Source organism: Sodalis ligni (assembly GCF_016865525.2).
In the GTDB taxonomy this organism is placed as follows: Bacteria; Pseudomonadota; Gammaproteobacteria; order Enterobacterales; family Enterobacteriaceae; genus Acerihabitans; species Acerihabitans ligni.
Window position 1 is genome coordinate 6,108,916 of sequence record NZ_CP075169.1, and the last position, 57,671, is coordinate 6,166,586.

Here is a 57,671-nt window from a genome sequence, read left to right on the forward strand (position 1 = left end):
CCAGCCACAAGTCATCCGCTAATTTTTCAACATTAGTCGGTTCGGTCCTCCAGTTAGTGTTACCCAACCTTCAACCTGCCCATGGCTAGATCACCGGGTTTCGGGTCTATACCCTGCAACTATACGCCCAGTTAAGACTCGGTTTCCCTACGGCTCCCCTATGCGGTTAACCTTGCTACAGAATATAAGTCGCTGACCCATTATACAAAAGGTACGCAGTCACCCCATCACTAAGCCCCCTCTGCTTATTTTGTCGGTTGGGCGTCGCTTTCGCTCCGCCTACCGCACCTTTAGCAAAGGATGCATATGCAGCTTCACCACTGGCTTAGTGATGGGGCTCCACTGCTTGTACGTACACGGTTTCAGGTTCTGTTTCACTCCCTCGCCGGGGTTCTTTTCGCCTTTCCCTCACGGTACTGGTTCACTATCGGTCAGTCAGGAGTATTTAGCCTTGGAGGATGGTCCCCATCTTCAGACAGGATATCACGTGTCCCGCCCTACTCATCGAACCCACAACCTCTGCACCTTCGGATACGGGCTATCACCCTCTGTCGCCGGACTTTCCAGACCGTTCTCCTGATGCAAAAGCTGATGGTGGTTCTGGGCTGTTCCCCGTTCGCTCGCCGCTACTGGGGGAATCTCGGTTGATTTCTTTTCCTCGGGGTACTGAGATGTTTCAGTTCCCCCGGTTCGCCTCATTGCGCTATGGATTCACGCAATGATAGTGCAACGAATTGCACTGGGTTTCCCCATTCGGACATCGCCGGCTAATAACGCTTCATATCAGCTTACCGACGCTTTTCGCAGATTAGCACGTCCTTCATCGCCTCTGACTGCCTAGGCATCCACCGTGTACGCTTAGTCACTTAACCTCACAACCCTAAAGTGTTTGTTCTGTCCGACCGGCTGCACGACTACATGGCCGCGTTGCTCCGGTACTCGAAATCCTCATGGACATACAGTCCACTCCGGTTTCTCCGTGCCGGGCGCCTTGCCCTGCAGTCGTTCGCTCAGTCTTGCTTCGGCGCGGCCTGTTACGGACATCGCCAGCGTTGGACAGAGGCTGTTATCGACATAACAGCATTCTAGGTTTGCTTGCTTTGAGAGACTCGCATACTGATTTTGCTCAGCATGTTTTTTTCAAATTTTCAGCTTGTTCCGGATTGTTAAAGAGCAGTATTTCGCAGCATACTTAACACGCGTTCACCCGCAGGCGTCGCCATATCAGTGTGCTCTGAAATAATTAAAGAAAAACCAGACAATCTCTCATTTCGCGGCGCGAAATGGTGGAGCTAAGCGGATCGAACCGCTGACCCCTGCGTGCAAAGCAGGTGCTCTCCCAGCTGAGCTATAGCCCCAAGTCGTTTCTCACCTTTTAGTAACGAATTGCTTCTTTTCAACGCCGAAAGCCGCGCATCAATAATGAATACGAAGCCTTTTCTTTGAGAGAGAATTCAACTCGATAGCCCATTCGTTTCCAGGCAAGGCGCGGGGTCACGAAGTTTATAATAATAAACGAGTGGCGCCGCAACGCAGCATGGGAAGGAATGGTAGGCCTGAGTGGACTCGAACCACCGACCTCACCCTTATCAGGGGTGCGCTCTAACCACCTGAGCTACAAGCCTATAGAAGGTTTTTCTTGCTCAATACTGTTATCAGACAATCTGTGTGGACACGTCACTTGACGCATATCTTTCGGTAAGGAGGTGATCCAACCGCAGGTTCCCCTACGGTTACCTTGTTACGACTTCACCCCAGTCATGAATCACAAAGTGGTAAGCGCCCTCCCGAAGGTTAAGCTACCTACTTCTTTTGCAACCCACTCCCATGGTGTGACGGGCGGTGTGTACAAGGCCCGGGAACGTATTCACCGTGGCATTCTGATCCACGATTACTAGCGATTCCGACTTCATGGAGTCGAGTTGCAGACTCCAATCCGGACTACGACGCACTTTGTGAGGTCCGCTGGCTCTCGCGAGTTCGCTTCTCTTTGTATGCGCCATTGTAGCACGTGTGTAGCCCTACTCGTAAGGGCCATGATGACTTGACGTCATCCCCACCTTCCTCCGGTTTGTCACCGGCAGTCTCCTTTGAGTTCCCACCATTACGTGCTGGCAACAAAGGATAAGGGTTGCGCTCGTTGCGGGACTTAACCCAACATTTCACAACACGAGCTGACGACAGCCATGCAGCACCTGTCTCACAGTTCCCGAAGGCACATTCGCATCTCTGCAAATTCCTGTGGATGTCAAGAGTAGGTAAGGTTCTTCGCGTTGCATCGAATTAAACCACATGCTCCACCGCTTGTGCGGGCCCCCGTCAATTCATTTGAGTTTTAACCTTGCGGCCGTACTCCCCAGGCGGTCGATTTAACGCGTTAGCTCCGAAAGCCACGGCTCAAGGCCACAACCTTCAAATCGACATCGTTTACTGCGTGGACTACTGGGGTTTCTAATCCTGTTTGCTCCCCACGCTTTCGCACCTCAGCGTCAGTAATGGACCAGTGAGCCGCCTTCGCCACTGGTGTTCTTCCGAATATCTACGAATTTCACCTCTACACTCGGAATTCCACTCACCTCTTCCATACTCAAGATAGCAGTATCAAAGGCAGTTCCAGAGTTGAGCTCTGGGATTTCACCTCTGACTTAACTATCCGCCTACGTGCGCTTTACGCCCAGTAATTCCGAACAACGCTAGCCCCCTTCGTATTACCGCGGCTGCTGGCACGGAGTTAGCCGGTGCTTCTTCTGCGGGTAACGTCAATGATTGAATCTATTCAACCCAACCCCTTCCTCCCCGCTGAAAGTGCTTTACAACCCGAAGGCCTTCTTCACACACGCGGCATGGCTGCATCAGGCTTGCGCCCATTGTGCAATATTCCCCACTGCTGCCTCCCGTAGGAGTCTGGACCGTGTCTCAGTTCCAGTGTGGCTGGTCATCCTCTCAGACCAGCTAGGGATCGTCGCCTAGGTGAGCCGTTACCCCACCTACTAGCTAATCCCATCTGGGTTCATCCGATGGTGTGAGGCCCTAAGGTCCCCCACTTTGGTCTTGCGACGTTATGCGGTATTAGCTACCGTTTCCAGTAGTTATCCCCTCCATCGGGCAGATCCCCAGACATTACTCACCCGTCCGCCGCTCGCCGGCAAAGTAGCAAGCTACTTCCCGCTGCCGCTCGACTTGCATGTGTTAGGCCTGCCGCCAGCGTTCAATCTGAGCCATGATCAAACTCTTCAATTAAAAGCTTGATGCTCAAAGAATCTACTGTTTCATTCATTACTGAATTAACTGGTAAACACTCTAAGACTTGTATTGTTGTGTTTCGATACGGTCTTGTGAGTGCCCACACAGATTGTCTGATAAATTGTTAAAGAGCATGGCCGGGGAGGTCTAAATCTCACCTGGCGCGGGTTGCGTATATTACGTTTTCCCGCTGAAGAGTCAAGCTTTTATTTGTTTTAACAAAGCGCTTTTCCCTTCCCGACCCGGTCCGTCGCAACGGTTAATCCCGGTCAGTGGAGGCGCATTATAGGGACTTCCCGAGGCGTGGCAAGCGCTTATTGCAGATTTTTCGCTGACAGGCTAATTCTTACTCAAGACGGCGTCGTCATAGACAATTTCTCCAGTGAAAAGAAGCCATAACGCTGCAATACCGGCAACAATTCCATCGATTGCGGCGTCATGGTTAAACAATAGGCTTTATTTTCACTCGTAGAGCCGGTACCGGTTATTTCATGTGCGATAAGCCAGGCCGCGCGTTTCGCAATCGCGGAACCTGAATCCACCAGCCGGGTGCCATCAGGCAACACCGCTTTGAGCTCCTCCGCCAACAGGGGGAAATGGGTACAGCCCAGCACCACCGTATCGGGCGGCTCGACTAGCCGCAGCCAGGGCCGCAGAATTTTTTGCAAAACGGGGAGCGCAATGGTTTCACCATGCAGTTTGGCTTCCGCCAATTCAACCAGTTCGGCTGAACCCAAGGTGATGATATGGCAGTCGGCGGCAAACTTGGCGATCAAATCATGGGTATAGGTACGGTGTACCGTGGCGCGGGTAGCCAATAAGCCGACGATGCCATTGCGAGTAAGTTTGGCGGCAGGCTTGATCGCAGGCACCACGCCGACGATCGGGCAGGCAAAACGCTCCCGTAAAGCGGGTAAGGAGATAGTGCTGGCGGTATTACAGGCCACAATCACCATATCCAGCGCGTGCAATTGCTGAACAGCTGCGACGATATTGACCACTCGCTCGACAATAAAGTCTTCCGGCTTTTCGCCATAGGGGAACTCTTCATTATCGAAAACATAGATATAATGCGGATCCGGCAGTAACTCCCGCACTTCATCATAAATGGATAAACCACCCACCCCCGAATCAAAAATCAGGATGGTGGGTCGTTTTGTCTTGCTACCGTCAGAAGGAATAGGTTCCCGTGAGATAAAATTCTCGTCCTGCGGTCTGGTAGCCATAAGCTGTCTCATACTCTTTATCAAACAGATTGGCTATTCTACCACGAACCGTCAGGTGTGGCGTTAACGGATAAGAAGCGGCTATGTCCCATAAACTGACGCCCCCCATCTTCACCACCTGTTCAGTGTTATAATCCGTGTCATAACGCTGGCCGAGGTAATGGTAGTTAAGAGACCAGTCAATGGACGCCACTTGCCAATCCAACTGGTATTTTATCTGCTGCTTGGCCCGGCGGGCCAGGATCTGGTCCGTGGTGGCGTCTCGGGGATCCAGATATTCCAGGGTTAATTGATGCCGGAGCGGGCCGGTATCTACCGAGGCGGTCCATTCCACCCCTTTGATACGGGCTTTGCCGATATTGTAGTAGGTGTCATTCGCCGTATCGTAATCAATCAGGTTGTCGATATCGTTGCGATAAGCCGAGATACGCCAGTCCACCGGACCTGTCAGTCCTTCAACGCCGCCTTCCCATTGTTTGCTCTCTTCGGGATCCAGGTTGGCGTTACCGCCATAAGCGCCGTAGAGCTGGCCCAGGTTCGGCGCCTTGTACGCGGTGCCGTAAGAGCCGATCAGGCGGTAGCCTTCGATAAACTCCCAGGCGGCGCTGCTTTGCCAGGTACCGTGCCAGCCAAATTGTGAATTGTCATCTCCCCGCACCGCGCCTTCTAATGTCACCGGTCCGAAAAGCTGCTGCGTCGTGGCATAGATGCCTGTGTTGTGCTGCTCGTAGCCATCGGTGAGGTAGTCGGTACCGGGCTCGGTTGTCTGTTTCTGCCAATCCACCCCGGCGCTGACCAGACCGTGAGTGACCTGGAGGGTATTGCCCCATTGCAGGTTGTATTGATCGGAATCGTCCAGTGTAGCGGAAGCCGAATAGGGTCCGTATTTGGGATCGTAGTTATAGTCCTTGGTATGGCTATAACTGTATGAGAGCTGGGAGGCGTATATACCTTCCTGAAAACGCAGGCCGGTATCATAGGTGCGGCTATATAACTGGCGGGTATCGAGCAGCGCATCTTCATGCGCCGGGTCGGTATAGGCATAGGTGCCGTCATAAGCGGTACGATTGTCGTAGCCATACACCCGCGCAAAACCGCTGAACTGTTGATTGAACGTATGATCCAACGACGCGAACAGGGTCTTGCTCATGAATCCGTCCCGGTCGGGCTGCGCCGGATCGCCATAAGGGTCGGGCAAATTGGCCTGCACATCGAATCCGCGGGTATAGGTGTAATTTCCCGCCACCGTGGCCACGGTATTATCCCCCAGCCGCTGCTGAGTGGACCCATCGTAACTTTGGTAACCCTTTGAACCCATGCCGGCGCTCAGGGTGGTTCCGGGTTTTTCGCGGGTGGTGATGATATTGACCACCCCGCCGATGGCGTCCGAGCCGTAGACGGCGGAGCGCGGACCGCGGATAAATTCGATGCGCTGAACCAGAGAGATGGGAATTTGGCTAAGATCGGATGAGCCGGAAATCCCAGCCTGATTCAAACGCACGCCATCGATGAGCACCAGGGCGTGACTGGAATTGGTGCCGCGAATGAACAGAGAGCTTTGCTGTCCCAGTCCGCCGTATTGCGCGATATCCACGCCCGGTAAACGGCTTAAGGCTTCAGCTACCGATTTGATTTGGCCACGGTCGATATCCTCGCGTGTCACGACGCTGGTGGGCGCCAGCACTGATGAAACCGGCTGTGGAAAACGATTTGCCGAAACAATAAGTGTGTCATTACTGCCGTTTGGAGCGTTGTTATCCTGCGCCCACCCGGAGAATGTCGTAACGGACAATGCCGCCAGAACGGTATTTTTGATAGTCAACATTGACGTAGCATCCAATAGATAAAATAGGATGCCGCAGGTTCCGTGTTTGATAGCACGCGATAAACAGGGATATTGCGACGAAATACCGGCAGGTTTTCGGGCTTGGGATGTGTTTAACACCAGGCGACGACTTCCCGTCGAAAAGACAGTGTCTGCTTCCGCTATCGCCCTGACGTCCCCTCACCGCTGCGCGTCAGCTCCAGCTTAGAACTGGATTCCCTTTTAACTCACAAGAGACCGGGCAAATATCCTACAATCAAAGGGATAATTATGTCTATAGAACTCATTAGGTAAGAAATTATAAATTGAACAGCATTGGACATCACCCGTTTATCCCCTACAATCCCCACAAACCGATAAAGTTGGCCTATATCGACGAGAAATCATCATGACTACCGAGACGTTGCCTATCGACGCTTACGAAACGCAATTGGCTGAAAAAGCCGCCCGACTAAAAGCGATGATGGCAGCTTACCGGGCGCCGGAGCCGGAAATATTCCGTTCACCGGTAAATCATTACCGGATGCGAGCCGAATTCAGGATTTGGCATGAAGAGCAGGACCTCTACCACATCATGTTTGATCCGCTCACCAAAGAGCGTATCCGCATCGATTTCTTTGCCGCCGGCAGCGAGTTAATCAATCGGTTGATGACGGCAATGATCCAGGCCTTGCGCCTTTCGCCGGTTTTACGCCGTAAGCTTTTTCAGCTGGATTATCTCACCACCATGAGCGGTGAAGCGGTCATCACGCTGATATACCACCGTCCGTTGGATGACGAATGGCGCGAGGCCGCCGCAGCGCTGCGGGATGGATTGCGGGCGCAGGGTTTTGCGGTAAATCTCATCGGCCGGGCCGCCAAAACCAAAATTTGCCTGGACCGGGATTATGCGGATGAAAGATTGCCGGTATCGGGAAGGGAACTCATCTACCGGCAGATTGAAAACAGCTTTACCCAGCCGAATGCCGCCGTCAATATCCATATGCTGGAGTGGGCGCTGGCGGCAACCCAAAACGCCCAGGGAGACTTGCTGGAGCTGTACTGCGGCAACGGGAATTTTTCGCTGGCGCTGGCGCGTAACTTTGAGCGGGTACTGGCGACGGAGATAGCCAAGCCTTCGGTGGAAGCGGCACAGTATAATATTGCCGCCAACCATATCGGCAATGTGCAGATCATCCGCATGTCGGCGGAGGAGTTTACCCAGGCCATGCAGGGTGTGCGGGAATTTACCCGGCTGAAAGATATCGACCTGGCCAGTTACCGCTGCGAGACTATTTTTGTCGATCCGCCGCGCAGCGGGTTGGATGACGCCACGGTGGAGCTGGTCCGGTGTTATCCGCGCATCCTGTATATCTCGTGCAATCCCGAGTCATTGTGCCGCAATTTGGAATCCCTTTCTCAAACTCACGACATCATACGCATGGCGCTGTTTGATCAATTCCCTTACACCCGCCATATGGAATGCGGCGTCTTATTGACGGCAAAAATGCCTGAATAAACGGCGCCCGTGTCAAGGCGCCCTATGCTGCCGATTTCCGTATCGGCGAAAAATCATTTCCCGTCATTATCGCCTTTGCTGTCCCCCATGACCGCGAATGCCTCCGTGCAGGAGGCGAATTTCCTCATCCTGATGGCCAATCCTGGGTCCCGTCCCTCCAAGGCTTGAATAAATTTTTACCGCCTTGATCGATATGTGACATGCATCATATCAAAAATCCAATGTAAATTTAAAATATACTTTCACATTAAATAAAATGACGTTTTGTTTTTCAATGGGGTGAAGGGATGTCTCGGACAAACTATCGATGGGTGATATGCGCATTGCTGTTTTTTGGTACCACCATAAATTATCTCGACCGGCAAGTGTTAAGCCTGTTAGAACCGGCATTAGCCAAAGAATTCAGTTGGAGTAACAGCGACTACGCAAATATAGCGGCAGTGTTTCAATTCACTTACGCTATCGGGATGCTGTTTGCCGGGCGGTTTGTCGATTTTACCGGAAGCAAGACAGGGTACGCCTGGGTATTAGGCATTTGGTCCCTTGGCGCGGTATTGCATGCCTTTGTAGCGCAGATAGGGGGAGGAATTTCCGCTATGCTGTCCTCATTGAGTATAACTGTGCCCATAACGATAGCCGGATTTATGTTCGCCCGACTGGTTCTAGGATTGGGAGAATCGGGAAACTTCCCTTGCGCCATTAAAGCCGTCGCCGAATGGTTCCCCAAGAAAGAGCGCTCTTTCGCCACCGGCATATTTAATTCGGGGGCCAATGTAGGCGCCATCCTCGCTCCTTTGGTCGTTCCATGGTTAGCCGCCCAATGGGGATGGGAATCAACGTTTGCCATTGTAGGTGTTATTGGCTTTGTTTGTTTATTCTTTTGGAAAAGATTGTTTGATTTGCCGTTGAAATTATTTACCAAAGGTAAATTGAATCAGGCTGAATACAATTATATCTCCGAAGATGTGGATTCAAAACAAAACCGGGAACAGGAACACGAAAAGATCTCCTGGTTCAGCTTGTTGGCCTATCGCCAAACCTGGGCATTCGCCATCGGTAAATTCTTAACCGACGGGGTATGGTGGTTCTTTATGTTCTGGCTGCCGGCCTATCTGACCGCCCAATACAAGATGAGCGGTACACAGATGATGCTGCCCATCGCGACAATTTATTGTATGACAATGGTGGGCAGTATCGGCGGCGGCTGGCTTCCCGCCATGTTCATGAAAAAAGGCCTTAATCCTTATGTTGCCCGTATGCGGGCTATGCTCTTTATCGCCGTATTTCCGCTCTCCGCCCTATTAGCCCAGCCATTGGGTCATGCGGGATTCTGGATGCCGGTTATCTTGATTGGTATTGCCGCTTCCGCTCATCAGGCATGGTCCGCAAATCTATTTACCACTGTATCCGATATGTTTCCTAACAAAGCCGTTGCCTCAGTGATTGGTATCGGCGGCATGGCGGGTGGATTCGGCGGTGTGGCCGTTACCAAGGTCGCCGGCGCGCTGTTCGACCATTACCAGGCGCTGGGAGAAATTAACGTGGGTTACGGCATTATGTTTATGTTTTGCGGATTAGCTTACCTGTTTGCCTGGGCATTGATGAAAACGCTGGTGCCTCGATTTAAAGTCATTGAATTTGGTTAATGTTATTTAAATGTAACTGACGCTACGCAGTCGTACTCTCTAATATCAACGAATACAGCTTGATTGCACAACATATATTTGTGCTTTCAAGCTGTGAAGCAGCATCTCCCTCATCCTGCGGTCGGGTTATAATTTATATATTCATTTTAAAAATACATCCGGCCGAATTTCCTCGCGGCCATCTTCGTTACCAATATCTAACAACCAATTATCCGTTTTAACTTAATACATACCTCCATCAACCTTATTTTTCCGGCAGTGAAAACATATATTTCGCCTGCGCAGCCGATGCGGTAGATAAATATTTTGTTTCCATCATTGCATTGACACAATTGAAACAGATAGGTATGCATTGAGGTATCGCTTATTATCTCTTGCGGAGCAATTACATTAATGGCAACGTCAACATCCAAAGACCAGCAGCATGCCGCTTTGGCGGCGCGCTACGGCTCTGAATTGCCGCCCGAATGCGGCCCATGGAACGAAACCATCGCCGCTTTGCTGTCTCATCGCTCGGTACGGAAATATCTACCCAAACCATTACCGGATAATACGGTGACAACGCTCGCCGCTGCCGCCCAATCGGCCGCAACGTCATCTAATTTGCAAACCTGGTCGCTGATTGCCGTAACGGATCCTGCGCTTAAAGCACGTTTGTCCGCGGTTGCCGCTGGACAGAAACACATTATTGAATGCCCGCTATTTCTGGTGTGGGTGGCTGATTTATCAAGGCTGCGCCGCGTCGGCGAACAAAAACAACAGCAGTTGGCGGCATTAAATTACCTGGAAATGCTACTGGTAGCCACCATTGACGCGGCGCTGGCAGCGCAGAATGCGGTGGTGGCGGCCGAATCCCTGGGATTGTCCACCGTCTATATCGGCGCGCTACGTAACGATACCCAGCGGGTGGCGGCTGAACTGGATTTGCCGGATAGCGCGGTTGGCGTGTTCGGATTATGTGTGGGCTATGCCGATCACAGCGTTCCCGCCGAGGTTAAACCGCGCTTACCCCAATCGGTGGTGGTCCATCGGGATCTGTATGATGTCGCGGGCGAACCGGCCCGGTTGGACATCTATGACCAAGACCTGGCCGAGTTCAGCCGGCGAAATGAACTGTCGGTGAGTAATTGGACCAATCGGGTGATTGCGCGAACCAAAGAGCTCGGGGCGATGGCGGGACGAGATAAATTAGCCGCGGCACTGCGCGCGCTGGGATTCCCTTTGAGTTAAAGACAAATGATTAAAAAGGTATTAGTGCGAAAATGCTTTGATATATGTTCTATGGTTTCTAGTAGACACTACCCGGTTTATATGTAACTGAAATTGCATAGTTAATGGCTATGGAAGGCGTAATGCTGATTAAAAATCCTGGTCCTCACCAGAACGGTCTAGCCGTTTTAATTTTCGTCCGATCCAAAACACCAGCACTACCGCCAGGATGGCCGGCACAAAATTGGAACCGATGGCCGGATACTCCGCCCGGATAATGGCGCTATAAAGCAACAGACCCAGTAGGAAACTCGCCGCGGCCAGAGAAGGAAATCCCTGGGGCATGGCGCGATCCTGGTAATGCTGATGCAGGCAGTACACCGACAGCACCAACGTTATAATGGGGAAAATGGAAAAGGGCACAATGGAACTGAATATGGCCGCGAAGGCGCCATTGATGGATAAGCCGGCGATCAATGCCAGGACTAATATTCCTTTTTCTCCGAGGGGTTTGTTCGTCATATCACCTACCTGCTTTCATCAAGAGAAAGGGCGGCCGCTTTTTCCTGCTCCCGGCGATACCAGTAAAAGGCCCCCTTTGAAATCATTCGCAGCTGCAATACCAGGCGCTCTTCCAGTTCACGACGCTCTTTGATGTCCACATCAAGCGCTTCGGCGCCGGCATTGAAGACAATGATGACCATTGCCTCGGCCTGGGCCTCGGTGAAACTGCGCGGCATATGATTTTCAATTTCGAGATAGTCGGCAAGTTCCGCGATAAAATGCTGGATTTCACGGGCGACGGCGGCGCGAAAGGCGCTGGAGGTGCCTGACCGTTCACGAAGCAACAGGCGAAAAGCATTGGGATTATTGCCGATAAACTCCATAAAGGTGGCGACCGAGGTGCGAATGACGCTGCCGCCCTTGGCAATGCGCTGACGCGCCTGGCGCATCAGTTGACGCAGCATCAGGCCGCTTTCATCCACCATGGTGAGGCCCAGCTCATCCACATCGCGGAAATGGCGATAAAAGGACGTTGGCGCGATGCCGGCTTCACGGGCAACTTCACGCAGGCTCAGGCTGGCAAAACTGCGCTCGGCGCTTAATTGGCTGAACGCCGCTTCGACAAGAGAACGCCGGGTCCGCTCTTTTTGTTGCGCTCTGACGCCCATAATTCAGTCCAGCCCTCACACCCATAAAAAACCACTATATCAAAATTTGTTGCAACCGCGTTGATACAAAATCTGAATTTTACTAAAAACGCCCTAACCCCGCGTCCGTTAACAACTGGAATAAGAAAAAGCCTTCGGGCGTTGGGATATTAGGTCTACAATGTTACATTAACGTTGTGAATTTGTTTGATGACAGGTTTGACCCGAATGCAACCAGAATACGATTATGATGCCATTATTATCGGCTCCGGTCCCGGCGGCGAGGGTGCCGCCATGGGATTAACCAAACAGGGTGCCCGCGTCGCGGTGATTGAACGCTATAACAGCGTCGGCGGCGGTTGCACCCATTGGGGCACGATTCCGTCAAAAGCACTGCGTCAGGCGGTAAGCCGAATTATTGAATTCAACCAAAACCCCCTTTACAGTGGCAGCGCCCATTTGCCTCGGGCCAGTTTTGCCGATATCCTCCATCACGCCGATATGGTCATCAAGCAGCAAATTCGCATGCGGCAGGGATTTTATGAACGCAACCAGTGCCAGATCATTACCGGTGACGCCAGCTTTGTCGATGCCCATACGGTGAAGGTCCACTATCCGGATAATTCGGTAGAAATGTTCAGCGCGGCTCATATTGTTATTGCCTGTGGCTCTCGGCCTTACCACCCCCAAAATGTGGACTTTAATCATCCCCGCATTTACGACAGTGATTCTATTCTGGATTTAAAACACGATCCCCAGCACGTGATTATCTATGGCGCCGGGGTTATCGGCTGTGAATACGCGTCAATTTTTCGGGGATTGAACGTTAAAGTCGACTTAATCAATACCCGCGATCGGCTGCTGGCCTTCCTTGATCAGGAAATGTCGGATGCGCTTTCCTACCATTTCTGGGAAAACGGCGTGGTGATTCGCCACAATGAAGAATACGAACAGATTGAAGGCACCGATCAAGGCGTTGAGGTCCATTTCCGGTCAGGAAAACGGATGCGCGCCGATTGCCTGCTGTATGCCAACGGACGTACCGGTAATACCGACTCGCTGGCGCTGGAAAATATCGGATTGGAAGCGGACAGCCGGGGCCTGATCAAAGTCAACAGCATGTATCAGACCGCCATATCGCATATTTATGCCGTCGGCGATGTCATCGGTTACCCGAGCCTGGCATCTGCGGCTTACGATCAGGGTCGTATTGCGGCGCAGGTCATCATCAAGGGACAAGCCAACGTACAGTTGATTGAAAATATTCCTACCGGAATTTATACCATTCCGGAGATCAGTTCCGTGGGTAAAACCGAGCAGGAACTGACGATGCTGAAAGTCCCTTACGAAGTGGGGCGAGCGCAGTTCAAACATCTGGCGCGGGCGCAAATTGTCGGGATGAACGTGGGCAGCCTGAAAATCCTTTTTCATCGCGATACCCGGCAAATCCTGGGCATTCATTGCTTCGGCGAGCGCGCCGCTGAAATTATCCATATCGGCCAGGCTATTATGGAACAAAAGGGCGAAGGCAATACTCTCGATTATTTCGTGAATACTACCTTCAATTATCCCACCATGGCGGAAGCGTATCGGGTCGCGGCCTTGAATGGATTAAACCGCCTCTTTTAGCGGATTGGCGCCCATATAGGTCTGCATATGAACGCGGATTGACTCGGCCAGCTGTTCATAGCGCGCGCGCAGCGGCGAACCGGGACGATATACCAAGGCAATGGTGCGTTTCGGTTCAGGTTTGTAGCAGGGCAGATAGCATACGCCGTCACGTTTACGTTCGTTGGGTACCGCCAGCGCGGGCAGCAGGGTAATGCCGCTGCCGGCGGCCACCATGTTGCGCAGGGTTTCCAGACTGGTGGCCCGGAAATGGGTGTCTTCATCGGCGCCTGCCTGGAAACAGAATCCCAAAGCCTGATCCCGCAGGCAATGCCCATCCTCCAGCATCAACAGCTTTTCCCCCGCCAGGTCGGACATCGGTACCCGATCGCGATCCGCCCAGCGATGATCGGTATAAATGGCCAAAAGCATCGGCTCGTCGAACAGCGGAATTTCGATGAAGGCTTCCGATTCTTTAACCAACGCCAGGATCGCGCAATCGAGCTTGCCGCTGTCCAATTGCAGCAATAGCTGGCTGGTCTGGGCTTCGTGCAGGTACATTTCCAGTTTTGGAAATGTCTCATGGAGTGTCGGAATAATATGCGGCAGCAAATAGGGACCGACAGTGGGGATCAGGCCAATATGCAACGGGCCGGACATGGACTCCCCCTGCTGACTGGCCATCTCGCGCAGGATTTTTACTTCACGCAATATCGTCCGGGCCTGCTCCACCAGCAGAAGTCCGGCCTGGGTGAACAGCACTTTGCGGCTGGTGCGCTCCAGCAACATAACCCCTAGCTCGTCTTCCAGCTTCCGAATCTGACCGCTCAGTGTGGGCTGGCTGACATGGCTGGCATCGGCGGCTCGTCGGAAATGACGATGCTCCGCCAAGGCCACCAGATACTCAAGGTCGCGAATATTCATTAACATCCTCCAATCCGCGATAGTTCGCGTCGATAGATAGGATAGCAATCAACGATTATACCTATCAATAGTAAATATCAATAATACCCCCAACGCAGTATGACATGCTGTTTAATCTTTTTTTCCTTTTTATCGATGGAGTTTCTATGATAAATGCCCGTGAAGGTAAAACCGTGCCGCAGGTAATATTTCACACCCGCAAGGACGACAATTGGCTCGATTTGACTTCAGACGATCTGTTCAAAAACAAAACCGTCATCGTTTTTTCATTGCCGGGCGCTTTCACTCCCACCTGCTCTTCCAGCCACCTGCCTCGTTATAATGAGCTGGCCGGGCTATTTCATCAGCATGGTGTTGACAGTATTTTGTGTATTTCGGTGAACGATACGTTCGTGATGAACGCCTGGCAAGCCGATCAAAACGCCGGGCATATCACCTTTATTCCCGACGGCAACGGCGAATTCACTAAAGGCATGGGGATGCTGGTTGAAAAAGCCGACTTGGGATTTGGGCCGCGCTCATGGCGCTATTCCATGCTGGTACGGGATGGCATTGTAGAAAAAATGTTTGTCGAGCCAAACAAACCCGGCGACCCGTTTGAGGTCTCCGACGCCGATACCATGCTGTGTTACCTGGCGCCGGAATGTAAAGTCCAGGAGTCCGTCTCGCTCTTTACCAAGCCGGGATGTCCCTTCTGCGCCAAGGCCAAGCAGATGCTGCAGGACCACGGCATTCAGTATGAGGAGATCTCTTTGGGCAAAGACGCTACTACCGTAAGCCTTAGGGCCATGACCGGACGCGCCACGGCACCGCAGGTCTTTATCGGCGGACGCCATATTGGCGGCAGCGAAGAGCTGGAAAGCTATCTGCTGCAGCCGGCTTGAGGTTGTCTATGCGGGCTCACGCCCGCCGAGAGGGTTGACAATGTGTCCGGTCGAGCAGGCTAAGGGACTGAAGGTTATTTAGCATCAAGGCGCTTGTGCGCTTCGTCAATGGCGGATGATACCTGCCGCGGGGACACGCCGCCTTTTGCCGAGCGCTTATCCAGACAGGAACGCAATGAAAGCGCCGGATAGACATCTTCGGCAATGACCGGACTGAATGCCTGCAACGCCGCCAGCGGCATCTCTTCCAGGGGCAGCGTCTGTTTTATCGCTTCCACTACCGCCTCACCGACGATATGGTGAGCTTCCCGGAAAGGCACGCCTTTGGCAACCAGATAATCGGCCAGCTCAGTGGCATTGGCATAGCCCTGCTGGGCCGCTTCCCGGCAGCGTTCGCGTTTGACCTGCAGGCCGTCCAGGACCAGTGCCGCCATATGCAGGCAGTCCAGCCAGGTATCCATGGCATCGAACAACCCTTCCTTGTCTTCCTGCATATCTTTGTTATAGGCCAGCGGCAATCCTTTAAGGGTGACCATCATGCCGGCGAGCGCACCCTGCACCCGGCCGCATTTGCCCCGGATCAATTCCAGGGCGTCCGGGTTTTTCTTTTGCGGCATCAGGGAGGAGCCGGATGTGACGCGATCCGATAACTCAATAAACGCGGACTCGCCGGAGTTGAAGAAAATCAGATCCTCGGCAAAACGCGAGAGATGCACCATGCTGATGGCGGCATCCGACAAGAGCTCCAGTACGTGATCGCGATCGGATACGCTGTCCAGGCTGTTTCGTGTCGCAGAGGCGAACCCCAGCCAATCCGCCAACTGCTCGCGATCGATGGGATATGCGGTACCGGCCAGCGCGCCGGAGCCCAGCGGGCTGACATCAAGACGTTTCAAGGTATCCTGCAGACGGCTTTCGTCGCGCGCCAGCATTTCGGTATACGCCAGGCACCAATGGGCAAAGGTTATCGGCTGGGCGCGCTGCAAATGGGTATAACCAGGCATGACCGCGTCTTGCGTGGTATGTGCGACGGCTACCAAGGCTTGTTGCAGTTGGCGAACCGCGGAAATTAATTCCGGAACCTGCATTTTGCACCACAGTTTCAGGTCGGTGGCCACCTGATCGTTGCGGCTGCGTCCGGTATGCAGTTTTTTACCCAAATCACCCACTTTATCGATCAACCGCTGCTCCACCCAGCTGTGTATATCCTCCGCATCGCTGGTGAGGATTGCTTCCGGCGTGGAGCGTACTTCCTCCAGGATAAACGCCAGGGCTTCCTCCAACCGGATCTGTTCGTCCGCGGTCAGCACACCGACGGTCACCAGTGCTTTGGACCAGGCCACGGAGCCGATTAGATCCTGCTCGGCCAGCCGGTAATCAAACCTCAGCGAGTCGTTAAAGAGCTTGAAACGCCGATCCGCCGCCTGACTGAACCGTCCACCCCAAAGCGCCATGTCTTACTCCCCTCGCTATACCCTTCATTTTTTAAAAAGCTTTTGGGTATTCTATTTTTTGAATACATCAAGCCAGAATACGGGTGCCGATGGCGACGCCGTTGAATAGCGCCGGAAGCTGATCGGCGTGGCGCCAACTGGCGATATCCACCGGCCGGCCCAGCGTGCGAGCGGCATCCAGCGCCGCGTTGACTTTTACGGTCATGCCTTCAGTAATAATACCCTGGGCAATCAGCTGCTCGGCTTTTTGCGCGGTCATTTCCGCGATGCGCCGCCCTTTGCCGTCCAGGATGCCGCTGACGTCGGACAACAGAATCAAATCGGCGCCCAGAGTCTCTGCCAGCGCGGTGGCGGCCTGGTCGGCGTTGACATTCATCAGTTCGCCGTCGTCGGTAATCCCGATGGAACTCACTATCGGCAAATAACCCGCGTTCAGTAAAGACGTCAATAACGTCGGTGAACCCGGCTGCGCTTTACCCACATGGCCCAGTTTCGCATCCAGCGGCGTGACTTTAACGCTATCGCCGTCACCCAGGCATAATCCCACCGCCGGGATAGCATGCTTTTTGGCCCAGGAAAGCAGGGTTTTGTTCGCCGTGCCGGCCAGCGCGCCGGTGATGATGTCTATCTGATCCGCCGGCGTAACCCGAAGGCCATCAATTTTCACTACCGGCAATGCCAGTTTTTTCATCAACTCATCCACCAGGCAACCACCGCCGTGAACTATCACCAGCGGACGCTGATGTTGAGCGCGATAGCTGTCCAGCGCAGTAAACAGTCTTTCCAGCGCTTCTTCGCTATCCAGCAATACGCCGCCTAATTTTACAATTAACGGATTCATTATTTTGTGCCTCGTTATTAGCCGTTAAAGCAGCGCCAGGGTTTGCGAGAAACCAAACCGGATGTTAGCGCATTGAACTGCCTGCGCCGCCGCTCCCTTTAATAAATTGTCTTCTGCGGCTACGACAATAAGATGTTCGCCCTGCACCGCAAAACCGATATCGCAAAACGGTAAGCCTACCACGGCTTTTAGCGCCGGCACGCCTTTATCATACAGCCGCACCAGCGGTTTATCCTGATAGGCGTTGTGATAACATTCGGCCACGTCTTCCGCCGTGACGCCTGTCTTCAGCCGGCAGGTGATGGTCGCCAGGATGCCCCGGGCAAAATTGCCGAGATGGGGGGTAAATATTACCGGGATCCCCAGATGAGCGGCGATTTCCGGCTGATGGCGATGGGTAAAAATCCCGTAGGGTTGCAAACTGACTTCGCAAAAGCTGCTGCCCAGCGACGCTTTACGTCCCGCCCCGCTCACGCCGCTGACGGCATTGATTACCGGCCATTGTTCTGCATTTAGCAGCCCCCCGTCCACCAGGGGCTTAAGAGCCAGTTGAGACGCGGTGGGATAACAGCCCGGGACAGCAATCAGCTGTGCGTGTTTCAACGTCTCGCCCTGCCATTCCGCCAGGCCGTAAACCGCCTTGGCCAGCCAATCGCCGTGCTGATGCTCAAAACCGTAATAGCGGCTGTAAAATTCCGGCTGGTTCACTCGATATGCACCGGACAGATCAAACACGACACAGCCGGCGGCCAGGAACTCCGGCGCCAGATCGTGGCTGACTTCATGGGCGGTGGCAAGAAATACCACATCAACGGTTTTCGCCAGTTCGCTCACGTCGTCCCCCAGGGGCTGTAGCGGCAAATCGACGATGCCTTTGAGCTGGGTATGGAGATCGGAGAGCCGTTTTCCCGCATCCGCACTTTGCGCTGAAACCGCCAAAGCGGCTATGTTCATATGCGGGTGACGATTCAGATAGGCCGCAAGCTCAGCTCCGGCATAACCGCTGGCACCGACAATCAGCGTATTCAGCATGACGTATGTACACCTTCTTAATCAATATTAACAACGAGAAGGGATCTCCAGCGTCTTCGCCCTACAGCGTTCAAGTTGCGGCAACTCAAAAACTATTGGGTATATTGGCTGTTCACCCGCGAGGCCAAGCGTAGTAGTCTGTTAAGAATCCGTTTACTTAACGCTCAACGTTAGTGTATTTTTATTCACTATTATTGCATGAATATTGATACTATCCAACCCAAAGGCTGTCAACAGTGAAGAATAATTTGCCCCCGTTTATTGAGTTGTACCGTGCCCTGATTGCCACACCGTCCATCAGCGCCACCGATAGCGCGCTGGATCAGAGTAATCAGACGCTAATCAATTTATTGGCAGGCTGGTTCAGCGCATTGGGGTTCCAGGTCGAGATCCAGCCGGTTCCCGGCACCCGGAATAAATTCAATATGCTGGCGAGTATCGGCAGCGGTTCGGGCGGTTTATTGCTGGCGGGCCACACCGATACCGTGCCTTTTGACGACGGTCGCTGGACCCGCGATCCTTTTACCCTCTCCGAACATAATAACAAGCTATATGGACTGGGCACCGCGGATATGAAGGGTTTTTTTGCTTTTATTCTTGATACCCTGCGGGATATTGACGGAAGTAAACTGACAAGACCCTTGTATGTTCTGGCTACCGCCGACGAAGAGACCACCATGGCCGGCGCCAGCTATTTCGCCTCATCCAGCCAGTTAAGACCGGATTGCGCCATTATCGGCGAGCCGACCTCTTTGCAGCCCATACGCGCCCATAAAGGCCATATCTCCAACGCCATACGCATCGTCGGCCAATCCGGACATTCCAGCGATCCGAGCCGCGGCGTCAACGCTATCGAACTCATGCATGACGCGATTTCTCATTTGCTGCTATTGCGCAACACGTTACAGCAGCGTTATCACCATGCTGCATTTGAAATTCCCTACCCCACCATGAACCTCGGCCATATCCACGGCGGGGATGCTTCCAACCGAATTTGCGGCTTCTGCGAATTGCATATGGATATCCGGCCGCTGCCGGGCCTTACCCTTAGCGACCTGAACGGACTGCTGGGGGAGGCACTGGCGCCGGTAAGTGAGAAATGGCCGGGCCGGTTGACTATCGAGGCCCTTCACCCGCCCATCCCCGGCTATGAATGTCCGGCGGATCACCGTTTGGTGTCAGTGGTGGAAAAATTGCTGGGCACCAAGACCGACGTGGTCAACTATTGCACCGAGGCGCCATTTATCCAGGAGGTTTGTCCTACGCTGGTGTTGGGCCCCGGTTCCATTAACCAGGCGCACCAGCCAGATGAATATCTCGATACCGCATTTATTAAACCGACACGGCAGTTGATTTCCCAGGTGGTACAACATTTTTGTCTGCAGTAACTCTCTCGGCGCCGTTGGTCGCCCGGCATATTCGCGCCGGAAGGGAAGAAATACGTGCAAAATGTGCCATTTTTATACTGTTGGATAAGTATTACTTATATAGGGTCCATGTAATTAACTTTCACGAATTGCCGTGAATGCGCGGTTTTATGCCGTGAAATGATGTCATTTGACGAATCAATCGATACATGGCTAGATAATGGTGGGTGATCTACGTCATTCGGGTGTAATAAACTTTCAGGTAAGTTGGATCAGGGTCCTTATGAACGAACAATATTCGGCAATGCGCAGCAACGTTAGTATGCTCGGGAAGCTTCTGGGCGACACCATTAAAGATGCAATGGGTGAAAATATCCTGGATAAAGTAGAAACCATCCGGAAGCTGTCCAAATCCTCCCGGGCGGGTAGCGAGACGCATCGCCAGGAATTGCTAACCACGTTGCAGAACCTGTCCAATGACGAACTGCTGCCGGTGGCTCGTGCGTTTAGCCAGTTTTTGAATCTGACCAACACCGCGGAACAGTTTCATGCCATTTCCCCCCATGGGGAAGCCCTTAATAATCCGGAAGGATTAGGTAAGGTTTTTGCCCGCCTGAAAGATAATAAAGAGCTGGATGACAAAGATATCCGCGCCGCCGTGGAATCGTTGTCCATTGAATTGGTGTTGACCGCCCATCCCACTGAAATTGCCCGCCGGACCTTGATCCATATGCTGGTTGAAGTCAATAACTGCCTGAAACAGTTAGATCACAGCGATTTGGCGGATTATGAGCGCAAGCAAATCATGCGCCGGCTGCGTCAATTGGTGGCGCAATACTGGCATACCGATGAAATACGCCATAACCGTCCCTCCCCGGTTGACGAGGCCAAATGGGGATTCGCCAATGTGGAAAACAGCCTGTGGGAAGGCGTACCGCAATATTTGCGCGAGCTGAACGAACAGTTGGAAAGCGTGTTCGGATTCAGCCTGCCGGTGGAAAACGTACCGGTGCGCTTCACCTCCTGGATGGGGGGCGACCGCGACGGGAATCCCAATGTCACCGCCGACATTACGCGCCGCGTGTTGTTGCTCAGCCGCTGGAAAGCCGCGGATCTGTTCCTGCGTGATATCCAGGTTTTGGTTTCCGAATTATCCATGACGGAATGCACGCCGGAAATGCGGGCGCTGGCGGGCGGCGACGAGGTGCTGGAACCTTATCGTGTGGTGATGAAGCGCCTGCGCGGACAACTGGTCGCTACCCAGAACTGGCTGACCGCGCAGGTTAAAGGCGAACACCTGCTGCCGCCGGATGATCTGCTGGAAAGCAACGATCAGCTTTGGCAGCCTTTGTATACCTGCTATCAATCGCTGAAAGCCTGCGGCATGAATATCATTGCCAGCGGCCAGTTGCTTGACACGCTGCGCCGTATCAAATGTTTCGGCATCCAGCTGGTCCGTATCGATGTGCGCCAGGAAAGCACCCGTCATACCGAAGCGTTAAGCGAGATCACCCGTTATCTGGGACTGGGGGATTATGAAAGCTGGTCCGAAGCTGACAAACAGGCATTTCTGATCCGCGAACTGAACTCCAAACGGCCTTTGTTGCCGCGTTATTATCAGTTAAGCGACGAGACCCACGAAGTGCTGGAAACCTGCCGGGTGATAGCCGATGCGCCGCAGGGTTCCATTGCCGCTTATGTCATCTCCATGGCGAAAACCCCTTCCGATGTGCTGGCGGTGCATTTATTGCTAAAAGAAGCCGGCTGTCAGTTCTCGTTGCCGGTCGCCCCGCTGTTTGAAACCCTGGACGATCTGAATAACGCCGATGACGTGATGAGCCAATTGCTGGGTATCGATTGGTATCGCGGCTTTATCCAGGGCAAGCAGATGGTCATGATCGGCTATTCCGACTCCGCCAAAGACGCCGGGACCCTGGCGGCTTCCTGGGCCCAGTACCGCGCGCAGGACGCGCTAATCAAGACCTGTGAAAAAGCCGGCATCGCCCTGACGCTGTTCCACGGACGCGGCGGCTCCATCGGACGAGGCGGCGCGCCGGCCCATGCGGCATTACTGTCGCAGCCCCCGGGAAGCCTGCGGGGCGGACTGCGGGTCACCGAGCAAGGCGAGATGATCCGTTTCAAGTTCGGCCTGCCGGAAGTAGCCATCAGCAGCCTGGCGCTCTACACCGGGGCGATACTGGAAGCCAATCTGCTGCCGCCGCCGGAACCTAAGCAGGAGTGGCGTACGCTGATGGACGACCTCTCCACCACCTCCTGCAATATGTATCGCGGTTATGTGCGTGAAAACCCCGACTTTGTGCCTTATTTCCGTTCAGCCACCCCGGAACAGGAACTCGGCAAACTACCGCTGGGATCGCGCCCGGCGAAACGGCGGCCCAACGGCGGCGTGGAAAGCCTGCGCGCCATTCCGTGGATTTTTGCCTGGACGCAGAACCGGCTGATGCTGCCGGCCTGGCTGGGGGCCGGAGCCGCCTTGCAAAAGGCCGTCGACGAAGGCAAGCAGGATGAGTTGGAAGCCATGTGCCGCGATTGGCCGTTTTTCTCCACCCGTATAGGTATGTTGGAGATGGTGTTCGCCAAAGCGGACTTATGGCTGGCGGAGTATTACGACCAGCGCCTGGTGGAAGAGAAGTTATGGCCCCTCGGGAAGCAGCTGCGCAAGCAATTGGCGGATGATATCAACGTGGTGCTTACCATTGCCAATGACGATCATTTAATGGCCGATTTGCCGTGGATCGCGGAGTCCATCGCCCTGCGCAACGTCTATACCGACCCGCTGAACGTACTTCAGGCGGAACTGTTGCATCGCTCGCGCCAGCAGGAACAGCCCGACCCTAGGGTGGAACAGGCGCTGATGGTGACCATCGCCGGCGTGGCAGCGGGAATGCGCAATACAGGTTAGCAGGCGAGAGGTCAGATTCAAACCGGACCCTTGTAGGTCCGGTTTTTTATGGCAACGCGCCGCCAAGGCGCTTTTCGCAATTAATAGGGCGAAAAGGGATGGGCTGTCGTTATTGGGCGGCCTGAACGATAGTCTGTTCGGCGGCGACCTGCGGCCGCACGCCGAGGGTATGGCAAATGGCGTAGGTCAAATCGGCGCGATTCAGGGTATAGAAATGAAAATCCTTCACCCCTTCCCGGCTGAGGATTTTCACCATATCCATAGCAATGGAGGCGCCGACCATTTTGCGGGTTTCAGCATCGTTATCCAAACCGTCAAACATGCTGGTCATCCAATTCGGTACCTTTACATTGGTCATGGCGGCGAAGCGTTGCAGCTGTTTGAAATTGGATACCGGCAGAATGCCGGGGACGATTTCGGTTTCAATGCCGGCGGCCACGCAGCGATCGCGAAAACGCAGATAGCTTTCCACATCAAAAAAGAATTGAGTGATGGCCCGGTTGGCGCCGGCTTCCACTTTCTTCTTCAGGTTAATCAGATCGGACTGGGCGCTTTTGGCTTCCGGATGTACTTCCGGATAGGCAGCCACGGAAATATCAAAGTCACCGACTTTTTTCAGCAACGTCACCAAATCGGCGGCGTACATGGCCGGTTTACCGCTGCCGGGGGGCAGGTCGCCGCGCAGCGCAACGATATGACGGATGCCGCTGTGCCAATAGTCTTCGGCAATCTTTTTCAGCTCCTCCGGCGTGGCGTCGATGCAGGTCAGGTGAGGCGCGGCATCCAGGCCGGTGCGCTCCTTGATATCCTTGATAATGCTATGGGTGCGGTCTCGCTCGCCTGAGTTGGCGCCGTACGTCACCGAGACGAAGGTGGGTTTAAGAATGCTCAGGCGATCGATGGAGTGCCACAGCGTTTGCTCCATTTCGCTGGTGCGCGGAGGAAAAAACTCAAACGAGACGTTGATATCGCCCTGTAATTCAGCCAGATTTTGGTTCAGGGCTTCCCGCTGATTGGCGTGAAAAAAACTCATACCTTTTCCTCTTGCGCGTGTGGTTGTTTATTGAAGACTATACGCTGATGGCGGTGCGTTGCGAACTCATCTTGGTATGCGTCTATACGTTTAGACGGCCAAATAGAATTTGACGGAAATCGTTAGCAGAGTCAACAAAATCATTGCCGACGATGGGGAGGAATGTTCACCAATGTTGAAAATTCTTCACTTTAGCGTGATCGACGTTTGCCAAACGACCCGGGCTATTCCTGGCGGTCGTTTGAGTGCATAAACTTCAGTCGGTTATGGAAGAGAAAATATTTTGAATATTGAAGAATGAGATCAAATCAAAAGACCAAACCAGTTGGACACGTTTGGAGATTTAACTGATTGCCTTTCTTGAATAAGTTCGGCTATCTTATCAAACCCTTTGCGCACTGCCAACTCATAGGCTGTCATCCCAAATATATTCTTGATATCTAATTTTAAATTTGGGATTTTAAGTAACTTCTCGGTTACGCCAAAAACTCATGGGCTACCGAAAAATGCAGCGCAGCGTTATTTTGCCGATCAATTAGGTTAACGTCTATACCTCTTTTCGCTAAATCCTCAATAAGATAGTGATAAGGACTCAATATAGCCAAATGCAATAATGTCTCTTTGTTATTGTTCTGGTGGTTTATTGCAATAGATTCTTTATCGAGAAATAGATCAATGATAGCTTCATTTATTTTATTATGCTTTTTAGCAAAAGCATGTCTCAAAGCCAGATCCCCATTTCCATCACAGACATTAACATTAATTTCTTTATGAGCCAGCAGTGTCTTCACAATGTCGAAATTACCACATTTCACCGCATAGTGCAGGATAGGTAGATAATTTTGATCATCATCATCATCGAGATCGCTGATATTACAATTGTCATTCAAATCAATGCCTGGCATGCCAAGAAGTTTAGTTAATGTACTTATATCATTATTCTTAATAGCATAATGTAACGGCGTATACCCTCTTTATTCCTAGCATTAATATCTACACTTTCAATCTTAAGTAGAATGCTACATATATCACTTTTCTGGCTTTGAACCGCACAATGCAACAAGTTATTATCCGTCTTATCCTCTTTAACAAGAAAATAGTTAATATTCATTAAACGCAGAAGATTAATACTCTGACAATCACCTTTATCAACCAGCGAAAACATAGCTTCAGCTAAATCTTTACCAGTCGCTAACTCAATGTTACGCACGGCTTCGGATAAGAATAGATGAGACGTCGCTGCCAACGGCAGTGATTCCGAGATTGACATATTCTTTAATATTTTACCAATAATTTCTACAGGCAACCTATCAAAATGAGTGTCACAAATATTTTTAAGCCTTTACTGCTTGATCGCACACCGATTAGCGGCCATTTAATCAGGCTGAACCTATTGGTTCTTAAATCATGAATGATTTTATACGCTCTATCATAGCAAGCATTTGCACTAGTATTCATTTGATATTACCCTTCATTTAATTTAACTTTAATTAAATTAATAGTGTTTAACTTTTTAATTTAAGAACCTAATACATTAATACAAATGCTGCCTTTTGCAAAGAGTTTATCAAATATCTCCTTTGTCACTAAATTTTATTCAACCAGGCCAATGAATTAACCAGTCATAATAGGGTATAGATAGCAACAGTTCGGTGTAGATGCTATCGCCGATTTTGAGCAATAAAATGAACAAATCGCGCGGAGAAACTGTCCTGCAAAGTATTTTACAACACGGTATAAATCCCATTGAATAGCGCCAGCGGTATCATCTCGCCCTGCCCCGGCCGTGAATCATCAATGGATTATCCGGCTACCAGCGGCTCTTGATGGCAAATACGTTATCGCACGGCAACGATACCGCCAGCTAATGGTCCCGACGAACCGCCTGCACGCAAACCCGAGCTTTGCAGTTGACATAATAGCGCCACATGGCGCAAAAGCAGCCCCATTCCACGCCCCTTCAAATCACGTGGTCAAACATCTCCTGGCTTACGAATTATTCATGTTCAAATTCTTGTATTTTCTCATGCCGGGGCGTTTGTTCACAGAGGATCGTCATGAGTTCACCCAACTCTTCTAAGCAAACGTTATTCACATTAGCATACAACCATTTGTCGTCGCACCGCTGTCTTTTCTGCAACTTAAATCAGCTAGCATGTATAAACAGGTATCAGCGTTTGTAAGTGTGTAAAAATTCTTGAGCGCTCATCATTTTTGTTCCGCTTAGCCGTTCAAATATCTTTGCTATCTCGTGTTGATTCGTCCTAAGCGCTCTGAGCTGATGATTTTTTATACGATCCTGACTCAACCCCGCCTTGGTATGAGGATGAAGGAGCAACGCTTCAACCCCGGCTTTGAATCCTTGCGTTATAGCGATCTCCAATGGCGTAAAACCGTCGTTTGATTTATCATTTACATTGAGCCCTTTTACCAGCAGCGCGTTAACGATGGATTGCTCTCCCCGCTCATGCAGCATGGCAATATGTAATAGCGAGAATCCCAAGTTGTTTTTAGTTCTGATATTGATATTCTTCCTCGCCATTAGCGCTTTTGCAACATCATATTTCTTTTCTGCTAATGCTACCATTAACGCCGTATCACCATCTTCATGGACACAATTGACATTAATGTCCTCTCTTTCCAACAAAAGTCGGACGATTCCAATATCCCCCTTTTTGGCTGCGATATGAAGAGCGGTTGTACCCTCGCTGCCTTGTTTATTAATATCACATTGGCCGGATTTAATGATTTTTCAGCGATTTCTCTGTGTCCTTTTATTATCGCAAATTGTAATGCTGTTTGGCTGTATTTTCCATTTCCAATATTGATAATAATATTCGGCGCTTTGATAAGCGTAGCTATTACGTCAGATTGTCCATCGTAGGCAGCTAAGGCAAACGCGGTGAAATTTTCTTTGTTACTGAAATTAATATCAAGACCTTTCAATTTGAGCAAATCTTTCACAAGATATAATTTACGATAAATTATTGCGTCATGCAACATAGTGTTGCCTGTTGTGATATCAATCTTAGCACCGGCATGCTCGAATATGACCGACAGATTCTTGATGCACTGAGATGCCTTTTCTTGTTGATCAATTAAAGTTAACTTCATTTCTCTCAAATTTTTCTGCCGAGGATAGCTCTCTTTGCTTCACTCAAATATACCCTTGGGAAAAGCGTTAATGATAATATATCTTCATTTGATAGATACTCAAATATTTTACCGACAACCAGAGCAGGGAAGTGATTTATATTAATTTCGGTTGATCTAACATTTTTATTTCCCTGCTAAGATGTGAAGACTTACCAACCTCATTGCCGTTCACTTCCTTGATAGGGTATGATCTATAAAATATTCAGATGTTAATCTTTCCACAGTAATTATCCTTTATCACCAGGCTTTGAACTTAACGAGTTTAGCGTTCAGCCACTAGACACAAAAATCTACAAAACACGCTGGATACTAAATAACTGCGCCTAATAGTAGATCACCGAAGGGAACTCAATCCGGTTTGAGCGATCTGATCAATCGCCAAACATCACAAATCACCAACCGGACTGAGTTATGCCGATCATAGCACCCATACCCAGAAATGAACGACGCCAGATGCAAAAAATTGTCCAGAAAACGGCAGATAAGAATCATGCCAGACGCCTTATCGCCATGTTGATGTTGCACCGGGGTGAATCGCTGACTTGCGTTGCTAAAACCCTATGTGCCGCCCGTTCTTCCGTCGGACGCTGGATTAATTGGTTCACGTTATTTGGTATTGAAGGCCTGAAAAGTCTGCCACCGGGCCGTCAAAAAATGGCCTGTCGACGCCATGCTGCGAATGCTCAATTTGCTTGTTCAGCGCTCCCGCAAGATTTTGGCTATCTGCGCTCACGCTGGAGTACCGAGATGTTAACGATTGAAATTAATAAGTTATTTAACTCTACGTTGCATCCTGGCTCACTTCGCCGTTGGTTGCCAGGAGCCGGCATTGTCTGGCGCAGAGCAGCTCCGACCTTGCATATTCGGGATCCTCACAGGGAAGAAAAGCTGGCTGCAATTGATGAGGCATTGGCAAAGAACAGTGCTGAACATCCCGTGTTTTACGAGGATGAAGTTGATATCGATCTCAACCCAAAAATCGGCGCGGACTGGCAGAAAAAAGGTCAGCAGAAACGCATCCCTACGCCGGGTAAAAATGAAAAACATTACCTTGCAGGTGCGCTGCATGCTGGAACGGGCAGAGTGGATTACGTGAGTGGAACACGTAAAAACTCAGGCTTGTTCATCGATATGCTATGCCAGCTGAAAAGCACGTATCGCAGCGCCAAAACGATCACCCTTATTGTCGATAATTACATCATTCACAAAAGTAAAAAGACATTGAAGTGGTTGAAGAAGAATCCAAAATTTATTCTTATTTATCAGCCGATTTACTCGCCATGGGTGAACAAAATAGAGCTCTTATGGTTAGCATTACACGAAACGGTGACCCGCAATCATCACTGTAAAACAATGTGGGAGTTACTAAAAATGTCAGACAATTTATGAAAACCGCATCACCTTTCCCAGGCAACAAACCTGGACTAACAAAAGTGGAGCGGTAATAGGCGCAGTTATTTAGCATATAATAACGTAATAATTTTGCCTGTCGCTCATTAATCATTGCCGTATACGCACTATTTAGTTCAGCCAATTGCATATAAAATAAATTAAAATGATTCCTTAAAGTTTATATTTCAGTTATAAGAATTCAAGGGTAAATATTTATTTCTCCCAATATATTAACTGGTTTTTGCTTTACTGCGCTTGGATTATCAGTAAAACGTAATACGTTGTTAATTTTATTAATAAAATTAAATTTCACCTGAATAAGCCGACCTGTCCCATCTGTATAGGTCATCATTTCCTGTAAATGTAAATTAGAGTATTCCAATGTTCAATTTTAGACAACTTATCGTACGCCGCAATATAAACTCAACCTGAGTCTAAAACCGGGCGGCGATGCCGTCCGGCAAAACTGTTATAGTAACTGCGCCAGCCGGTTCAAATCCGACTGAATAGCGCCGGCGGTAACATCACGCCCCGCCCCCGGTCCGCGAATCACCAGCGGGTTATCCCGATACCAGCGGCTCTCGATGGCAAACACGTTGTCGCAGGGCAGCAATGCCGCCAGCGGATGCTCCCGGCGTACCGCCTCGACCCCGACGCGGGCTTTGCCATTGGCGTCAAAGCGCGCCACATAGCGCAAAACCAGACCCATTTCGCTGGCCGCCTCCAGCCGCCGGGTCATTTCTTCATTCAGGGCATCGCCATCTTCGAAAAACTGATCCACCGAGCCGCTTTCGCTGCTTGCGGAAACCAACGATTCTACCCGCACCTGGTTCGGCTCGATGTCGTAACCCGCTTCCCGGGCCAGGATCACCAGCTTGCGCATGACATCCTGGCCGGACAGGTCCACCCTGGGATCGGGTTCGGTAAGACCTTGTTGCCAGGCTTGCTCAACCAAATCGGTAAAGGGCACCGTACCGTCGAATTGTAAAAACAGCCAGGAAAGCGTGCCGGAAAAAATACCGCTGATGGACAGGATACTGTCGCCGCTGTCACGCAGGTCGCGCACCGTATGGTTAACCGGTAGACCGGCGCCAACCGTGGCGTTATAGAGCCAATGCCGCCCCGTTTTGGCAAAAGCGTCGCGAATTTGGCGATAATTATCTCCGCTGGAGGCCCCCGCCAGTTTATTGGCGCTGATGACATGAAAACCGTAGCTGGCGAAATCAAGATATTGATCCGCCAGGATTTCGCTGGCGGTCACATCCAGCACCACCAGATCGTCATAGGGATGCGCGCGCATCCAGAGAAACAGGTCTTCCGGATCCTGCTCAACGGCTTCATCGTTGAAGAAGGCCAGCGCCCGGCTGGCGTTGAGTCCCTCATAGTCAAGGAGGCTGCGCTGGCTGTCCACTACGCCGCTGAGGATAAATTCAAAGCCGGTACGGGCCGACAGGCTTTCCTGTTCGCGGGCAAACAGCTCCAGCCAGCGGGAGCCGATATTGCCTTTGCCGAACAGCACCAGGCCGATGCGCTTTTCAGCGCGAAACAGCGAGGTGTGCAAGCCCTGGATAACATGTTCGGTGGGACCGACGCGCAATACCGCCACCAGGCTGATGCCGTCTTCCGCCTGCCAGAAAAACTCCACCGGCTGATATTTAAGCTGCTGATAAAAACGGTGGCAGTGCAGGGGGTTTTTGGCGACGCCGGCCCCCACCATAGCCACCAGCGCCAATCCTTCGCGCAGCTGCAATTGGCCGGGCAGGTCCGCCTTTTCCAGTACCTGATAGACACTGCCGGCCACCTCGGCGGTATAGCAAAGCTGAATCAACCGACGATCGCGATGGACCCCCATGGCCAACGGTTTGATTTGCGTTCTTTTCAGAGCCGCATCAATCTCTTTTTGCGCCTGGCTGAAATCATGCTGCGGCGCAACCGACAGCTCAATCAGGCAAACATCATCATGGCTGGTGACAATTTTGGCGCCGGTGCCTGACGCCAGCACCCTTTCTATACGGGTCGATCCCTGTTCCGGCTGATAGCTGCAGCGCAGCATCAGGTCGATATCGCTGCCGGACACCGGCTGCAAGGTACGGGTATGGAGGACCGGCGCGGCCAACCGCGCCAATTCGCTGGCTTCATCAAGACGCAGTAGCGGCAGCAGGCAGGCATCCTTGACCTTGCGCGGATCGGCGCTGTACACCCCCGCCACGTCACTCCAGATGGTGACTCGCGTTACCCCCGCCAGGGCGCCGATTTGGGTGGCGGAATAATCGCTGCCGTTACGCCCCAGCAATACCGTATCCCCCGCCTGGTTACGGCTGATAAATCCGGTTACCACCAGGCGCTTGTTGGGATATTGGGTCAAGATCCGCTGTAACAGCGGCCAGGAGAGGGCTTCGTCCACCTGCGGCTGTGCGGCATATTCGGCACGCAGGAAATCACGGGCATCTAGCCAGGCCGCATCGATATCCTGATGGTTGAGCACCGCGGCCATCAGCCGCGCAGACCAGATTTCCCCGTGTCCCACCACTTCAGCATAGACGGCTTCGGTCATCTTGCCGTCCAGCAACACCGCCAGGCGCTCGAGATCGCGCACAAACTCGGCGAACCTCGCATCCGCCTGATCGGAGGGTAGCAGGCCGCTTATCAGTTGATGCTGATAACGACGGAGAGTTTGTTGGATCTGATGCGCGGAGATACGATCGCTCTGGCTGAATTTAAGCCAACTAATTAGTTGGTTAGTGGTGCTTCCCGCTGCGGAGACTACCATCAGATCGCCGGGTTGGCTGTATTCGGCCATAATGCCCGCCACCCGTTGATAACATTTCACATCCGCCAGACTGCTGCCGCCGAATTTATGCAGTTGCCTGCCCACCGGGCGTCCAATCGTCCCTAAAGCACTCATACTTACCTCTTAGTCGCTACCTGGAAGGCTTGTTCCAAATCAGCTATCAAATCTTCACTGTCTTCGATACCCACCGACAGACGCAATAGGGTTTCGCCGATACCGGCCGCCGCGCGCGCTTCCGGCGCCATGCCGGCATGGGTCATGGTCGCCGCATGGGAAATCAGGCTCTCCACACCGCCAAGGGATTCCGCCAGTGTGAACAGCTCCAGGCTGGACAAAAAGCGTCGCAACACGGCTTCGTCGCCATCCAGTTCAAAGCTCAGCATGGCGCCGAAGCCCGACTGCTGGCGGCAGGCGATTTCATGGCCCGGATTGCCGGGCAACCCGGGATAATACAGTTTTTTTACCAGCGGCTGCCGCTGCAAGTAGTCCACTATATCCTGGGCATTGCTTTGCTGCTGCCGAATGCGCGGATTCAGGGTACGAATCCCGCGCAACAGCAGATAGCTGTCGAAAGCGCCACCCGTAACGCCGATGTTATTAGCCCACCAGGCCAGTTCGGTGGCGAGGGCTTCATCTTTGGCAATCACCGCGCCGGCCACCACATCGGAATGTCCGTTCAGGTATTTGGTGCAGGAATGCACCACCAGATCGGCGCCCAATGTGAGCGGTTGCTGCAGCGCCGGACTCATAAAGGTATTATCCGCCACGCAGATAGCGCCGACCTCATGGGCAGCCCGGCAAATAGCGGCGATTTCCACTACCCTCAGCAACGGATTGCTCGGCGTCTCAATCAGCACCAGCTTGGGATGTTCGGCCAGTGCCGCCCTCAGCGCCGCTTCATCACCCTGATCGACGAATTTTACCCGATACGCGCCGCGTTTGCTCAGACTATCGAACAGGCGATAGCTTCCGCCATAACAATCATGAGGCGCCACCAGCAAATCGCCGGGCTGAAGGAAGACCGTGCAAACCAGATGTATCGCCGACATACCGCTGCTGGTCAGTACCGCGCCGGCGCCATTCTCCAAATCAGCCAAGGCCCTCTGCACGATATCACGGGTCGGATTGCCCCGCCGGGAGTAGTCATGCGCGCGGGGTTGATTGAAATCCACGAAGTTATAGGTGCTGGAAAGCGTGATTGGCGGAACAACGCAACCGAACTGTTCATCATCATTAAGCCCGCTGCGAACTGCGATTGTGGCCTGTTTGCGCGTCATGTACTCACATCCTGATCAGTGCTGGAGAGTGGAGGTAAAAGAGTAACCTCCTCTTAGATAGACGTCAATACATCTGGACATCTAAACTTCTTAGCGTATAGATTGAGCAAATTATCAATAACAGCTAAAATTATGCGGGTTTAAAGTGTTAAAATCTAACCTCTCTTTTACCGTGGGTAATGGTAGCGGTCGAGTGCGTTATGATAGGAAAAGCTGATAAGTCGCAAAATAAGCGGGCGTGGAGTAGTGAGTAACACGAAGTTCCGGCATAATTGGCTCGTTTTTAGCGAATTTTAATCATTTTATGAGAAATTAAGGTATCCCATGGCGGAATGGAAAGGCGAATATGTCAGCCCTTATGCTGAACATGGTAAAAAAAGTGAGCAGGTTAAAAAAATTACGGTATCCATTCCGCTGAAGGTTCTGAAAATTCTTACTGACGAAAGAACCCGGCGGCAGGTTAATAATTTACGTCACGCCACCAACAGTGAACTGCTTTGCGAAGCCTTCCTGCACGCATTCACCGGCCAGCCATTGCCCGATGATAACGATCTTCGCAAAGAGCGAAACGATGAAATACCGGAAGTAGCCAAAGAGATGATGCGCGAAATGGGTATTGATCCTGAGACTTGGGATTATTAACGCATTATATGCCGTGACAGCGCGCATGGCGTAATTGCCGATTTGTCCCGGGCGTTCACGGGATTAATTCCATGAGCCTGACGAACCGGCGGAATTCTCTCCGGAAAGGATGCAACACAAGCTCGGCCGGCATATGAAAATACAAGAAATAGTATCCGGCCGCCGGCGTTCATTCCAAATCGGTCATCAAGGCAAAGCGGTTGAGCAACTGGCTAAAACGCCGTTCAATCTGCTGACGCAAAACAGGCGACGGCTCCTCTCCCGTCTGGATCTGCTCATGATATTGCCGCAACAGTTCTTCCAGCGGCAGTGTGCGATGCAATGGTTGCTGGATGGAGAAGACCGCGGTTTTAAGGGCCGACACCGTCATGTAGCGGCCCTTGGATTGCTCCAGTTGGTTTAATTGTTGCCCCAGCTGTTCCAGGCGTGTACGCGCCAAAAAAAAATTTGCCAATTCTTCTTCGGGCGTTGCATTGGCCAAACGCTGCCGGCGCCAATCAGCGGAGAGGCGCTTGATCCGCTCGCTATAAGGCCATAATTGACGAACCTGCGCTAATAAGCCATCGCCATGGCGGTGCGCCCATAATGGCGGCAGTCCCGCCAGCTGTTCCAACCGTGCCCCGGTGGCCTGTATCACCGCCGGCTTGGCCTGCGCCCGCTCCGCCGGCGAATGATGCTGCTCCAGGACATTAATTCTGCGTGACGGTAACGCGGCCGGCAAGGGTTGCGTTGTTGCCAGCAGGGTTTGGTCCAGGGTTTCTGCGGAATGCCGTTGTATCAGCATGCATCCCGCTACAGTCAGGGCAGTGATGAATATGCCCGCCGCAAAACCTTGCCAGGCTTTCCAGCGCGGCGGCGTAAGTTCGGCGACATGTATGCGCGGATGCGCCTGGTTTTTGGTTTCGGCAATATAGATGAGGGGTTCACTTTCCAATCCGGTCATGGAAGAGATGGCCAAAAGGTGATTAGACCCGCCGGGCAGCGGCGGGTTATCCGCCCTGATAGGGGAATCGTCGGTGTGTTCCAGACGCAGCGCGGTATCATGGATGGTTTGCCGCAAGATATCCAATTTGCAAAGATGATTGAGTTCGAGAGTGCGCAACGCATCGCAAATCGTCTCCATCCCCCGATCGGCACGGTATAACAGGGCCAAATCTCCGTAGTCCACGTGGATCATACGCCAGACCTGCTGCAACCGCTCGCAGAGACCCGCCAGCAGCGCCACTCTTGCATGGGTTGGCCGGGGCCAGAAAACTGCCCATTGCTGGATAACCAATGCCGCTATCAGTTCAACGCCCTCGCACAATCCCGCCAGACCCGCCACTCGGGCTCGCGCCAACGTAAAATCCACCGCGGTATGCAGTTCAACGCCGTTTCGGCGGAACAGCGCCAGGCAAAGTTGTTCAATGCGTAGCCAGTCCACGTCCGGGCGGGCGGGATGATGTAATTTATCCAACTCATCACGCAATGCGGTAAATTCGGTAAAACCACGGGGATCGCCGCCGGTGCTGACCCTATGGCCGGTGGTCATCAATGACATAACGCCTCTGCCTAAATTATTAATTTCATTGAATTAAAGCTGTTTCAGACGGCCGGTGATTCTGCACTTCCGGCATGAATTCACCACCGGTCCCCGCCTTGGGCGGCCAGTCTGAAACCAGAGCAAATGCAAGACGAAACGCATTATCAGATTAAAAAGCGCTGTTGCCGGAGATGGCGAACAAGCATTTTACCTTGAGCGCTAAAGGTGGTACCGAAGGTGATTGGGCCGATGCCTTTGAGCTCCGCTTCAATGGAATATTCCAACTGCCCCGGAAGACATTGTGGCAACAGACTAATGGCAACGCCTTCCAGGCGCGGTTCGTATTTCAGCAGTACTAATGTCATGGTGGTTAGCAGGCTATATGCCGAACCGGGCATGCCCTGCAGGATTTGACTCATATCCGGCAGACCGTAATCCGGCAAATGGCTGAGAGTGCCGGCCCGGCAATTAAGAATGCGCTGCAGATTGTCCAGCACGGAGAGGATGACCTGATCGCTGCCGCTAATTTGATGCAGTTCCATCTCGCCGCTGAAATTGTGCATCATCATTTCATAAAGCGAGGGATTTTGATGTTGCATTTTTTATTCCTTCGGCGCTTTCAGGCTCAGGGTATTCTCCCCCAGTTCAATCACGCGTGGGCTATCCGGATCCAACTGCTCACGGGGGATAATAATACGCCAGGTGTTCTTTACCGTATCCGGCGAGCGGAACAACCCGACCACCGCCACACACTTCGCCTCTTTTTCCATTGGCATATCAAGCTGTGCGCCTTCGCCCGGCTTCACCACCACTTCCCGCCAAGACAAAATATCTTCCCGCAGCAAGGTTTCACCATCGGTCAGCAGGCGTTGGTAGGTCGCTTTCTCTAACTTGCTACCGTCGCGAAGCTGATAGACCCGTACCATAGTCGGTACCGACAGGGCAGTCATATCTGTTTCATCAGTATTCAATGACGCCCGAGCGCTGAAATCCAGATACAACGTCTTGATTTGTTTGTATAAAATAGCTTTAGCGACGGAACCGGTGCCGTCCACCACGCTTTGCGTCAGGCCGCAGCCGCTCAGCGACGAAATGATAAAGGTTAATACAAGCGGAGTTTTAAAAGCGATAACGGACATTCTGACACTCCATTGCAACAGTATTCGGCTGTAATCCCTGATAGCGCCCCAGGCCGATGGTGATGGCAGCAGGTATAGCCGACGAAGGTTCGGCGGGCCTCAGTCCAAGCACGCCGGTTAACCCCAATTGCACCTGTTTTCCGCCCAGTACCGGCGCCGGTAAACAGCAGCTGGACAGCCTCAGCTTTAAACGGACCGAACAACGCCAGCCCAGATAAACCCTCAGCAAAACCAGTAAATCCCGCTGCAAGGGGCCGCCCGGCAACCAGTCCCGCGCCTCATTGGGATTTTCCGTTGCTAACGTCAGTAACAGTTGGCTGTTGACATCCCACCCCGAGCCGCCAAGCACCACCCGTTGACTTAGATTTACCCTACGGGTTTTATCCAGGGCCGCCGCGGGAGTCAGGGTGATTTTTTGCGGCCAGTGAGGTGTCACCGAAGCAACAGTATCGGGTGCCAGCAGGGCTACCAGCGCTACCATTCCTTCCGTGGTGCGGGTCGGCAGACGCATCAGGCCAAGCAGCGCCAGAAATCGCGACATCGGTGTGGCGATATGAGCTGCCGTCCCCGGTATCCCCAGGCCAATCAGCCCCAGCAGACATTGGGAGATGGCATCCGTGCCGCCGGCGGCAAACGTGGCCGGATAGGAATACTTACGCCAGATACGATAAAATTGAGTAAAGATGCGGTGGTTAAAGATATCGAGGAAGGCTTCAAGGGCCTCATGCCCTTCCCGCTGGCGGGTGATATCATCCAGGTACGGCGTCGGTAACGGCGAATCCACGCCGTACAATCCGAGAAAGGAGGTTCGTACCGTGGCCGGGCGTCCGGGGCGTTCTCCATCGGTCTCGATGGCTTTCAATTCGCTGACCGGAAACCCCATGCCGGGATGAGGCCTGAAACGCACCGGATCGTTTGCCGGGTCGGCGGTACTGCCCAAAGGAAGGCTATCCGGCACAGCCAGTTCCACCAGTTGGCAAAAACGGTATACATCCACCTCAGCCATCCGATCGGCCATCGCTTCAACCAGCCGGGTAGCCCTCAGCCGGGCACCCGCTGACTGTGGTTCTCTTTCCATCGCAAACATGTTCCCAAGGGTTGAAGATTTAGCGTGAGCCGGGTAAAGAGATGAACATCAGCGTACAGCGCAAAGAAACGGCTGAGCATCTCGCCGAACAGGCTGATATCCCCTTCGCCGGCAAAACCGTTGCTATCAAGAGTGATTTCGATATCGACGCCTCGCAGCAGGAAGCCTTTTTCGAATCGTTGTGCCAAATGGTGTTTCACCTCGACTATGGCGGCCAGGCGACGGCGGTTGAGTTCATCTTCCGTCCAGTCATAAAGCGCCAGCGTGCCCCGCAGCACTTCAGCATTGTCCATCATCGACAGGAAATTCGATCCCAGATGACTCAATACCCGCCAGTGGAAGCGATCCCGGTTCGGAGGATAACAAGGATGGGTGGGCGCGCACAGATTGCGCACGGCGAGGCCGGTTTGCGTGGATTGCACTACCGTATCCAGCAGAGTGCTTTGCAACGCCTTGCGTGGCAGTTGTCCATTAGTGCCGGTCAATGTCAGGGACAGGCACTCATTGGCGCTGAGTTTGTCGGTGTCGAACGCCTCGCCGCCCAAAATCAGCCAGGTATCGTGTATACCGCTGGCGCCGCGTTTGACGCGGGAATGGAAATAGCGCTCCGGCGCCTGCGCACGCAGCATGCCACCCTTGTGGCGAAAGCTGCTGAACGGTACATATTCTTGATGTCCGCTGTGTTTGGAGGAAATCACGCTGTCCACTGAATAGATTTCAGTATGGCCGTCCTGCATGCGCATGGGCCGCAGCAGATAATCGGTTGCCAACGGAGAAAGCGTCAACGGATCGGCCTCGAGGGGAAACAGGTTTATCACCGGCACGCAGTGCAGGCGGATACTTGTGGTATCGATCCGCAAGTCATGGCGCCATTGCTCGCTAAGCACCACGTCCAGCTCAAACCAGGGCATTCCCTGCGTTAAAACGATGTACTCCAGTCCGTGCAACGCTACGAACATGAATTTTTCCCGGAACGTGAAGTATTCAAGCAACAATTGGTAGCCGCTGAAGGCACAGTCCCCTTTCGGCCACAGCCGATCCCGGTCGCCAAACCCCAGCGGCGAAAAAAAGCCTTCCAGCGGCCGGCGGTCCGTGTCGCCGGCCAGCCGAATGTACATCCCCTGGGCTTTCAGCGTTAGCGCCCGATGCAGCGCGCAGGCCACCGTGCTGTCGGCATTGAGGTATAACGGCAGGCGGCACAGGTCAGTTTGGCTCCAATCCGCCAGTTCGCCGCAGCCGAACCGCAGCCGGATGACAGAGCGGCCGTCCGGTTCGGTAACAACGCCGGCCGATTCCACAGACAGCGGCGTTAACGTCATGTCCTGGGTGGTGGTGTAGCGGCAGCGTGTCCCCCGAGGCCCCATGGGCCTGGACATCACCTCGAACCCGCGACCGACGATCTCACTGTGCTTCATCAGGCGCCGGTCTGGCGTCAATTCAACGATGGATAGCGACGGTATGGTGCGTAGATAGTGCGGCCACAGCAGGCTCACCAGCCCTTCGGTCAGCTCGGGCAGATCATCATCAAGCTTTTCACGCAGCCGCCCCATCAGGAAGGCAAATCCCTCAAACAGGCGCTCTACATAGGGATCGCGCGCGCCGACCTTGTCGAGGTTGAGCATCGCCGCCCGGTCAGGATGCGCTTCGGCGAACTCCTTGCCCGCCTCATGCAGATAGCGCATTTCGGCGTCAAAATAACGCAGGGTCAAATCATCCATGGGGAAAATTCTCATTAAAAGAGGGCAATATAAAAATCGGATTTGATAGAAATCACGAGCAAAGGATGGCGGCCCGCACCGGATCGATAGCCACCAGCGCAGCCAATAGGGCTTCCATCCGCCGCGCCAGCGCCGTCTTGTCGGCATCGTTGCGCTGAGCTTTCAACCTCATAAGTTTCAGCAGCCGCGCTTTGACTTCAAAGCTCAGCTCCGGCGCCCAATCAGCTAACGGCAAACCGGCGGAGGTAGTGTTGAGCTCTCCCAACAGATGCAGGGCCAGGTCATTTTTGCCGTACTGCTCGGCCACCCTCGCCATCAATAAACGCAATAACCAGCGCTGGCGAATCGTTTGAGTGCCGGGCCGGGCCGCCAGCCATGCCAATGCGGCGTCCACTCCGTCGCTGTCCGCCTGGGCCAGGGCCTCGCTTTCCAAGGCCAGAATGTCATTGCCATCCGCCGGCGCCGTTACTGAGGTTACGGGCGCCCAATGCTCGGCACTCCCGCTGGCCTGCTGGGCTATCCAACCGCGAGTCACATCGTCGGCAAACGGCGTGCCGTCATTCCAGCTCAGATTTTCCAGCCCGGGCAAGCGCGCCAGCAACATCCCGAGATCCTGCTTGACGAGATCCGCCCAACCGGAGAACGGCTGCCCCTGCTTGCTCAATGCCTGGCAGGCATACCATTGCAAATCCAGCCAAAAGTGGTTAACGCCCTCCGCATACATCCGCTCAACCTGTTCCAGCAGTTCGTCCCAGCTCTGCTGCAGATACAGGCGTTTAAGCTGGGCGCGACAGTCACTGCGCGGCGGGGTCAAGCGGGTATTGCCGGCCTTTTCCTGCTGCGGTAAAAGATGCACCGTGTCCCAGCGCAGACTTTTCATCAGGCGGTGGCTTGCCAGCCAGCCTTGCGGCTGTTCGCGCAGGTAGCGCGAGAGCGCTTTTCCCTGTTCCAGCAGGTCGCGGCCCGACTGAACTTGACGCAATCCCGGCTTCAGTCCGGCGGAAGAGGAAAGCATTCCCGGGCCATCCACGGCGCTGTGTTGCGGCACCACCGCCTCCAGCCCACCCGATTGCGCCAGACGCAACTCCAATGCGCCGTATAGCGCCCCCAGGGCCGGCCGGTCAAGCTCAGACCATGCGCCGACAGCGTGTTCCAGCAGGGCCAGCGCCGCCACGATGCGCACCAGCTCGCTCTTCGCCACTTCCGGATAGCGGTCCAGACTATCCAGCATTTTGTTGCCCGCCAGCCATTCCAACGCCGTTCTGCGGCTGTTGGGACGAGCCGGCAGCACCCGTTCGCCAAAACGGTCGACCAGTCCGGCCAGCAGCATCAGCCCGTCAGCCAGGCCCGCCTCGCCGTCGCCATGCAGGCGCGCCCACAGATAATAGGTAGCAACGCGGACGTCCTTACAGACGGTGGTCAGCAGCGTCTCGGCCAACCGGCAGATGAGGCCGGTATCCGCCCCGGTGATTTTATTGACCTCCTCTCGCATGCGCTGGAAATCGTCGCAATAACACGGGTCATCGCCTACCGGGCTATCCGCGGAGAGAGGCAGCAACCATTTTTCCCACTGGACCATTTGCCCACGGGCCAGTTCAAGCGCGTCCCGTTCCGCCAGACAGGTAGTGATTAATGTTTGCAACATCACCCATCTCCCCCTATGGCCGCGGTATTTCGTGGCATTGTTCCACCGACGGCATCAACATCGAATATTCGGGCCGGCAGTGAAAAACCCCGCAGCTTCAGCAGCGCCAAGGGTCCTTCGGCCAGTTCGGTGCGCAGGTTCCAGGTTAGCGGTAAATCATCCGGGCCGGTCAAGACCAGACGGTAAAGGGTATCGCCGTCATCCAGCGCCGTGACCTTGGCTTGCTCCAGCAGGCGGATAAGCCCCCAGGTTCCTTGTTCATCGGCGAACAGGCGCGGGCCGGCATTCACACTGCGCCAGCTCAGCATCACTCCTGGTTTGTCCGAAGCACCCGGCCAATGGAAATTTTGCCAGCTTTCCTTCTGGTTGAAGTACCTGAGCTTCTGTCCATCGAGATTGAAGGTGGTTTCCACCACGTCACGTACCGGTTTGGCCATCAGCTCGAAACTTATGCCCATATCGCCGTTAGTGTATAAAATGTCGGCAAGCTGACTAAGGTGGTTAACCGCCCGCAGGAAAGCCGGGTTAAAATGCAGCCCTTGGCTGTTCAGCTTGTCCGGCACCCAGCGATTGCCTTCCTTGTGCAATACTCCGCTTAACTGGCGGGTCAGGAACTGTTCGATGCGTCCGGATTCAGTGCGGACAAATTGCCCAATCATCGGCAGAGACGCATCGCTGCGCGTGTCCGCAAACGGGTAGCGCCCATTGAAAGCCCGATCCCAATTATCCGCTATCGACGATCGCCACTGCACATTCAGGCTGGCGGCGGATGGCTTCAGTACCTTCTGCCACGCCTGGGCCAGCGGCTGGACAAACACCGCCCGGCCAAAACCGCTCCACTCTTCCCCCAGGCTGGCGGCAAGCAGGCTGCCGTATTCCTGCGTGTCTGTCAGATCAATGCTCTTGCCTTGGAACACCGTCTGCGCCAGTAGCTGGGTCATCTCCTGCGGGTCATTGGCGTTCGCCACCTGCTGGAGTTTGAGGCGCACCCTGGTGATACGGGTCAGGAAGGTTTGCAGGCTGAGAGAGCTGTCGCCGGTCATTACTCCCGCCGGGCTTCCCTTTCCCATCATTGCCAGCAGCGGGCCAAAGGTGCCGTCCAACGGACCGGTCAACCCCGCGGCGCGCTGGTCGATGGCGGGCAGGTCGTCTTTATGCAGCAGGCTCTGTACGGACTTCACCAGCGAATCTGACAAGGCCGCTCCCCGTTGTCCGGTTTGCCCCTGATAGCTAAGGGTGTTCATCAGGGCAATCAGCGGGGACTGACGCACATCGGCCATCAGGGTGAGCTGGTCGGTCACATCCGACAGATTCTTCGCCTGCTTCCATCGCAGACTATTGAGAAAATTCAGCCAGGCACCGCTGAAATCGGTAAAATAGCGTTCGGTAAGGCGTTCTTTAAGCGCTTCCGGCGACACCTCGGCCGTCACCGGATGTGTGCCGTCGCTGAGCACCCAGTCAATTTCCTCCCGGCGGGAGGCAACGGCCTCATCAATGGCCTTCTGCACCTGTCCTTCCCAGGCTTGACGGGTAAACACCCCTGGCACCACTTCGGTGGAGCTGAACAATCCCTGCGCGTCCCTATCCCCTACCAAATGCATTAAGCCAAGTTCGGCGTAGATGTTCGACACGGATTGCAGTATCTTCTGATAAAGCGTTGCCTCGGCGTTACGCTGCCCGATCTGCACCAGCAATAGCCGGCGCAACTGCGCCACCAGATCAGCATCGGGCACGATGCGCCATTCCGGGTGCTCCGCCAGATTCACGGCATAAAAACTCCATAGCCCCGGCGACAGGCTCCGCCATAAGCCGGTAGCAACCCCGGCACGGACCGGTTCGTTTTCTTCGAGGATTCGAGTCAAAAAGTCCGCATCGGCTTTTTCCGGATACGCCAGCATCAGGTAGGCTTTAAGCCGGCCGTAGCCCACCAGGGCTCGCTTGGCGCGTTGCGGACTGTGCGGCGGCAGGGCAACCAGTTCAGCGAGATGGAAGCTTAACTGTTTTGCCGCGCCGTCACGGACAAGGCGATTATTCATGGCGCCGTAGCGCGGCCATAAGGCGGCGGATAACATGCCGCTTTGATTTAAGCCAAAACGTTGATACCAGGGCGCGCCGTGCGAGGAAAGATACTGCAACCGCCCCAGTTCATTCGCCAGTTGACGAAGCGCCTTCAATTGTTCGCCGATGGGAACGTCTTCCCTCAGCGCCATCAGTTGCTCCCTGACGGTAACGATATGACTGCGGTTGGAGATAAAAGAGAGCAGGCTGCCGCCCCCCCACAGCAGCGTCAATCCCAGCACCGCATAAAAAGCGTTTCGCTCCCACGAAAAACCGGCGCGGCGGCCTCTGGCCGAGCTATCGTTTACAATGCCTTGCCATGCCGGATCCGAACACCAACCGTGCCCCGTCCCGGACGCTTTGTCATTGACCGGCAGGCTGAACATCATGCCGCGCAGCGACAACGCGCAGGAGAAGTCTCGCCACAGCGGAACCAGCGCCTGCTGCCAGTGTGTTATACCCTCCCGCTCCAGGTACAGTGACAAACGCAGCAGAAAATCATGTCGGGTAGTCGCCAACACCTGGCCCATGCCCTCGCGGCGCAGAGGTGCAATCAGATCAAGCAAACGGGCGGATAAATATTCAGATGTACAGGCCGCCGGCAACAGGCATCCCACCGGCGCGCCAGGGCGATCCCCTTGCGCCCAGGCGCTGTCGCATACCTGCCACAGATAGAGCGGCGCCTGCCAGCCTAACCGCTGTCCCTGACGCAAAAGCTGGCGCAGACCAAAATCGATGTGCTTAGGCTGGGCGCCCTGAGTTTCAGTCACCGCCCAGACGATGCCGTCCAGGGGACGCCGCCGGCGCAGCGCGCGAAGCCGGGCAATCAGTTCTTCATTCGGATCGGCTTGTACGCTGCCGCCCCACAGCAACAACGTACTTTTGCCCTCCAGCCAGCGCTGCAATGTAAGACCGGGTGTGATGGCTTCTACCTGTTCAGGCTCGCCGATAACCAGCAGGATACGCACCTTGCGGCGCCAGAAACGACCGTGATGCAGGCGAAGATGTACGTCTAGCCCTTCAAACGCTGGGGCCGTATGCAAAGGCGTCGCCGATATGGGAGGGTCTTCCCGGTCATCTCCGTTTAAAAGTTGACGTTGTTCTTCATACGCCAGGCCACCGGCCCTGCGGATCGCAGCACGGTAAATCGCCATTAGAAGCAGAATTAAGCTGCCTACGAATATAATCATTATTTGGCATACAGTTTGGGCATCACTGCCAGGATGAATGCGCAAAATCCCGGGCGCGCGCCAGGCCAGCCAGCTCAGGATAAGCATTATCACGAGTATAAAAAGTGCCAGAAGCCAGAAATAAAGAGTAGATAGTATATGCCTCATGGCGTCATCTCCTGCGACGTCAAATAAGGTGAAACCACGGCACTCCAAACGCCAGCCTCCGGGCAAGCCCCGCTGAACGTGAACTGTGGAGAGGAGGTTGTCTGGGCGGCTTGTGCGGCGACTGCAATAGCTAGCCAGGGTGTAACACATCCGGGATACCCCAGGGAGGAATCCAAATCATAAATACCCCGGTCGCGGGCCACATCAAACGGAACATCCGCCATCACCGTCGTGACGACTTCACTGCTTGACGGACTTATTCCCGAAATCCATACGTGGCTTATCGCTTCGGCGGCCAGCGGCACCCAATCCAGCGCCTGCCGCACGCCGTATTCGATGGCGGTTTCCGGCGCCAGTTCAGGACGATGCAGATAGGCCAGCGGGATTAAAGATTTTTGTGTAAGCCGGTTACCGAAAATCAGGCCTGCAGCGGATTCAGCGGTCATGTCCGGATGTTCTGGGCGAATTTGCAGCGCTACCACGACAAGCAGTGCTGCTTCGTGAATATTGTTGTCAAGCCAGTTGTCTATTAATGACAGTCCGGATCCCTGGATTCGGCATATCGGCTGCATGATACCCGCTTCTTCCCAAACGTCCTGCCAGATTTGATGGAATGTCTCATCATTGAGTGGGGTTTCGGATTCTATAACAAGTTGAAGGGGCATTTCCGCCGGCAAATATCCCAATGTTTCGGCGAAATCATTGAATATGGAGCCCAGTAGACGTTTCACCCCTTCCTCAATTGACTCAGCCACTATCAGCAATGAAAGCCTGCTGTGGCGAATGGCCTCTTTGCCCTGCCATGATCGTTGGGCTTTAAAGGCAATTTTGCTTTGCATTAAATTTAAAAGCTGCGAATCGGGATTATTTTCATCAAACGCAGTGTGTAGTGAAATACTAAGAATTTGCAGTGAACGGCGACCTCGCTGAGTTTGCTGAAATATATCAAGCCGGCGTTCCTCATCCCAGTTATCCGCCATGAGCTGCTGACTGGAATACAACAACCAGCGTCCGCCTGCCAGCAGCCCCCAGCACAAAGTGGGAAGCCCAAACGCCGCTGACCAAAATACGCTAGGTCGCTGGCTGGTGTGCTCGCCCCAAAACATTACCATAGCTATGACTCCCACCAACAAAATACAGATATATGCAATCAGCCATAGCAGCATTCGGGGAGGACCCGGCCGAAGTGCCAGCCCAGGAAAACGATTCAACCTGACAGGCATAAAGCTTAACTCTCGGTAACATGTGGCAAGGATGAAAGCAGTCTGCAGCCACAGGCACATCGATGCCCATGAAAAGCGACGGGGAAACTGTTATCACAGAATGTGGTATGGCCTTCGCTGATTGATGTGCCCCCGTGTTTTGGACAAGCCACGTCATCACCCTTTCGAGCAACGCCAATCCCGCCAAATTTCATTACCTGAGAGCCGGATGTGACTGTGCCGCCATGGGTGGTCTTGTCACCGATGCGAATGATTCCGTTCATTTTTTCAATCCCTCTTTGGTTTTATTCAACTTTCCCTGCATGTATTCATAAGTAGTTCCATCACTAAAGCCGATTTCAGTCTTAGCATTCTTGTTCCATTTTGTTAGTAACAAAGCCGCATCGGGATCCGTTGTTCGCATTGGTCCAACTCCGACAGGAAGGTCACCACTGAAATCAAATAAATAGAAAACATGACATTGCGTAAAGTCGTTCGGATATTGACATTCTTTTAAAATGGACGCGTATATAACCATTCGAGTGATAAGCTTATCTTCATCAGCTTCATTGTTCATTATTGGGTTAATAAACAACCCATTATAAAATCGCCATTTATAGTAAAGAAAATCTTTCCATTAAGCTCTACATCTGTATTACCTTCTTCATTGCCATAGAAATCAAGCTTTCCTAAAACCGTGGTAATGCCGTTAGCGGATTGGGTGGGTGGTTCTGGGTCATTATTTTATCTTTAAAAGAGTTTTCCTCATCTCTTTCTGCTTGCCTAAGCAGATGACCGTCATCCAGCATTTTTATTTCGCCGTTTTTATATATAAACTTGGAATGATCTTCAAAACGCATTATTACTGAATCCCTTTTCCAATCGACATGCATCATCTTTGCATATTGCAATGGCGGAGAAAATTCATTTGATATAATCGGTTTTTCTTTAGAAAGATCGACTAAAAATATTTTTCGCATCTGATTTTATTTATTTCAGAAACACATCCCAGATCATCATAATATGATAAAATAAGTCTACTTGGTTTTCCTTATCTCCATTCAAAAACTATCATCAGTCATATCATAATATGCGAATGCTTTTCAAGATTAATAGTAGGGATTTTTTAATTTCAAAACCCTTCAGATATAGAATAGTATTTAAATTATCGGATGTTTGAGAAGTTAACATCCCTTTAATCGTTTCACAGCCTGATTTTTCCAGCGCGCATCTAACCTTTCCGTAACAAGAAAATGAAAACAAAAATATTGAAATAAAATTACTTTTTCATGAAATTCTAATCCCATTTATAATTTTTCGATTGCAGAAAAGAGAGAAACATCAGAGATCTTTTTATTGATAAATCATAGCTATAGAAGTTTTGCAATTTTATATTTTTATCCATAAAAGCAGATAACCATAATCTATGGCCTTCTATATAGGAACTTCGTGCGTCGGCATAATACTTCATAGCCTCTACAACTCCAACCTGGGCTACTAGTAAATTTTAGCCTTACTTTCTGTAATCTCTTTTCTAATAAATTTTATCGCATCTCCGAGGCCAAGGTGATGCGTTAGATACATCACCTTAGCCTTTTCAGCATCATCGAGGCCATCGATATTGAATCCTTTCGCCTTAAGCGCTTTGAGGTTTGTAATTGCGTAGTCTACTGCAGCCATAATGGCATACTCAGGTTCAAACCGGCGTTTCAGCCAGTCCGATAGAGATTTAGAACCTGAGGCGCCAGGAGGATAAGGTGTACATCCTGAAATATAACGTTCTTTTGCAGTTCTTGGAGGTTCTTCCAAACATCCAACGTTACCTGAAATTTTTCTTCCAAAATAGTTGTGCCATCTTGTTTTTACCTCGCGACCCAAGTGACCTATTCGGGGCATTTTCGCTACCACGTTTGATGCCTTTGCTTTCTCGTTCAGGTAGGTTCCGTCTTTCAACGTTTCTCCCATCCATGTCCCATTGAGAAATTGTGTCATACCAGCAGCGGAGCTTCTGTAATAAGTTTCATTCCTGCAGGTCTTCCTTCTTTTTCATTCGCAGCTCTGATAGCTTTGTTTTTTATAGTCTATAGCCACCGATGTGGGCTGCCATAGGCCATCCTTTTTGCAGATTCGGCATCAATGACGGCAGCAATAGCTTGTGGGATAAGGCCGCTTCTTTTGATGCTGCAATGATTGCATCCCGATAAATGACATTTTTGCTAACAGCAGGTCGTATTCGTTGGGGCAAATATGATTCACATCCAGTCGAGGATTTCCTGAGCATCTCGCCCCAGCGTCACCGTATTTAATTCTTTTTATCCGTATCGAGTGTACCAGGGCACCTTTAAGCGCAATGCTTTTCCCTTTGACCCTGACTTTAGGGCTGGATAGTCTGACTTCGGTTTTCCCTATAGTTGGCGTAAAACGGGCAACTTCCTTTATTTTTCCCGTCGCGCTTGAAACCATTACCTTCAATTCAGACACGTTATCCACGATGTAATTACTGATTTTACCGGTACCATCGGTTATCACATCATAAATGTCACCAACAGCTGATACGATTTTTACTTTAAGATCAGGAATCGGTTTTCGATTAAATCCTCGAAAATAAAGGATAACTCACATTGATTGTCAGGAATAACACCAACATTGGCGACCTGAGTATGTTTTGAGGAGGTAAACGGATTTTTGCCCTTGGTAAATCAATGATGGGTTTTAATATTATTGAGTTTTACTAACTCATTAACTGTACAATGATATTTCTTCGCAATCTTGCTCAAGGAATCTCCTTTTCGCACAATAACATATTGCTTATCCGAAGCAAGAGAATACATATCATCTAAGGGAACAGGTCGCTCTTCAGGATTCAGATAACATTTCCAGTCTGCGGACCATCCTAACAAGCCGTCGTATTGACATGGCGCATCATGTGGCGCATTAAATAATTCAGTCAGATCTTTTGTCATTTTTCCTCCGGTGGAAGGGCCTAAAACTATTCCAGAGCCTGAAGTATTATCGACGCCTTTAATAGCAGCGAATAATTGATTAGAACCCGGCGCCAAGATCGGCATTTCAGGGAAGCAGAATGAAAGGGTCGCGGGGTCGGTATACTGATAACTCGCGCTCTTCACCAGATAATCCCCCGCCGTGCCCGACTCAATCTTGTTCGGGTCCAGCGTGATATAGCTGCCACCGGCATTCAGCGTAATTTTCTTCTTGGCGGTGATCTTGATTTCATCTTCACTACTTATGATGGTTAGGGACTTCTGCGCCAGCAATTCCATCAGATCATTTTGCGCCTGGATTGAGACCTCTCCCTGATTGGCAATCAGCTTGATACCGAGCTTACGCACAAACAGGCTAAAAGCCTCGCCGACACCGATAAACAGTTTTTTAACCACGCTGATATCGGCCTGATTGCCGGCATTCATTATCAGATTGTCCGCCGCAGCCATTTGCATATGCTTACCGCTGGTGATTGCGACCCCTTGCGGCGCGCTTAATAAAATAACGACTGACTTTAATTGATCAATGTCTTGCTTCATCATGTCTATCTGGGCGTTCAGATCCGCCGGTTCAGCGTTAGCTGATTGAGCATCGTCCGAAGCCTTCTTCATTTGTTCAGCAGCCTGAATTAACTGCTCAATGGCCGCCTGCATATCCAGTTGATTTCCATTGGCCTTCGGTTGTGCATCCGCGCTGATGAAGATGCCCTTGGCCGCCCGTATTGCCCCGTGCAGGTCGGTTCGAATCTCAAACCCCTCGCCGCGGGGCTGCTTGCCGCTGTCCACCAGATGCCCCAGATTAAGCTGGGTTTTGCCGCCATACTCGGTGCTGAGCTTGATATGCTCCCGATCCCGCGTGTCGTCCAGCCGCAGTTTGTTGTTTGCCGGCGTGCGCAGCACGTTGCGCTTGTAGTTCTGCAGCGTGACGAGATCCGGGGTTTTGGAATCATGCAGGGCATAGGCGATATAGGGTTTGTCAGGATTGCCCTGTTCGAAGGCTATCGCCACTTCGGTGCCCGCCAGCAGAGGCGTATGCAATCCATAGGTATCGCCGGCATAGGGCCGAGCCTGACGCAGCCACAGGCTCTCAAAGCCGGGTTGCCATTCATCACGATCGAAATCGAACGACACCCGGTAGCGTCCGTCACTGTCGATATGGCTGTAGGTGTCATTCACGCGCGTGCTGGTTACCCGGGCCGACAAGGTGCCGGCCATTACCGGCTTCGCCGTCGGCTCGGGGCGGAAACAGACGATTTCCGAATAAGGAATGGCGGTAAACTCCACCTCAAGACCCCTGTCTCGCGCCGCACGGCTGCGGATGCCGGTTATCACCGCGCCTTCCTGGAATACACCCGGCGCATCCTCACCCTGGACCTTAAGTTCCTGGCCGGGAGCCAGTATGGCGGAGCTGGTAAAACCTTTCAGTTTGGTTTGCCGGTTCAGGTAGCGCTCATGGCGCAGCCGGGCGTAAAACGTTCCGCTTTCAGGCTCCGGGTCCGTCGCGTGTTTGTCGCCGATGGTGAGATAATTGTCCGCATAATGATAGGCTTCGCCGTAGGTCGTCTTGTCCCCGCGGGCCACATCCGCCTCGCCGTCCATAAGCGCCGAAGCATCGCGATAGTTGTAGTCGCGGGTACAGACCCGGCCCTCCACCACCCGGTACGCCGTTTGCAGGTCCCAGACGCAGGAAGCCCCGCCGGCATCCAGGCCCGAGGGGTTACGTAGCGGCAGAAGCGAACCGGACCGATAGTGGCGCTGGTCGTCATAAAATTCCACCACGTCGATGTTGAGCCGCGGGTCGGCGGTGAAGAGAAACCAGATCCCCACTTCGGCCAGCAGACGACTGATAAAGGTCAAATCGTCCTCGCCGTATTGCATCACCAGTTCGCGTTTCGGGTAAACGCGGACCAAGGTGAATAAAAAGTCCTGGCCCTTAAAGCAGTGGCGGTCGCGCAATACCTTCTCCACAATTTCCGGTACGGATAAATGCTGGTAAATGCGGTGCTGCAGGCTGTTCCTCAGCAGAGCGAGGCGCGGGACCAAGGTAACTTCATAGCGACTTTCGTCCCTGGAGGCGGAGAGGCGTTTAAATCCGGCAACCACGCCGTGTATCGAGCGTAACGGGGCCGCAGCCGGCGCCGGCAGTCCGAACTCCGGCAATGCGGCAGGCGTTGCATTGAGGGTAAAAGTGGCATCCCGCATCAGCATTTGGGTTGAAGGAATATCCTTTGCTGGACTGGTGAGTTCGATACGGTAGCGAAACGGGCGGCTGAGATGCTCTTCGCCGATAAACGCCAGCACATCCAGAGGCGTTTTATTGTCCCACACCAGGAGCTTATGCTGGCGATGCTCGAACGGCAGAATATTAGCGGCGTTTAACATGGCTTGCGCTCCTCGTGGCTAAAGTCCAGGGTAATGCCTTCATCTATGCTGTAGTCCAGTTTCAAGCCGAGCGGTTTGCGCAACTCGGCGTGACGCTGCAAAAGTTGCTGGCTCAGCACCGGTAAAATTTGTTGGTTCAGCAGGCTATCGATATTGCGCGCCCCGCTGTCCGGCAACAGGCAGGCGGCTGCCAGCGCCTCCGGCAGGCTGTCGGTGTATTCGCAGCGCAAACCGTAATGCTGGTGCAGGCGCCGGATTACCTGTTGCAATTTGATGTGGACAATGCGCTTCATGGCGGCGGCATCGAGCGAACGGTATATCAGGGTTTGGAAACGCGACAGCAGGGCGGGTTGAAAACGATCGCGCAAAATGGGGCGCAGCAGTTCGTGCAATGTGCTATCCGGTGCATCCGGCTGCTGTTCCAGCGCAGCCATCAGCCTATCGCTGCCGAGATTGGCGGTCATCATGATGACGGTATTGCGAAAATCAATCTCCCGTCCCTCGCCGTCCCTCATCACGCCCCGATCAAATACCTGATAGAACAGATTGAGTACGTCAGGGTGGGCTTTCTCCACCTCATCCAGCAGCACGACGCTGTAAGGACGTTTACGTACCGCCTCGGTGAGCACGCCGCCTTGGCCATACCCGACGTAGCCCGGCGGCGATCCCTTGAGCTGGGAAACGGTGTGAGGCTCTTGATATTCGGAAAGATTAATGGTTATCAAGGAACGGTTTCCGCCAAAAAGCGCATCGGCCAATGCCAGCGCGGTTTCTGTTTTGCCGGTGCCGCTCGAGCCAACCAGCAGGAATACGCCTAAAGGACAGTTTTCAGGCGTCAACCCGGTTTTTGCCGCCCGCAGCCGTTGCGCCAAAGACTCAATAGCGCGATGTTGACCGATGATCCTTTGCGACAGCGTGTTTTCCAGTCCCAGCAAATTGACCTGTTCATCTTTCAACAGGCTGCCAAGGGGGATCCCGGTCCAATCCGCCACCACCGAGGCCACCATACGTGCATTTACATCCGGCGATATCATTGGCGAATTACCCTGCAACAGCGCCAGCTTCTGCTGTAAAGCGTCGACATGGCCGTCGAGGATGTTATTCCCCCTGGCGGCCAGTAGCTGTTTCGTCAGCTTTTTCTCTTGTTGATAGCGTTCTTGGACGGCATTGAGCTTTTCGTGCAGCTTTTCACGGCGGATATCGATGTCAAGCAGCCGATCCGTGCCGGAGGTAAATCCGGTGGCTGAATCCTGTAGCAGTGACTCCCGTTCCATATCCAGCGCGGTAATCTGGTTTTGCAATTCCATGAGTTTATCCGGCCGGGTATTCAGGCTCATGTGTGCCCGCGCCCCGGCGGTATCAAGCAGGTCTACGGCCTTGTCGGGCAATTGCCGTCCGGTGAGATAACGGCGGGATAAGGCGACGGCGGCCCGTATCGCGTCGTCCTGGATATGCACGCCGTGATGGACGGCATAGCGCTCTTTGAGCCCGCGCAGCATCAGGCAGGCGGTGTCATCGTCCGGCTCGGCCACTTTCACCATTTGAAAACGCCGTTCCAGGGCGGCGTCACGTTCGAAATAGTGTTTATATTCCCCCCAGGTGGTGGCGGCGATAGTGCGAAGCTCGCCGCGGGCCAGCGCGGGTTTCAGCAGATTGGCGGCATCGGCGCCGCCCGCCTGGTTACCGGCGCCGATCAGGGTATGGGCTTCATCGATAAACAGCAGTACCGGGCTGGGGGCATTTTGTACGGACTCGATGATGTTTTTCAGACGCTGTTCAAATTCTCCTTTTACCCCCGCGCCAGCCTGAAGCAGACCTAGATCCAGGGTACGTACGCTGACGGATTTCAGGCTATCCGTCACCTCGCCGCTGATAATGCGCAGTGCCAGACCTTCAACCAGCGCGGTTTTACCCACGCCGGGCTCGCCCACCAGAATCGGATTGTTTTTTCGTCGCCGCGACAGGATATCGATCATCTGCCGGATTTCCGCGTCGCGCCCTAATACCGGGTCAATCTGCCCGGCACGGGCTTTGGCGGTTAAATCCAGCGTGAACTTGTCCAATATCTGTTGCGTCTGGGATATCGAAGGGGGATCTGTGGGCAGCGATGAAGACAGCATGTACGAAATGTCCGGCTGTGGGCACTGTGGCCGTTCATCCGATTGCATATCCAGCAGCGGCAGCAGACGGCTGAGCTGGGCATCGCCCAGGCCGGGCGGCAGCCAGGGCGTTTTGGTTTGCAGCAACGAAGGCATGGATATCAATGCAAACAGTAAATGCACCGAGCGTATTTGCTCAATGTTCTCTTGCAGCGAGGCCTCAAGCCAGGCCGATTTGATTAACCTCTGCAACGCATTGGAAAGCTGCGGTTTACTCTGGATGCTGCGGGGCAGCTTTTCAAGCTGTGATAACAGTCCCTGCCACAGGTCATCCATATCCCACTCATAGCGGCGGGCGATCACCGTGATATCCCCTTCTCCCTGCTCAAGCAGTTTGAGCAGCCAATGTTCGACGGTAATTTCCCCTTGAGCCCGCGTTTGGCATAAGGAGGCCGCGGCGGCTAAGGCTTCGGCGCAATAAGGGTTCAGTCGGCGCAATAACGGGGCACAATGGTTGTCCATATTGTCAGGTCTCGTCTCAGTGGCCTTGAAGGCGATAGCTACCGCACGGCCCGTGTCCCGGTCCGGTGAGGGAAGCATTGTGTATGGTCTTAGCTGAAGAGCGTTCCGGACGCCGCTCAGATAACGCCACTAAGGCCGCAGGCGGGCTTCCGCCTGCGAACCGGGGTATCAGGCGGAAGCCCGTTCGTTCCAGGAATCGGAATGAATAATGTTGCCGTCTTTATGGGTCCAGATTATTTTCTCGTAGCGGAATTCCACCTGCTCCAGGTGGTTGTGTCTCTCCTTGGCCGGATCTTTGATGTCATGCATCAGCGGGGCGACCTTCACGACCTTGACGTTTTCCAGCCGGGTGTTGAAGTACTCTACTTCCTGTCCGGCATCATCGATTTTGTACCATTTGATTTCCGCCGATTTAAGCGTCTGGCCGGAGGTGACGGCTTTATAAAGGTAGGGACTTGACGCATCCACTTCCTTGGTGAAAACCAGGGGGGTATGGATGCGGGTGCCGGTCAGCTTGCCGGTGTTATTATCCGTGGGGATATAGAGGCTATGTTCCAGAGCCGTCATTTCTATACTGCCTTCGCGACCCTGAACGTTTACAGACCCTTTGATGTCTGCGCCGCCGTCGTCTTTCAGCCAGAGATATGCGGGAATTGCCATGGGTTAACTCCTGTTATTGATGAATATCGCCTTCATTGGCGAAGAGGTGGTGCCTGAATCCCGGCCACGGGTTGACATGCCCCCGGCTCCGGTATCAGTCTGATGTCGACCCGGCGGTTGGCCGCACGCCCGGCCACGGTGTCATTACCGGCAATGGGCCGGGCGGAACCGTGGCCCTGTACCGCAAAACAGCCGGACGGAATATTGCCCATGGTGCGCAGCCAATCACGCACCGCTTCGGCGCGAGCCAATGACAAATCCTGATTGCGCCGGTGGCTGCCGGTGTCATCGGTATGGCCGGCGACGACTATCAGCCATCCCGGCTGCGCCTTGATATCCATCAAGGCGGCCACCAGCACCTTGGTGGCCTCGGGTTTAAGACTGGCGCTACCGGCATTGAATAACGACAGGCTGTTAAGATTGAGGGTTTGCGGACCCGGCGCATGGGGTTGCGGTGCATCCGATACAAATAGGGGCGGCATGTAACCGTCAATGGCCGCCAGCAGCCCGGCGTAAAGACTGGTGCCGGAATACAAGCCCAATCCAAGGCGCAGCGGTGTTCCCTGCCGATGGTAAAGCTCCAGTTCCTTGGCATCGTTAACCAGTACCGTCAGGGCTGACGCCTTGGGGCCATGGGCCGACGGGGGAATGTTATGATAACGTTGCAAATCGGCGGCAACGCGGATCAACAGGCGCTGGTTGTTCCAGGCCACGATGCAAAGCGCGGCAAGACAATATCCGGTCAGCACCGCCATACCCCAAGCCATCGCCCGCCGGCAGGCGGTCGGCCCTTGTGGCCGAGGCAGCATCCATAGCAGGGGATCGGGGAAAGGTAACGATGTTTCCCTTGCGGAAGAAAAAGACACGGGCCGCAACAGTGTCCGGGCCGCAAGATGGCGTTGCCAGATATTGCCGCTCAAGACGGGCATTGACGTAAAGCGCACCGCCAGATCCGATTGGACTCGAGGTGGGCAGCCATATTTGTCGGCGGGTTTTTCCGCCATCAGCGTATCGCGGTACCAGGCCAACAGGGCCTGTGCTTCTATAATCTGGGGCAAGTGATGGATAGGCTCCCCGCCGCTTTTTATGGACAATCCGTCCTCTGTTTCCTGCCCGGACGCTGCCAGCTCGCCGATTATGCCGAGGGCTCCCTCTGTCGGGCAGAAATACCAGGGGCCGTCTTTGCCGTTGAGGAACAGGCATATCATTGCCGGCGGCCTGTGGCCGATACTGCGGGACATCCCCGCCAATTCATGATGCCAGCCGCGCAAAATCGTCCGGAGGACGCCCTGATCTGTATGCGACTGCGGAGACAAAAAAAACATTGCGGCCAGTTGCCGCCTCCAAGCCGGACGCTGCGCCAGGAGGACAGGCGTCAATCTGGTCAGCTCTTTGGCCGCGCCAAGCCGCAGGTAGCAGCCGTGGGGGATTTCACGCACCAATGCCGGGCCAAATAGCCTATCCAGATTGTCGCTGTCGCCGCAGACCAGCACTATGGGCGTGGAGCATTCACCGGGCAATGCCGCCAGCAGATGTTGATATTCGGCGGAGACGGGAAATGCCTTCCGCCCGCAAATTATCCAGGCTCCCGCCACGGCCGACAGCGTTAGCGCCCCGCTGAAGAATCGCGCCGTCATTCCCCAAGGCAGGACACCCAGACATAACATCAGCGTTAAACCGCCAATAAGCAGCCATAATCCGCGTTTCATGCGCACCGTCATGATTGGCATTTTATTGAGATTCCGGCAGCAGTTCTGTCAGCAGCATGTGAAGATGATGGTGCAGCCCCCACCAAAGCCCGGCCACTGAAAAGATGGCGATACCGCCCCAAAACCATAAAGAGCGCCTGCCGAAAAATTGATAAAGACTGTCAGCGTCCGGGCTGAGCAATACCGATGCCGGCGTTGTTTCAAGGGCAGGGATTTTGGTCTCCAGAACGGCTATCAATTGATCTCGCGGCCCTTGCGGCTGGTTACGATAGCGGCCCTGAAACCCCAGCACCAGGATGCGGTGAAAACAGATCAAAACCGTTTCATCGGGCGCGGGCTGGTTCAGTACCGTCCTTATCCGCTCAAATAAACGCTCGCCGGCTTGAAGAGTATTGAAAAAGTGAGCCTGCAGCGGTTTTGCCAGCCATATCTGATGCCCATCGTCAGGGATGTCATTGCCCAAACCGCGGCCTAATACGGTTTCATCCAGCAAAGCGCATTGCGCATAGGTAATATGATCGATGCTCTCGTCGGAATAGTCCGCCAGGAGCAATTGCCGACGGACCTCTTCAACCTGTCCCTGGCACTGCTGATAGAGTTTTTCGCCTTGCTCGGCGGCCGCCCCGTTGCGCAGCTGGATCACCGTCAGGAAGGTTTCGCACAGCAGGTTATCGATGGAAAGCGTTGTTTTCATGCGCGCAGCACCGCAAAAAGTTCGAGTTGTATATCAGGCAACGAGCCCGGCACATAAAGATAACAACAGCCGGCGGCCAGCATGGCTTGAGCCGCGGAATGGCTCAGATCCATGGCAAAGTATTGATTTTCAAGACGCAAAGGTATCGCGGCAGGCACTTGGCTCAGGCAAACCAGGGGGACTCCGTCCAGAGCGGTGTTAACCAGCTCGTGCACATCGTCCGGCGCCCCGATTTTGCACAGCGCGGGAAACTGGCTTTGTAACCTATGGGCGGGCACACTGGAGCGTACCGAGAGATAAAAATCCGCTTCTTCGCGCAGGCGAACATCATTCAACGGTGCTTTCCAATAGTTGGGGCCGATGCTCTCAAGCACCAGCGTCAGTACCCGCGAGGGCAGACTGGCCTCCAGTAAGGTTCCGATAAGGCCGAACAGCGGTGGAAAAACCGTCTCCAAACGTTCATGGTCATAAGGAGGGATCGCATCGATATCCTGATCAAGGGAAAACGTCAGCAGCGCACCGGCCAGTTTTATCAGTTCGCGATACAGCAGTTCCGGATGAACCGCCGGGTCTCTGAGTAAATCAGCCAGCACCGGCTCGCTGGAATTGAGGGCATTAAGCAGCCAGAACAGCGAAACATCCGCCACGGCGAAATCCGCCATCCTCTGGTTGCTTTCCCGGCGCATCCCCATCAGGCGTCGGCGCTTGGCCTGTAGCTGGCCCATCAGCAGGCCTAACGCGCGGTACATCTCATCACCGGCGCCAAACGATAATAACGGCGGAATGAACTGTCGATCCAATTCCCAGTTGCCGCGCCCGTCACGTAACAGACGCGCCACCGGGCAGGTCAGATATTCGCCGTTTTTGTCGAAATCAAAACGCAGCGAGAGTTCATAGCGTTCCACCGCGATGGATTCGCTTTCATTGCCTAATACATCCTGTACCTCCGCCCACTCCTGGCGGTAACGGACCGGATGCCCTTTTTCCTCCTCTTGCCGCCGGCAGTTACCGCCGTTGGCGTGTTCCAGCGGCAATGCCAGCAAAACTTCCACCCGGCGAACATCGGCGGGAAGAACCTGGGCAATATCGCATGGGGGAGGCAACGTATCGCAGCGATCGGTGTCGATCAAACTCCCATCGGCCATGCGAACATGAAGATACTCCGCTTTTAGCCGGTTCAGCCGCAGCGCGTCGGTATCGAACCGGGCGGTCAGTACGCCCCAGGGATATCGCACGCTCAGTCGGTCAAGGCAGCTCCGGTGAAAAGCTTCCCAACGCGCCTGCTGCTGAAATTGCTGAGGCGCCAGGAAAGCGCCTTCGATCCAAAGAGGCCGGTAAATTTTCATGGGGGTTGTTGTCCCTCTCAAACCTTGGCCCGCGGCATTTGAGATACCAGTGAAAGATTCACATCCATCCCTTCCACCTGGAAATGGGGCACCGCATAGAGTTTGACGCGAAAGAAACCCGGGTTGTCATCAATATCTTCAACCGTCACCTTTGCGTCGCGCAGAGGATGCGACGCCTGTAAATCGTCCCCCGGATCGGTCATTTCCGTCACCAGGCCGCGGATCCAGTTATTCAGCTCCAGCTCCAACAGGCGGCGATCTTTGGTGGTACCGATATTTTCACGCTGGATAAGCTTCAGGTAATGAGCGATACGCGACAACAGGAAGATATAGGGCAGGCGGGAATTGATGCGGCTGTTGGCCGTAGCGGTCTGACTGTCGTATAACGCCGGTTTCTGCACCGAATTGGCGGAGAAAAAACAGGCAT

At 53.2% G+C, this 57,671-nt stretch carries 43 protein-coding genes, 2 tRNA genes, 2 rRNA genes, 3 pseudogenes and 1 riboswitch (2 of these 51 only partly in view); of the genes and pseudogenes, 10 read left to right on the forward strand and 40 right to left on the reverse strand.

The genetic code is table 11. From position 1 onward, the window contains the following. The 6 genes from GTU79_RS28360 to btuB form a co-directional block, all read right to left on the reverse strand. Window positions 1-872: ribosomal RNA gene (locus tag GTU79_RS28360) — 23S ribosomal RNA — on the reverse strand; it reaches 2,211 nt to the left of the window's first position. 412 nt (window positions 873-1,284) lie between these two features. After that, window positions 1,285-1,358: transfer RNA gene (locus GTU79_RS28365), tRNA-Ala, on the reverse strand. 190 nt (window positions 1,359-1,548) lie between these two features. Then, window positions 1,549-1,625 (reverse strand) — tRNA-Ile (locus GTU79_RS28370). A 74-nt stretch (window positions 1,626-1,699) separates the two neighbouring features. Continuing rightward, window positions 1,700-3,240, reverse strand: a 16S ribosomal RNA gene (locus GTU79_RS28375). Together the 16S and 23S rRNA genes with 2 tRNA genes alongside form the textbook arrangement of a ribosomal RNA operon. A gap of 353 nt (window positions 3,241-3,593) precedes the next feature. Next, window positions 3,594-4,469, reverse strand: a complete 876-nt coding sequence (murI, locus tag GTU79_RS28380) for a glutamate racemase (RefSeq protein WP_132924418.1) — start codon at window positions 4,467-4,469, stop codon at window positions 3,594-3,596. Further along, the gene (gene btuB, locus GTU79_RS28385; protein ID WP_203524062.1) at window positions 4,414-6,294 is read right to left on the reverse strand and encodes a TonB-dependent vitamin B12 receptor BtuB; all 1,881 of its coding nucleotides are present in this window, start codon (window positions 6,292-6,294) and stop codon (window positions 4,414-4,416) included. Before btuB ends, murI begins: the two co-directional genes overlap by 56 nt. Before the next feature lie 70 nt (window positions 6,295-6,364). Further along, window positions 6,365-6,551: riboswitch (cobalamin riboswitch) on the reverse strand. Between the two features lie 131 nt (window positions 6,552-6,682). On the opposite strand from btuB, the gene trmA reads away from it, so the two are divergent. The 4 genes from trmA to GTU79_RS28405 all read left to right on the forward strand — a co-directional run bounded on the left by trmA (window position 6,683) and on the right by GTU79_RS28405 (window position 10,668). Then, window positions 6,683-7,792 carry a tRNA (uridine(54)-C5)-methyltransferase TrmA gene (gene trmA, locus GTU79_RS28390; RefSeq protein ID WP_203524063.1) on the forward strand — a complete coding sequence of 370 codons (1,110 nt, stop codon included), beginning with the start codon at window positions 6,683-6,685 and terminating at the stop codon, window positions 7,790-7,792. Between the two features lie 24 nt (window positions 7,793-7,816). After that, window positions 7,817-7,960, forward strand: a complete 144-nt coding sequence (locus GTU79_RS28395; protein ID WP_203524064.1) for a hypothetical protein — start codon at window positions 7,817-7,819, stop codon at window positions 7,958-7,960. 155 nt (window positions 7,961-8,115) lie between these two features. Next, window positions 8,116-9,438 (forward strand): MFS transporter, encoded by a 1,323-nt coding sequence (locus GTU79_RS28400; protein ID WP_203524065.1) that lies wholly within the window; start codon window positions 8,116-8,118, stop codon window positions 9,436-9,438. Window positions 9,439-9,831: 393 nt separating this feature from the next. After that, a complete protein-coding gene (locus GTU79_RS28405) occupies window positions 9,832-10,668 on the forward strand; it encodes an NADPH-dependent oxidoreductase (protein ID WP_203524066.1) in 837 nt (278 codons plus the stop codon). Window positions 10,669-10,797: 129 nt separating this feature from the next. Here GTU79_RS28405 and GTU79_RS28410 read toward each other — a convergent pair whose 3' ends face one another. Then, entirely contained in the window at window positions 10,798-11,169 is a 372-nt protein-coding gene (locus tag GTU79_RS28410) for a YijD family membrane protein (RefSeq protein ID WP_132924408.1), read from the reverse strand. A gap of 5 nt (window positions 11,170-11,174) precedes the next feature. Then, window positions 11,175-11,819, reverse strand: coding sequence for an HTH-type transcriptional repressor FabR (gene fabR, locus GTU79_RS28415; RefSeq protein ID WP_132924406.1), 645 nt, complete (start codon window positions 11,817-11,819; stop codon window positions 11,175-11,177). A gap of 207 nt (window positions 11,820-12,026) precedes the next feature. Between fabR and sthA the strand changes: the two genes are divergently transcribed. Beyond that, window positions 12,027-13,427, forward strand: coding sequence for a Si-specific NAD(P)(+) transhydrogenase (sthA, locus tag GTU79_RS28420; RefSeq protein ID WP_203524067.1), 1,401 nt, complete (start codon window positions 12,027-12,029; stop codon window positions 13,425-13,427). Here sthA and oxyR read toward each other — a convergent pair. Further along, window positions 13,410-14,330 carry a DNA-binding transcriptional regulator OxyR gene (gene oxyR / locus GTU79_RS28425; protein ID WP_203524068.1) on the reverse strand — a complete coding sequence of 307 codons (921 nt, stop codon included), beginning with the start codon at window positions 14,328-14,330 and terminating at the stop codon, window positions 13,410-13,412. The two genes, sthA and oxyR, sit on opposite strands and share 18 nt — an antisense overlap. Window positions 14,331-14,476: 146 nt before the next feature. Between oxyR and GTU79_RS28430 the strand changes: the two genes are divergently transcribed. Then, window positions 14,477-15,214 carry a glutathione peroxidase gene (locus tag GTU79_RS28430; RefSeq protein ID WP_203524069.1) on the forward strand — a complete coding sequence of 246 codons (738 nt, stop codon included), beginning with the start codon at window positions 14,477-14,479 and terminating at the stop codon, window positions 15,212-15,214. Window positions 15,215-15,288: 74 nt separating this feature from the next. Here the strand turns inward: GTU79_RS28430 and argH are convergent, their stop codons facing one another. The 3 genes from argH to argC form a co-directional block, all read right to left on the reverse strand. Then, on the reverse strand, window positions 15,289-16,668 hold the full coding sequence (gene argH / locus GTU79_RS28435; protein ID WP_203524070.1) for an argininosuccinate lyase: 1,380 nt from the start codon (window positions 16,666-16,668) through the stop codon (window positions 15,289-15,291). A gap of 67 nt (window positions 16,669-16,735) precedes the next feature. Then, window positions 16,736-17,512 carry an acetylglutamate kinase gene (gene argB / locus GTU79_RS28440; protein ID WP_203524298.1) on the reverse strand — a complete coding sequence of 259 codons (777 nt, stop codon included), beginning with the start codon at window positions 17,510-17,512 and terminating at the stop codon, window positions 16,736-16,738. Window positions 17,513-17,533: 21 nt separating this feature from the next. Further along, the gene (gene argC / locus GTU79_RS28445; RefSeq protein WP_203524071.1) at window positions 17,534-18,541 is read right to left on the reverse strand and encodes an N-acetyl-gamma-glutamyl-phosphate reductase; all 1,008 of its coding nucleotides are present in this window, start codon (window positions 18,539-18,541) and stop codon (window positions 17,534-17,536) included. A gap of 236 nt (window positions 18,542-18,777) precedes the next feature. On the opposite strand from argC, the gene argE reads away from it, so the two are divergent. Together argE and ppc are read left to right on the forward strand one after the other, a co-directional pair. Continuing rightward, window positions 18,778-19,929 carry an acetylornithine deacetylase gene (gene argE, locus GTU79_RS28450; RefSeq protein WP_203524072.1) on the forward strand — a complete coding sequence of 384 codons (1,152 nt, stop codon included), beginning with the start codon at window positions 18,778-18,780 and terminating at the stop codon, window positions 19,927-19,929. Window positions 19,930-20,191: 262 nt separating this feature from the next. After that, window positions 20,192-22,831: a phosphoenolpyruvate carboxylase gene (gene ppc, locus GTU79_RS28455; protein ID WP_203524073.1), complete on the forward strand. Its 2,640-nt coding sequence runs from the start codon at window positions 20,192-20,194 to the stop codon at window positions 22,829-22,831. 109 nt (window positions 22,832-22,940) lie between these two features. Here ppc and metF read toward each other — a convergent pair whose 3' ends face one another. From metF to GTU79_RS31745, 6 genes and pseudogenes are all read right to left on the reverse strand, one after another. Continuing rightward, complete coding sequence (gene metF / locus GTU79_RS28460) at window positions 22,941-23,864, reverse strand: methylenetetrahydrofolate reductase (protein ID WP_203524074.1); 924 nt, start codon at window positions 23,862-23,864, stop codon at window positions 22,941-22,943. 476 nt (window positions 23,865-24,340) lie between these two features. Beyond that, the gene (locus GTU79_RS28465) at window positions 24,341-24,811 is read right to left on the reverse strand and encodes an ankyrin repeat domain-containing protein (protein ID WP_420854212.1); all 471 of its coding nucleotides are present in this window, start codon (window positions 24,809-24,811) and stop codon (window positions 24,341-24,343) included. Further along, the gene (locus GTU79_RS28475) at window positions 24,793-25,110 is read right to left on the reverse strand and encodes a hypothetical protein (RefSeq protein ID WP_203524076.1); all 318 of its coding nucleotides are present in this window, start codon (window positions 25,108-25,110) and stop codon (window positions 24,793-24,795) included. The genes GTU79_RS28465 and GTU79_RS28475 overlap by 19 nt, the downstream gene beginning before the upstream one ends. Before the next feature lie 476 nt (window positions 25,111-25,586). Further along, window positions 25,587-25,813 (reverse strand): annotated as a pseudogene (locus GTU79_RS31240) (hypothetical protein); the annotation flags it as partial. A 221-nt stretch (window positions 25,814-26,034) separates the two neighbouring features. Then, on the reverse strand, window positions 26,035-26,613 hold the full coding sequence (locus GTU79_RS28480) for an ankyrin repeat domain-containing protein (protein WP_420854213.1): 579 nt from the start codon (window positions 26,611-26,613) through the stop codon (window positions 26,035-26,037). A 62-nt stretch (window positions 26,614-26,675) separates the two neighbouring features. After that, window positions 26,676-26,978, reverse strand: a pseudogene (locus GTU79_RS31745) (ankyrin repeat domain-containing protein); the annotation flags it as partial. Window positions 26,979-27,437: 459 nt separating this feature from the next. Between GTU79_RS31745 and GTU79_RS28490 the strand changes: the two are divergent. Next, a pseudogene (locus GTU79_RS28490) lies at window positions 27,438-28,465 on the forward strand (IS630 family transposase). 146 nt (window positions 28,466-28,611) lie between these two features. Here GTU79_RS28490 and GTU79_RS28495 read toward each other — a convergent pair. The 3 genes from GTU79_RS28495 to metB all read right to left on the reverse strand — a co-directional run bounded on the left by GTU79_RS28495 (window position 28,612) and on the right by metB (window position 32,480). Beyond that, window positions 28,612-28,764 carry a hypothetical protein gene (locus GTU79_RS28495; protein WP_214513580.1) on the reverse strand — a complete coding sequence of 51 codons (153 nt, stop codon included), beginning with the start codon at window positions 28,762-28,764 and terminating at the stop codon, window positions 28,612-28,614. A 117-nt stretch (window positions 28,765-28,881) separates the two neighbouring features. After that, on the reverse strand, window positions 28,882-31,317 hold the full coding sequence (locus GTU79_RS28500; protein ID WP_203524079.1) for a bifunctional aspartate kinase/homoserine dehydrogenase II: 2,436 nt from the start codon (window positions 31,315-31,317) through the stop codon (window positions 28,882-28,884). Between the two features lie 2 nt (window positions 31,318-31,319). After that, the gene (metB, locus tag GTU79_RS28505) at window positions 31,320-32,480 is read right to left on the reverse strand and encodes a cystathionine gamma-synthase (RefSeq protein WP_203524080.1); all 1,161 of its coding nucleotides are present in this window, start codon (window positions 32,478-32,480) and stop codon (window positions 31,320-31,322) included. A 324-nt stretch (window positions 32,481-32,804) separates the two neighbouring features. Here metB and metJ point away from each other — a divergent pair, with 324 nt between their 5' ends. Then, the gene (gene metJ / locus GTU79_RS28510; RefSeq protein ID WP_132924380.1) at window positions 32,805-33,122 is read left to right on the forward strand and encodes a met regulon transcriptional regulator MetJ; all 318 of its coding nucleotides are present in this window, start codon (window positions 32,805-32,807) and stop codon (window positions 33,120-33,122) included. 169 nt (window positions 33,123-33,291) lie between these two features. On the opposite strand, the gene GTU79_RS28515 is transcribed toward metJ, so the two are convergent. The 19 genes from GTU79_RS28515 to tssC all read right to left on the reverse strand — a co-directional run. Then, the gene (locus tag GTU79_RS28515; RefSeq protein ID WP_203524081.1) at window positions 33,292-34,662 is read right to left on the reverse strand and encodes a VasL domain-containing protein; all 1,371 of its coding nucleotides are present in this window, start codon (window positions 34,660-34,662) and stop codon (window positions 33,292-33,294) included. Window positions 34,663-34,808: 146 nt separating this feature from the next. Continuing rightward, complete coding sequence (gene tssE, locus GTU79_RS28520; protein ID WP_203524082.1) at window positions 34,809-35,243, reverse strand: type VI secretion system baseplate subunit TssE; 435 nt, start codon at window positions 35,241-35,243, stop codon at window positions 34,809-34,811. Between the two features lie 3 nt (window positions 35,244-35,246). After that, window positions 35,247-35,783: a type VI secretion system lipoprotein TssJ gene (gene tssJ / locus GTU79_RS28525; RefSeq protein ID WP_203524083.1), complete on the reverse strand. Its 537-nt coding sequence runs from the start codon at window positions 35,781-35,783 to the stop codon at window positions 35,247-35,249. Then, a complete protein-coding gene (tssG, locus tag GTU79_RS28530) occupies window positions 35,764-36,861 on the reverse strand; it encodes a type VI secretion system baseplate subunit TssG (RefSeq protein ID WP_203524084.1) in 1,098 nt (365 codons plus the stop codon). The genes tssJ and tssG overlap by 20 nt, the downstream gene beginning before the upstream one ends. After that, the gene (tssF, locus tag GTU79_RS28535) at window positions 36,825-38,588 is read right to left on the reverse strand and encodes a type VI secretion system baseplate subunit TssF (protein WP_203524085.1); all 1,764 of its coding nucleotides are present in this window, start codon (window positions 38,586-38,588) and stop codon (window positions 36,825-36,827) included. Before tssF ends, tssG begins: the two co-directional genes overlap by 37 nt. Window positions 38,589-38,640: 52 nt before the next feature. After that, the gene (tssA, locus tag GTU79_RS28540) at window positions 38,641-40,233 is read right to left on the reverse strand and encodes a type VI secretion system protein TssA (RefSeq protein ID WP_203524086.1); all 1,593 of its coding nucleotides are present in this window, start codon (window positions 40,231-40,233) and stop codon (window positions 38,641-38,643) included. Continuing rightward, the gene (locus GTU79_RS28545) at window positions 40,233-43,628 is read right to left on the reverse strand and encodes an ImcF-related family protein (RefSeq protein ID WP_420854142.1); all 3,396 of its coding nucleotides are present in this window, start codon (window positions 43,626-43,628) and stop codon (window positions 40,233-40,235) included. Before GTU79_RS28545 ends, tssA begins: the two co-directional genes overlap by 1 nt. Beyond that, window positions 43,625-44,794, reverse strand: a complete 1,170-nt coding sequence (locus tag GTU79_RS28550) for a hypothetical protein (RefSeq protein WP_132924366.1) — start codon at window positions 44,792-44,794, stop codon at window positions 43,625-43,627. The genes GTU79_RS28545 and GTU79_RS28550 overlap by 4 nt, the downstream gene beginning before the upstream one ends. A gap of 62 nt (window positions 44,795-44,856) precedes the next feature. Further along, window positions 44,857-45,114 carry a PAAR domain-containing protein gene (locus GTU79_RS28555; protein ID WP_203524087.1) on the reverse strand — a complete coding sequence of 86 codons (258 nt, stop codon included), beginning with the start codon at window positions 45,112-45,114 and terminating at the stop codon, window positions 44,857-44,859. Continuing rightward, on the reverse strand, window positions 45,111-45,407 hold the full coding sequence (locus GTU79_RS28560) for a hypothetical protein (protein ID WP_214513581.1): 297 nt from the start codon (window positions 45,405-45,407) through the stop codon (window positions 45,111-45,113). Before GTU79_RS28560 ends, GTU79_RS28555 begins: the two co-directional genes overlap by 4 nt. A 112-nt stretch (window positions 45,408-45,519) precedes the next feature. Beyond that, complete coding sequence (locus GTU79_RS28565; protein WP_214513582.1) at window positions 45,520-45,810, reverse strand: hypothetical protein; 291 nt, start codon at window positions 45,808-45,810, stop codon at window positions 45,520-45,522. 517 nt (window positions 45,811-46,327) lie between these two features. Further along, the gene (locus tag GTU79_RS28570) at window positions 46,328-46,795 is read right to left on the reverse strand and encodes a hypothetical protein (RefSeq protein WP_214513583.1); all 468 of its coding nucleotides are present in this window, start codon (window positions 46,793-46,795) and stop codon (window positions 46,328-46,330) included. A 734-nt stretch (window positions 46,796-47,529) separates the two neighbouring features. Beyond that, entirely contained in the window at window positions 47,530-50,214 is a 2,685-nt protein-coding gene (vgrG, locus tag GTU79_RS28575) for a type VI secretion system tip protein VgrG (protein WP_214513584.1), read from the reverse strand. Further along, complete coding sequence (gene tssH / locus GTU79_RS28580) at window positions 50,208-52,835, reverse strand: type VI secretion system ATPase TssH (protein WP_203524092.1); 2,628 nt, start codon at window positions 52,833-52,835, stop codon at window positions 50,208-50,210. The genes vgrG and tssH overlap by 7 nt, the downstream gene beginning before the upstream one ends. A gap of 168 nt (window positions 52,836-53,003) precedes the next feature. Next, window positions 53,004-53,495, reverse strand: coding sequence for an Hcp family type VI secretion system effector (locus tag GTU79_RS28585; protein ID WP_132924354.1), 492 nt, complete (start codon window positions 53,493-53,495; stop codon window positions 53,004-53,006). 32 nt (window positions 53,496-53,527) lie between these two features. Next, window positions 53,528-55,225 carry an OmpA family protein gene (locus GTU79_RS28590; RefSeq protein ID WP_203524093.1) on the reverse strand — a complete coding sequence of 566 codons (1,698 nt, stop codon included), beginning with the start codon at window positions 55,223-55,225 and terminating at the stop codon, window positions 53,528-53,530. A gap of 1 nt (window position 55,226) precedes the next feature. After that, window positions 55,227-55,898, reverse strand: a complete 672-nt coding sequence (tssL, locus tag GTU79_RS28595) for a type VI secretion system protein TssL, short form (RefSeq protein WP_203524094.1) — start codon at window positions 55,896-55,898, stop codon at window positions 55,227-55,229. Then, window positions 55,895-57,244, reverse strand: coding sequence for a type VI secretion system baseplate subunit TssK (gene tssK, locus GTU79_RS28600; RefSeq protein ID WP_203524095.1), 1,350 nt, complete (start codon window positions 57,242-57,244; stop codon window positions 55,895-55,897). Before tssK ends, tssL begins: the two co-directional genes overlap by 4 nt. Window positions 57,245-57,261: 17 nt before the next feature. After that, window positions 57,262-57,671, reverse strand: the 3' portion of a protein-coding gene (gene tssC, locus GTU79_RS28605) for a type VI secretion system contractile sheath large subunit (protein ID WP_203524096.1). The gene runs 1,141 nt beyond the window's last position; only the last 410 of its 1,551 coding nucleotides appear in the window; the start codon falls outside the window, past its right edge; its stop codon occupies window positions 57,262-57,264.

What these genes read in the sequence shown, in the direction of transcription:
- tssH (WP_203524092.1), bottom strand. Translation starts at nt 52,835, where the DNA reads ATGGACAACCATTGTGCCCCGTTATTGCGCCGACTGAACCCTTATTGC.
- murI (WP_132924418.1), bottom strand. Translation starts at nt 4,469, where the DNA reads ATGGCTACCAGACCGCAGGACGAGAATTTTATCTCACGGGAACCTATT.
- tssF (WP_203524085.1), bottom strand. Translation starts at nt 38,588, where the DNA reads ATGGATGATTTGACCCTGCGTTATTTTGACGCCGAAATGCGCTATCTG.
- GTU79_RS28495 (WP_214513580.1), bottom strand. Translation starts at nt 28,764, where the DNA reads ATGATGACCTATACAGATGGGACAGGTCGGCTTATTCAGGTGAAATTT.
- metF (WP_203524074.1), bottom strand. Translation starts at nt 23,864, where the DNA reads ATGAGTTTTTTTCACGCCAATCAGCGGGAAGCCCTGAACCAAAATCTG.
- fabR (WP_132924406.1), bottom strand. Translation starts at nt 11,819, where the DNA reads ATGGGCGTCAGAGCGCAACAAAAAGAGCGGACCCGGCGTTCTCTTGTC.
- metB (WP_203524080.1), bottom strand. Translation starts at nt 32,480, where the DNA reads ATGACGCGCAAACAGGCCACAATCGCAGTTCGCAGCGGGCTTAATGAT.
- GTU79_RS28545 (WP_420854142.1), bottom strand. Translation starts at nt 43,628, where the DNA reads ATGAGGCATATACTATCTACTCTTTATTTCTGGCTTCTGGCACTTTTT.
- tssA (WP_203524086.1), bottom strand. Translation starts at nt 40,233, where the DNA reads ATGTTGCAAACATTAATCACTACCTGTCTGGCGGAACGGGACGCGCTT.
- sthA (WP_203524067.1), top strand. Translation starts at nt 12,027, where the DNA reads ATGCAACCAGAATACGATTATGATGCCATTATTATCGGCTCCGGTCCC.
- oxyR (WP_203524068.1), bottom strand. Translation starts at nt 14,330, where the DNA reads ATGAATATTCGCGACCTTGAGTATCTGGTGGCCTTGGCGGAGCATCGT.
- GTU79_RS28395 (WP_203524064.1), top strand. Translation starts at nt 7,817, where the DNA reads ATGCTGCCGATTTCCGTATCGGCGAAAAATCATTTCCCGTCATTATCG.
- metJ (WP_132924380.1), top strand. Translation starts at nt 32,805, where the DNA reads ATGGCGGAATGGAAAGGCGAATATGTCAGCCCTTATGCTGAACATGGT.
- GTU79_RS28565 (WP_214513582.1), bottom strand. Translation starts at nt 45,810, where the DNA reads ATGCGAAAAATATTTTTAGTCGATCTTTCTAAAGAAAAACCGATTATA.
- GTU79_RS28405 (WP_203524066.1), top strand. Translation starts at nt 9,832, where the DNA reads ATGGCAACGTCAACATCCAAAGACCAGCAGCATGCCGCTTTGGCGGCG.
- GTU79_RS28590 (WP_203524093.1), bottom strand. Translation starts at nt 55,225, where the DNA reads ATGCCAATCATGACGGTGCGCATGAAACGCGGATTATGGCTGCTTATT.
- GTU79_RS28515 (WP_203524081.1), bottom strand. Translation starts at nt 34,662, where the DNA reads ATGTCATTGATGACCACCGGCCATAGGGTCAGCACCGGCGGCGATCCC.
- tssJ (WP_203524083.1), bottom strand. Translation starts at nt 35,783, where the DNA reads ATGTCCGTTATCGCTTTTAAAACTCCGCTTGTATTAACCTTTATCATT.
- tssK (WP_203524095.1), bottom strand. Translation starts at nt 57,244, where the DNA reads ATGAAAATTTACCGGCCTCTTTGGATCGAAGGCGCTTTCCTGGCGCCT.
- GTU79_RS28410 (WP_132924408.1), bottom strand. Translation starts at nt 11,169, where the DNA reads ATGACGAACAAACCCCTCGGAGAAAAAGGAATATTAGTCCTGGCATTG.
- GTU79_RS28555 (WP_203524087.1), bottom strand. Translation starts at nt 45,114, where the DNA reads ATGAACGGAATCATTCGCATCGGTGACAAGACCACCCATGGCGGCACA.
- tssE (WP_203524082.1), bottom strand. Translation starts at nt 35,243, where the DNA reads ATGCAACATCAAAATCCCTCGCTTTATGAAATGATGATGCACAATTTC.
- GTU79_RS28550 (WP_132924366.1), bottom strand. Translation starts at nt 44,794, where the DNA reads ATGCTGCTATGGCTGATTGCATATATCTGTATTTTGTTGGTGGGAGTC.
- trmA (WP_203524063.1), top strand. Translation starts at nt 6,683, where the DNA reads ATGACTACCGAGACGTTGCCTATCGACGCTTACGAAACGCAATTGGCT.
- tssL (WP_203524094.1), bottom strand. Translation starts at nt 55,898, where the DNA reads ATGAAAACAACGCTTTCCATCGATAACCTGCTGTGCGAAACCTTCCTG.
- GTU79_RS28500 (WP_203524079.1), bottom strand. Translation starts at nt 31,317, where the DNA reads ATGAGTGCTTTAGGGACGATTGGACGCCCGGTGGGCAGGCAACTGCAT.
- GTU79_RS28560 (WP_214513581.1), bottom strand. Translation starts at nt 45,407, where the DNA reads ATGAACAATGAAGCTGATGAAGATAAGCTTATCACTCGAATGGTTATA.
- argH (WP_203524070.1), bottom strand. Translation starts at nt 16,668, where the DNA reads ATGGCGCTTTGGGGTGGACGGTTCAGTCAGGCGGCGGATCGGCGTTTC.
- GTU79_RS28570 (WP_214513583.1), bottom strand. Translation starts at nt 46,795, where the DNA reads ATGGGAGAAACGTTGAAAGACGGAACCTACCTGAACGAGAAAGCAAAG.
- GTU79_RS28585 (WP_132924354.1), bottom strand. Translation starts at nt 53,495, where the DNA reads ATGGCAATTCCCGCATATCTCTGGCTGAAAGACGACGGCGGCGCAGAC.
- btuB (WP_203524062.1), bottom strand. Translation starts at nt 6,294, where the DNA reads ATGTTGACTATCAAAAATACCGTTCTGGCGGCATTGTCCGTTACGACA.
- vgrG (WP_214513584.1), bottom strand. Translation starts at nt 50,214, where the DNA reads ATGTTAAACGCCGCTAATATTCTGCCGTTCGAGCATCGCCAGCATAAG.
- GTU79_RS28430 (WP_203524069.1), top strand. Translation starts at nt 14,477, where the DNA reads ATGATAAATGCCCGTGAAGGTAAAACCGTGCCGCAGGTAATATTTCAC.
- ppc (WP_203524073.1), top strand. Translation starts at nt 20,192, where the DNA reads ATGAACGAACAATATTCGGCAATGCGCAGCAACGTTAGTATGCTCGGG.
- tssG (WP_203524084.1), bottom strand. Translation starts at nt 36,861, where the DNA reads ATGGAAAGAGAACCACAGTCAGCGGGTGCCCGGCTGAGGGCTACCCGG.
- argC (WP_203524071.1), bottom strand. Translation starts at nt 18,541, where the DNA reads ATGCTGAATACGCTGATTGTCGGTGCCAGCGGTTATGCCGGAGCTGAG.